The organism is Brevundimonas sp. 374 (assembly GCF_900102995.1).
Classification (GTDB): Bacteria; Pseudomonadota; Alphaproteobacteria; order Caulobacterales; family Caulobacteraceae; genus Brevundimonas; species Brevundimonas vesicularis_C.
In genome coordinates this window covers 560,954-617,848 of record NZ_FNKT01000001.1, presented here as the reverse complement: position 1 = coordinate 617,848, position 56,895 = coordinate 560,954, and the positions used below count along the sequence as shown (strand labels likewise).

At 66.1% G+C, this 56,895-nt stretch carries 55 protein-coding genes (2 of these 55 only partly in view); 34 read left to right on the top strand and 21 right to left on the bottom strand.

Translation table 11 applies throughout. The features are described 5' to 3' along the window. Positions 1-506: the end of a lipoprotein-releasing ABC transporter permease subunit gene (locus tag BLR19_RS03030; protein WP_091747043.1), read on the top strand. The gene continues 781 nt to the left of window position 1, outside the view; only the last 506 of its 1,287 coding nucleotides appear in the window; its start codon lies beyond the left edge, outside the window; it ends in the stop codon at positions 504-506. Beyond that, positions 499-1,203, top strand: a complete 705-nt coding sequence (locus tag BLR19_RS03025) for an ABC transporter ATP-binding protein (protein WP_091747040.1) — start codon at positions 499-501, stop codon at positions 1,201-1,203. Before BLR19_RS03030 ends, BLR19_RS03025 begins: the two co-directional genes overlap by 8 nt. 15 nt (positions 1,204-1,218) lie before the next feature. Here BLR19_RS03025 and msrA read toward each other — a convergent pair whose 3' ends face one another. Beyond that, positions 1,219-1,842 (bottom strand): peptide-methionine (S)-S-oxide reductase MsrA, encoded by a 624-nt coding sequence (gene msrA, locus BLR19_RS03020; protein ID WP_091747037.1) that lies wholly within the window; start codon positions 1,840-1,842, stop codon positions 1,219-1,221. Between the two features lie 385 nt (positions 1,843-2,227). On the opposite strand from msrA, the gene dnaE reads away from it, so the two are divergent. The 18 genes from dnaE to BLR19_RS02930 all read left to right on the top strand — a co-directional run bounded on the left by dnaE (position 2,228) and on the right by BLR19_RS02930 (position 22,463). Continuing rightward, a complete protein-coding gene (gene dnaE, locus BLR19_RS03015) occupies positions 2,228-5,692 on the top strand; it encodes a DNA polymerase III subunit alpha (protein ID WP_091747035.1) in 3,465 nt (1,154 codons plus the stop codon). 87 nt (positions 5,693-5,779) lie between these two features. Beyond that, a complete protein-coding gene (locus BLR19_RS03010) occupies positions 5,780-6,376 on the top strand; it encodes a DUF4142 domain-containing protein (RefSeq protein ID WP_091747032.1) in 597 nt (198 codons plus the stop codon). A 226-nt stretch (positions 6,377-6,602) separates the two neighbouring features. Then, the gene (rpsB, locus tag BLR19_RS03005; RefSeq protein ID WP_017503967.1) at positions 6,603-7,466 is read left to right on the top strand and encodes a 30S ribosomal protein S2; all 864 of its coding nucleotides are present in this window, start codon (positions 6,603-6,605) and stop codon (positions 7,464-7,466) included. A gap of 111 nt (positions 7,467-7,577) precedes the next feature. Continuing rightward, positions 7,578-8,519 carry a translation elongation factor Ts gene (gene tsf, locus BLR19_RS03000; protein ID WP_091747029.1) on the top strand — a complete coding sequence of 314 codons (942 nt, stop codon included), beginning with the start codon at positions 7,578-7,580 and terminating at the stop codon, positions 8,517-8,519. A 128-nt stretch (positions 8,520-8,647) separates the two neighbouring features. Continuing rightward, positions 8,648-9,382: a UMP kinase gene (gene pyrH / locus BLR19_RS02995; RefSeq protein ID WP_039247423.1), complete on the top strand. Its 735-nt coding sequence runs from the start codon at positions 8,648-8,650 to the stop codon at positions 9,380-9,382. A 38-nt stretch (positions 9,383-9,420) separates the two neighbouring features. After that, positions 9,421-9,978, top strand: a complete 558-nt coding sequence (gene frr / locus BLR19_RS02990) for a ribosome recycling factor (RefSeq protein ID WP_091747026.1) — start codon at positions 9,421-9,423, stop codon at positions 9,976-9,978. A 37-nt stretch (positions 9,979-10,015) separates the two neighbouring features. Continuing rightward, positions 10,016-10,789: a polyprenyl diphosphate synthase gene (uppS, locus tag BLR19_RS02985; protein ID WP_091747023.1), complete on the top strand. Its 774-nt coding sequence runs from the start codon at positions 10,016-10,018 to the stop codon at positions 10,787-10,789. Then, positions 10,789-11,607, top strand: coding sequence for a phosphatidate cytidylyltransferase (locus BLR19_RS02980; protein WP_039247425.1), 819 nt, complete (start codon positions 10,789-10,791; stop codon positions 11,605-11,607). The genes uppS and BLR19_RS02980 overlap by 1 nt, the downstream gene beginning before the upstream one ends. Then, a complete protein-coding gene (gene dxr / locus BLR19_RS02975; protein WP_091747020.1) occupies positions 11,604-12,800 on the top strand; it encodes a 1-deoxy-D-xylulose-5-phosphate reductoisomerase in 1,197 nt (398 codons plus the stop codon). Before BLR19_RS02980 ends, dxr begins: the two co-directional genes overlap by 4 nt. 27 nt (positions 12,801-12,827) lie before the next feature. Beyond that, complete coding sequence (locus tag BLR19_RS02970; protein ID WP_091747017.1) at positions 12,828-14,045, top strand: M50 family metallopeptidase; 1,218 nt, start codon at positions 12,828-12,830, stop codon at positions 14,043-14,045. Between the two features lie 29 nt (positions 14,046-14,074). Beyond that, positions 14,075-16,540: an outer membrane protein assembly factor BamA gene (gene bamA / locus BLR19_RS02965; protein WP_091747014.1), complete on the top strand. Its 2,466-nt coding sequence runs from the start codon at positions 14,075-14,077 to the stop codon at positions 16,538-16,540. 32 nt (positions 16,541-16,572) lie between these two features. Then, on the top strand, positions 16,573-17,178 hold the full coding sequence (locus BLR19_RS02960; RefSeq protein WP_055753512.1) for an OmpH/Skp family outer membrane protein: 606 nt from the start codon (positions 16,573-16,575) through the stop codon (positions 17,176-17,178). A 7-nt stretch (positions 17,179-17,185) separates the two neighbouring features. Continuing rightward, entirely contained in the window at positions 17,186-18,199 is a 1,014-nt protein-coding gene (gene lpxD / locus BLR19_RS02955) for a UDP-3-O-(3-hydroxymyristoyl)glucosamine N-acyltransferase (RefSeq protein ID WP_091747011.1), read from the top strand. After that, positions 18,196-18,690 carry a 3-hydroxyacyl-ACP dehydratase FabZ gene (fabZ, locus tag BLR19_RS02950; RefSeq protein WP_369818841.1) on the top strand — a complete coding sequence of 165 codons (495 nt, stop codon included), beginning with the start codon at positions 18,196-18,198 and terminating at the stop codon, positions 18,688-18,690. Before lpxD ends, fabZ begins: the two co-directional genes overlap by 4 nt. After that, a complete protein-coding gene (gene lpxA / locus BLR19_RS02945; protein WP_091747006.1) occupies positions 18,690-19,478 on the top strand; it encodes an acyl-ACP--UDP-N-acetylglucosamine O-acyltransferase in 789 nt (262 codons plus the stop codon). The genes fabZ and lpxA overlap by 1 nt, the downstream gene beginning before the upstream one ends. Next, positions 19,475-20,314, top strand: coding sequence for a UDP-2,3-diacylglucosamine diphosphatase (locus tag BLR19_RS02940; protein WP_091747002.1), 840 nt, complete (start codon positions 19,475-19,477; stop codon positions 20,312-20,314). Before lpxA ends, BLR19_RS02940 begins: the two co-directional genes overlap by 4 nt. After that, positions 20,311-21,480: a lipid-A-disaccharide synthase gene (lpxB, locus tag BLR19_RS02935; protein WP_091746999.1), complete on the top strand. Its 1,170-nt coding sequence runs from the start codon at positions 20,311-20,313 to the stop codon at positions 21,478-21,480. Before BLR19_RS02940 ends, lpxB begins: the two co-directional genes overlap by 4 nt. A 2-nt stretch (positions 21,481-21,482) precedes the next feature. Continuing rightward, positions 21,483-22,463 carry an FUSC family protein gene (locus tag BLR19_RS02930; protein ID WP_091746996.1) on the top strand — a complete coding sequence of 327 codons (981 nt, stop codon included), beginning with the start codon at positions 21,483-21,485 and terminating at the stop codon, positions 22,461-22,463. 56 nt (positions 22,464-22,519) lie between these two features. Here BLR19_RS02930 and gltA read toward each other — a convergent pair whose 3' ends face one another. Together gltA and gltX are read right to left on the bottom strand one after the other, a co-directional pair. Continuing rightward, positions 22,520-23,821 carry a citrate synthase gene (gltA, locus tag BLR19_RS02925; protein WP_091746993.1) on the bottom strand — a complete coding sequence of 434 codons (1,302 nt, stop codon included), beginning with the start codon at positions 23,819-23,821 and terminating at the stop codon, positions 22,520-22,522. A gap of 66 nt (positions 23,822-23,887) precedes the next feature. Next, positions 23,888-25,303: a glutamate--tRNA ligase gene (gene gltX, locus BLR19_RS02920; protein ID WP_091746991.1), complete on the bottom strand. Its 1,416-nt coding sequence runs from the start codon at positions 25,301-25,303 to the stop codon at positions 23,888-23,890. Positions 25,304-25,370: 67 nt separating this feature from the next. On the opposite strand from gltX, the gene BLR19_RS02915 reads away from it, so the two are divergent. After that, positions 25,371-27,488 carry a ComEC/Rec2 family competence protein gene (locus BLR19_RS02915; protein ID WP_091746988.1) on the top strand — a complete coding sequence of 706 codons (2,118 nt, stop codon included), beginning with the start codon at positions 25,371-25,373 and terminating at the stop codon, positions 27,486-27,488. Here the strand turns inward: BLR19_RS02915 and lexA are convergent. From lexA to BLR19_RS02895, 4 genes are all read right to left on the bottom strand, one after another. After that, entirely contained in the window at positions 27,469-28,167 is a 699-nt protein-coding gene (gene lexA / locus BLR19_RS02910) for a transcriptional repressor LexA (RefSeq protein ID WP_039247444.1), read from the bottom strand. The two genes, BLR19_RS02915 and lexA, sit on opposite strands and share 20 nt — an antisense overlap. 117 nt (positions 28,168-28,284) lie before the next feature. Beyond that, complete coding sequence (trpC, locus tag BLR19_RS02905; RefSeq protein ID WP_091746985.1) at positions 28,285-29,079, bottom strand: indole-3-glycerol phosphate synthase TrpC; 795 nt, start codon at positions 29,077-29,079, stop codon at positions 28,285-28,287. Then, positions 29,076-30,113 (bottom strand): anthranilate phosphoribosyltransferase, encoded by a 1,038-nt coding sequence (gene trpD / locus BLR19_RS02900; RefSeq protein ID WP_091746982.1) that lies wholly within the window; start codon positions 30,111-30,113, stop codon positions 29,076-29,078. The genes trpC and trpD overlap by 4 nt, the downstream gene beginning before the upstream one ends. Positions 30,114-30,115: 2 nt before the next feature. Further along, positions 30,116-30,706: an anthranilate synthase component II gene (locus BLR19_RS02895; protein ID WP_091746978.1), complete on the bottom strand. Its 591-nt coding sequence runs from the start codon at positions 30,704-30,706 to the stop codon at positions 30,116-30,118. Between the two features lie 88 nt (positions 30,707-30,794). Between BLR19_RS02895 and BLR19_RS02890 the strand changes: the two genes are divergently transcribed. After that, positions 30,795-30,998, top strand: coding sequence for a hypothetical protein (locus BLR19_RS02890; RefSeq protein ID WP_055809137.1), 204 nt, complete (start codon positions 30,795-30,797; stop codon positions 30,996-30,998). Here BLR19_RS02890 and trpE read toward each other — a convergent pair. Both trpE and BLR19_RS02880 read right to left on the bottom strand, forming a co-directional pair. Continuing rightward, a complete protein-coding gene (trpE, locus tag BLR19_RS02885) occupies positions 30,995-32,512 on the bottom strand; it encodes an anthranilate synthase component I (protein ID WP_091746975.1) in 1,518 nt (505 codons plus the stop codon). The two genes, BLR19_RS02890 and trpE, sit on opposite strands and share 4 nt — an antisense overlap. After that, positions 32,509-34,416, bottom strand: a complete 1,908-nt coding sequence (locus BLR19_RS02880) for a peptidylprolyl isomerase (RefSeq protein ID WP_091746972.1) — start codon at positions 34,414-34,416, stop codon at positions 32,509-32,511. Before BLR19_RS02880 ends, trpE begins: the two co-directional genes overlap by 4 nt. Before the next feature lie 140 nt (positions 34,417-34,556). Between BLR19_RS02880 and tpiA the strand changes: the two genes are divergently transcribed. The 4 genes from tpiA (at position 34,557) to BLR19_RS14745 (ending at position 37,843) form a co-directional block, all read left to right on the top strand. Continuing rightward, positions 34,557-35,309 (top strand): triose-phosphate isomerase, encoded by a 753-nt coding sequence (tpiA, locus tag BLR19_RS02875; RefSeq protein WP_091746969.1) that lies wholly within the window; start codon positions 34,557-34,559, stop codon positions 35,307-35,309. A 64-nt stretch (positions 35,310-35,373) separates the two neighbouring features. Further along, a complete protein-coding gene (gene secG, locus BLR19_RS02870; protein ID WP_091746965.1) occupies positions 35,374-35,805 on the top strand; it encodes a preprotein translocase subunit SecG in 432 nt (143 codons plus the stop codon). A 122-nt stretch (positions 35,806-35,927) separates the two neighbouring features. After that, positions 35,928-37,580, top strand: a complete 1,653-nt coding sequence (locus BLR19_RS02865; protein ID WP_066551592.1) for a CTP synthase — start codon at positions 35,928-35,930, stop codon at positions 37,578-37,580. Positions 37,581-37,678: 98 nt separating this feature from the next. Continuing rightward, a complete protein-coding gene (locus tag BLR19_RS14745) occupies positions 37,679-37,843 on the top strand; it encodes a hypothetical protein (protein ID WP_165116665.1) in 165 nt (54 codons plus the stop codon). 1 nt (position 37,844) lies between these two features. Here BLR19_RS14745 and BLR19_RS02860 read toward each other — a convergent pair whose 3' ends face one another. The 5 genes from BLR19_RS02860 to BLR19_RS02840 all read right to left on the bottom strand — a co-directional run bounded on the left by BLR19_RS02860 (position 37,845) and on the right by BLR19_RS02840 (position 44,279). Next, a complete protein-coding gene (locus tag BLR19_RS02860) occupies positions 37,845-39,197 on the bottom strand; it encodes a hypothetical protein (RefSeq protein ID WP_091746962.1) in 1,353 nt (450 codons plus the stop codon). 57 nt (positions 39,198-39,254) lie between these two features. Further along, positions 39,255-39,593, bottom strand: a complete 339-nt coding sequence (locus BLR19_RS02855) for a hypothetical protein (protein ID WP_091746959.1) — start codon at positions 39,591-39,593, stop codon at positions 39,255-39,257. 39 nt (positions 39,594-39,632) lie between these two features. Next, positions 39,633-40,199 carry a GNAT family N-acetyltransferase gene (locus tag BLR19_RS02850; protein ID WP_091746956.1) on the bottom strand — a complete coding sequence of 189 codons (567 nt, stop codon included), beginning with the start codon at positions 40,197-40,199 and terminating at the stop codon, positions 39,633-39,635. Continuing rightward, the gene (locus BLR19_RS02845; protein WP_091746952.1) at positions 40,196-42,415 is read right to left on the bottom strand and encodes a S9 family peptidase; all 2,220 of its coding nucleotides are present in this window, start codon (positions 42,413-42,415) and stop codon (positions 40,196-40,198) included. The genes BLR19_RS02850 and BLR19_RS02845 overlap by 4 nt, the downstream gene beginning before the upstream one ends. Positions 42,416-42,494: 79 nt before the next feature. Then, entirely contained in the window at positions 42,495-44,279 is a 1,785-nt protein-coding gene (locus BLR19_RS02840; RefSeq protein ID WP_091746950.1) for an acyl-CoA dehydrogenase, read from the bottom strand. Between the two features lie 134 nt (positions 44,280-44,413). On the opposite strand from BLR19_RS02840, the gene BLR19_RS02835 reads away from it, so the two are divergent. After that, on the top strand, positions 44,414-44,965 hold the full coding sequence (locus tag BLR19_RS02835) for a cytochrome b (protein WP_017503932.1): 552 nt from the start codon (positions 44,414-44,416) through the stop codon (positions 44,963-44,965). Next, positions 44,962-45,879 (top strand): L-threonylcarbamoyladenylate synthase, encoded by a 918-nt coding sequence (locus BLR19_RS02830; RefSeq protein ID WP_091746947.1) that lies wholly within the window; start codon positions 44,962-44,964, stop codon positions 45,877-45,879. Before BLR19_RS02835 ends, BLR19_RS02830 begins: the two co-directional genes overlap by 4 nt. Here BLR19_RS02830 and BLR19_RS02825 read toward each other — a convergent pair. The 5 genes from BLR19_RS02825 to BLR19_RS02805 all read right to left on the bottom strand — a co-directional run bounded on the left by BLR19_RS02825 (position 45,876) and on the right by BLR19_RS02805 (position 50,446). After that, on the bottom strand, positions 45,876-46,943 hold the full coding sequence (locus BLR19_RS02825) for a patatin-like phospholipase family protein (RefSeq protein WP_091746944.1): 1,068 nt from the start codon (positions 46,941-46,943) through the stop codon (positions 45,876-45,878). The two genes, BLR19_RS02830 and BLR19_RS02825, sit on opposite strands and share 4 nt — an antisense overlap. 18 nt (positions 46,944-46,961) lie before the next feature. Continuing rightward, positions 46,962-47,804, bottom strand: a complete 843-nt coding sequence (locus BLR19_RS02820) for a 3-hydroxybutyrate dehydrogenase (RefSeq protein ID WP_091746942.1) — start codon at positions 47,802-47,804, stop codon at positions 46,962-46,964. A 53-nt stretch (positions 47,805-47,857) separates the two neighbouring features. Beyond that, on the bottom strand, positions 47,858-48,628 hold the full coding sequence (yaaA, locus tag BLR19_RS02815) for a peroxide stress protein YaaA (protein WP_091746939.1): 771 nt from the start codon (positions 48,626-48,628) through the stop codon (positions 47,858-47,860). Positions 48,629-48,703: 75 nt separating this feature from the next. Further along, the gene (locus BLR19_RS02810; protein ID WP_091746936.1) at positions 48,704-49,441 is read right to left on the bottom strand and encodes an arginyltransferase; all 738 of its coding nucleotides are present in this window, start codon (positions 49,439-49,441) and stop codon (positions 48,704-48,706) included. Between the two features lie 114 nt (positions 49,442-49,555). After that, positions 49,556-50,446 carry a flagellar motor protein MotB gene (locus BLR19_RS02805; protein ID WP_091746933.1) on the bottom strand — a complete coding sequence of 297 codons (891 nt, stop codon included), beginning with the start codon at positions 50,444-50,446 and terminating at the stop codon, positions 49,556-49,558. 116 nt (positions 50,447-50,562) lie between these two features. On the opposite strand from BLR19_RS02805, the gene BLR19_RS02800 reads away from it, so the two are divergent. Beyond that, positions 50,563-51,423, top strand: coding sequence for an NAD(P)-dependent oxidoreductase (locus BLR19_RS02800; protein WP_091746930.1), 861 nt, complete (start codon positions 50,563-50,565; stop codon positions 51,421-51,423). A gap of 3 nt (positions 51,424-51,426) precedes the next feature. On the opposite strand, the gene BLR19_RS02795 is transcribed toward BLR19_RS02800, so the two are convergent. Both BLR19_RS02795 and hemB read right to left on the bottom strand, forming a co-directional pair. Further along, positions 51,427-51,918 carry a GNAT family N-acetyltransferase gene (locus BLR19_RS02795; RefSeq protein ID WP_091746926.1) on the bottom strand — a complete coding sequence of 164 codons (492 nt, stop codon included), beginning with the start codon at positions 51,916-51,918 and terminating at the stop codon, positions 51,427-51,429. After that, positions 51,918-52,916 carry a porphobilinogen synthase gene (gene hemB / locus BLR19_RS02790; protein ID WP_091746922.1) on the bottom strand — a complete coding sequence of 333 codons (999 nt, stop codon included), beginning with the start codon at positions 52,914-52,916 and terminating at the stop codon, positions 51,918-51,920. Before hemB ends, BLR19_RS02795 begins: the two co-directional genes overlap by 1 nt. Positions 52,917-53,064: 148 nt before the next feature. Here hemB and BLR19_RS02785 point away from each other — a divergent pair, with 148 nt between their 5' ends. The 5 genes from BLR19_RS02785 to nrdR form a co-directional block, all read left to right on the top strand. After that, the gene (locus tag BLR19_RS02785; protein WP_255366397.1) at positions 53,065-53,865 is read left to right on the top strand and encodes a class I SAM-dependent methyltransferase; all 801 of its coding nucleotides are present in this window, start codon (positions 53,065-53,067) and stop codon (positions 53,863-53,865) included. A 131-nt stretch (positions 53,866-53,996) separates the two neighbouring features. Then, entirely contained in the window at positions 53,997-55,223 is a 1,227-nt protein-coding gene (hemA, locus tag BLR19_RS02780) for a 5-aminolevulinate synthase (RefSeq protein ID WP_091746914.1), read from the top strand. Beyond that, positions 55,220-55,405, top strand: coding sequence for a DUF6898 family protein (locus BLR19_RS02775; protein WP_066551576.1), 186 nt, complete (start codon positions 55,220-55,222; stop codon positions 55,403-55,405). The genes hemA and BLR19_RS02775 overlap by 4 nt, the downstream gene beginning before the upstream one ends. Before the next feature lie 69 nt (positions 55,406-55,474). Beyond that, the gene (gene glyA / locus BLR19_RS02770; RefSeq protein WP_039245111.1) at positions 55,475-56,758 is read left to right on the top strand and encodes a serine hydroxymethyltransferase; all 1,284 of its coding nucleotides are present in this window, start codon (positions 55,475-55,477) and stop codon (positions 56,756-56,758) included. 7 nt (positions 56,759-56,765) lie between these two features. Next, on the top strand, positions 56,766-56,895 hold the 5' portion of the coding sequence (gene nrdR / locus BLR19_RS02765) for a transcriptional regulator NrdR (protein WP_039245113.1). It continues 341 nt past the right edge of the window; only the first 130 of its 471 coding nucleotides appear in the window; it begins with the start codon at positions 56,766-56,768; its stop codon lies beyond the right edge, outside the window.

The following is a 56,895-nucleotide window of genomic DNA, read 5'->3' as shown; positions in this document are numbered from 1 at the left end:
CCGGCTCGGTCGTCAGCGACTGGCGCGAGCGCCTCGCCGCCTTCTACGGCGCGCTGAAGGTCGAACGGGTGGCCATGAGCATCATCCTGGGCCTCGTCGTCGCCATCGCCGCCATGAACATCATCTCCGGCATCGTCATGCTGGTGAAGAACAAGGGGCGCGACATCGCCATCCTACGCACCATCGGCGCCAGCCCCTCGGCGATCCTGCGCGTCTTCTTCATGGCCGGCGCCATGATCGGGGTCGCGGGCACCATCGCGGGCCTGGTCCTGGGTCTGCTGTTCTGCTGGAACATTGGTTCGATCCAGCATTTCCTAGAGTTCGTGCTGCAGACCAAGCTGTTCGATTCCGACGTCTATATGCTGGACGCCATCCCGGCCCTGGTCGATCCGGTGGACGTGACCTGGGTGGCCTTCTGGTCCCTGTTGATGAGCTGTATCGCCAGCCTGCCGCCGTCCTGGAACGCGTCTCGCATCGACCCCGTGGAGGCGCTCCGCTATGAGTAACGCTCCCATCCTTTCGGCGTGCGGCCTGACCCGCACCTACGACACCGCCCAAGGCGGTCTGACCGTGCTGAAGGGCGTGGATCTAGACGTCTATCCCGGCGAACTGGTCGGACTGATCGGACCGTCGGGCTCGGGCAAGTCGTCGCTGCTGCACGCCGCCGGCCTGTTGGAGAAACCCACCAGCGGCACGGTCGCCATCGACGGCGAACAGGTCGGCGATCTGGACGAGCGCGCCCGCACGCGTTTGCGCCTGGGCCGGATCGGCTTCGTCTATCAGTTCCACCACCTGCTGCCCGAGTTCGACGCGCGCGACAATGTCGCCCTGCCGATGCGGATCGCCGGCGTGTCCCAGGACGAGGCGCGCAAACGCGCCGAGGTCACGCTGACGGCTCTGGGGCTAGGCGAACGCCTGACGCACCAGCCGGCCCAGCTGTCCGGCGGTGAACAGCAGCGCGTCGCGATCGCACGGGCCCTCGCCAACGGCCCACGCCTGCTGCTGGCCGACGAGCCGACCGGCAATCTGGATCCGACCACCAGCCAGTCGGTGTTCGAATCCCTGCGCAACCTAGCAAAGACCACGGGCGTCGCCGCCCTGATCGCCACCCACAATATGGAGCTGGCTGGCCATATGGACCGCGTCTTTGCGCTGAAGGACGGCCATCTGGAACAGCGCGAGGCCCAGAGCCACGCCTACTGAGCCAATGCCGATCGATCAGCTGACGGCGGCGTCGCCCCAGATCGCTCTCAGGCGTTCGGGGCGTCGGCATCCGATCCGGTAGGCCTGATAGCTGGCGGCGTGGCGCTTGGCGTAGTTCTGGTGCTCCTCGCCCGCCGGCCAGAACCGCTGGGCGCCGACGACCGGCGTAGTGAAGCTTTTCCTCAACACACGCATCGCCGCATCGCGCGAGGCGACGGCGTCCGCGCGCTGGGCTGCTGTCGCAAAGACGGCGGATCGATAGGACGGCCCCTGGTCGCAGAACTGACCGTTCGGATCGGTCGGGTCGATGGTGCGCCAATAGCGGTCGACCAGGGTGCGATAGCTGACCACGCGCGGATCGAAGGTCACCTGCACCGCCTCCATATGGCCGGTGCCGCCGCGCACCACCTGTTCATAGGTCGGGTTGGCGGTATGGCCGCCTACGAAGCCCGATACGGCCGAGCGCACCCCCGGCACGTCATCGAATGCTTTTTCTTCCGACCAGAAGCAGCCGCCGGCGAAGATCGCGGTCTGAAACGCCGTCTGCGCTTCGGCCTGACGGGCCAAGGGCGTGCCGATCGCCAGCGCAGCGACGGTCAAGGATGCAACGGCGGCGAGGGCGGTCGAGCGAAGGGACATGGTCTCATCTCCTGTTGCAATGACTACGATGGCGACCCGCAATCGGTTTCACTAAGAACGACTTGACCGGAACAAAACGCCAACATAGAACATTAGCAGAACATATCGGATGTCTCGGAGCCAAGGTCATGCCGCGTTTGATGAGGGATATGCTGTCGCTGGCGTCGTGCGGCGGTTTTGTTTGGATGGTCTGGACCGTGGCGATCAGCGTCACCGCCTGAGATCAGACGAATTAGACACTTTAGACGGTCTTTTTTCGAGGACCGTCCGAAGCCAGCGATCCACAGCCGATCCATGGGGCGACCGGTTTGCGATGGCCGCGCGCCGCCCGATATGAGACTCAGGGTAGAGTAGGGCTCTTCAGCGGGCCAGGGTCGAAGAAGGCGTGAACGAGCCGGTGAACAGTCAGGGTTTTGTCCATCTGCGGGTCCGCTCGGCCTATTCGCTGCTGGAAGGCGCGATCAAGGCGGCCAAGGTCGGCAAGCTGGCGGCCGACGCCGGAATGCCGGCGGTCGGGGTGGCGGACAGGGCCAATCTGTTCGGCGCGCTGGAGTTCAGCCAGACGGCGAAGGATGCGGGCGTTCAACCGATCGTGGCCTGCGCCCTGCCGGTCTTCGGGATCGGCGGCCAGATCAACGCCCGCTGGGCCAAGGTTCCGACCGTGGTTCTGCTGGCCCAGGATACGGCCGGGTGGCTGAACCTGTGCGCCCTGTCGTCATCCGCGTATCTGGACGCCGGAGAAATGGCCGAGCCGGGCGTGGCCTGGGAGCAGGTGGTCGCCCGCTGCGAAGGCCTGATCCTGCTGTCCGGAGGCCCGGACGGCCCGGTCGATCCGCTGTTCGCCCAAGGCAAGAAGGCCGAAGGCGCCGCTGCTCTGGCGGCGATGAAGGCGGCGTTCGGCGACCGCTTCTACGTCGAGCTGCAACGCCACGGGCTTGAGGACGAAAAGCGCGCCGAGCCGGGGCTGGTCGAATGGGCCTACGCCAACGACGTGCCGCTGGTCGCCACCAACGACGTCTATTACGCCAAGGCGGCGCAGGCCAAATCGCACGACGCCCTGCTGTGCATCGCCGACGGCGCCTTCACCGGACAGGAGGATCGCCGTCGCATCACCGGAGAACACTGGTTCAAGCCCGCCGCCGTCATGCGCGAGCTGTTCGCCGACCTGCCCGAGGCGTGCGACAACACCATCGACATCGCGCGGCGCTGCGCCTTCCTGGTCAATACGCACGCGCCCATCCTGCCGCGGTTCGATACCGGGGCCGGGCGCTCCGAGGCCGATGAACTGGCCCACCAGGCGCGCGAGGGGCTGAAGGTCCGCCTGGCTGAGGTCACGCCGGCCGTGCCCGAAGAGGAGTACTGGACCCGCCTGGAATGGGAGGTCGGGATCATCCAGCAGATGGGGTTCCCCGGCTATTTCCTCATCGTGTCGGACTTCATCAAATGGGCCAAGACCCACGGCATTCCCGTGGGGCCGGGGCGCGGCTCCGGGGCCGGCTCGCTGGTCGCCTGGTCCCTGACCATCACCGATCTAGACCCGTTGCGGTTCGGCCTGCTGTTCGAGCGGTTCCTGAACCCCGAACGCGTCTCCATGCCCGACTTCGACATCGACTTCTGCCAGGAGCGGCGCGAAGAGGTGATCGACTATGTTCAGGACCGCTACGGCAAGGACCGGGTGGCCCAGATCATCACCTTCGGCACCTTGCAGGCGCGGGCCGTGCTTCGCGACGTGGGCCGGGTGCTGCAGATGCCGCTGGGTCAGGTCGACCGGCTCTGCAAGATGGTGCCGAACAACCCGGCTGCGCCCGTCACCCTGGCCCAGGCCATCGACATCGAGCCACGCCTGAAGGAGGCGAGGGACGCGGAGCCGGCGGTGAAGACCCTGCTGGAGACCGCACTGGAGCTGGAGGGGCTATACCGCAACGCCTCGACCCACGCCGCCGGCATCGTCATCGGCGACCGGCCTCTGACGGAACTGGTGCCGCTGTATCAGGATCCGCGCTCCACCATTCCGGCGTCCCAGTTCAACATGAAATGGGTCGAGCCGGCGGGCCTGGTGAAGTTCGACTTCCTGGGCCTGAAGACGCTGACGGTGCTGGATCGGGCGCGTGGCTATCTGGAACGGCGCGGCGCAGCCAGGGACTGGAACAGCTTGCCGCTTGATGACGCGCGCACCTATGAGCTGATGGCCTCTGGCCAGACGGTCGGGGTGTTCCAGCTGGAATCCCAAGGCATGCGCGACACCCTGCGCAAGATGCGCTGCGGCTCCATCGAAGAGATCACTGCCCTGATCTCGCTTTATCGGCCGGGGCCGATGGAGATGATCGACACCTATATCGACCGCAAGTTCGGACGCGCCGAGGTCGATTACCTGCACCCCAGCCTGAAGGAGGTGCTGACCGAAACCTACGGCGTCATCATCTACCAGGAGCAGGTGATGAAGATCGCCCAGATCCTGGCGGGCTACAGCCTGGGCGAGGCCGACCTGCTGCGCCGGGCCATGGGCAAGAAGAAGAAGGAGGAGATGGATTTCCAGCGCCTCCGCTTCGTCAAGGGCGCCGCCGAGAAGGCTGTGCCGGAGGCGCAGTCCGGCTCCATCTTCGATCTGGTCGCCAAATTCGCCGGATACGGCTTCAACAAGTCTCACGCCGCCGCCTACGCCCTGATCTCGTTCCAGACGGGGTGGCTGAAGGCCAATCAGCCGGTCGAGTTCTTCGCGGCGTCCATGAGCCTGGACTTGTCGAACACCGACAAGCTGGCGGTCTTCTATCAGGACGCCAAACGGTTCGACGTGCCGGTCCTGGCGCCGGACATCAATCGCTCGTCGGCCGACTTCGACGTGGCCTGGGACGACGACAAGGGGGCGGTGCTCTACGCCCTGGGCGCGATCCGAAACGTGGGTCTCGAGGCGATGAAACACGTCATCGAGGTACGCGAGACGGGCGGGCGGTTCGCCGACATCTTCGACTTCCTTGAGCGCGTCGATCCGCGCAGCGTGAACAAGCGCGCGCTGGAAGGTCTGGCCAAGGCCGGCGCCTTCGACAGCATCCACCCCAACCGGCGTCAGTTGCTGGAACAGGCCGACGTTCTGATGGCCTATTGCCAGAGCGTGGCGGCCGAACGCGCCTCGTCGCAGGTGTCATTGTTCGGCGGCGACCAAGCCCATGCCGCGCGCCCGCGCCTGAAGAGCGTCGAGCCCTGGGTGGGGCCAGAGCGGCTGGATCACGAACTGTCGGCGGTCGGCTTCTATCTGTCGGGCCACCCGCTGGACGAGATGACCTCAGCCCTGAAGCGCAAGCGCGTCACCTTCGTCGCCGAAGCGATCCCGCTGGCTGAGTCCGGCCATGAAGCCTTCCAGATGGCCGGCGTCGTGCGTCGCAAGCAGGAGCGGGCCAGCGCGCGGACCGGCGAGAAGTTCGCCTTTGTCACCTTCTCGGATCCGACCGGCGAGTTCGAATGCCTGTTCCCGCCCGAACAACTGCGCAAATGCCGCGAGGTGCTGGAGCCCGGCGCCTCGGTCATGGTGCGGGTGCGCGCCAAGTCGTCGGAGGGGGAGGTGCGCTTCTTCGGCGACGACGCCTCGCAAATGGACAATCTGCTGGACGACGCCAACATCGGCCTTCGCATCCATGTCTCGGCCCGCAGCGCGGACGCCGAGGCTCTGAAGGCGCGGCTGGAACGGGCGCGATCAGGCGCGATCGGCAAGGGCGGGGAGGTGTCGCTGATGATCGCGGGCCTCGATCAAGGACGCGAGGTCGAGGTCAAAATTCCGGGCCGTTATCGCCTGGACGGCGCCTTGCGCGGCGCGCTGAAGTCAGCGCCGGGCGTCGTCATGCTGGAGGACGCCTGAGCCCTGTTGGATATGGCCAAGTTTCTGATTTTTCGGAACCTCACGGACGCGTGATGGGTTTGGTCAGTCCATAGGGAGACTGTTCCAATGAAATATCTCGCCATCGCCAGCGTCGCCTCGCTGGCCCTTCTCGCCGCCTGCAACCAGGGTGGCGACAGCGCCGCCCAGAACACCGGCGAAGCGGTCAACGCCACCCAGGACGCCACGTCCGGCGTCGTGGGCCAGACGTCGGCCATGACCATGGGCGCCAACACCGTCGACGGTTTCGTCACCGGCCTAGGCACCGGCAACATGTATGAGCTGGAAGCTGCTAAGATCGCTGCCGCCAAGTCCAAGAACGCCGACGTGAAGGCCTTGGCCGCCATGATCACCAAGGATCACACCGCCGCCGGCGAGAAGCTGGCCGCCGCCCAAGCGACCGCCGCGCCGAACGTCGCCATCCCCACGACGCTGGACGAACGCCGCAAGGGTCTGATCGACAATCTGAACGCCGCGACGCCGGACGACTTCGACAAGGTCTATCTGGACCAGCAGGTCGCCGCCCACAACGAGACGCTGACGCTGCTGAACGGCTTTGCCGACAACACCGAAGCGCCCGCCCTGGCCAGCCTGGCGCGCGAGCTGGTGACGCCCGTCACCGCACACCGCGACCGCGCCCGGACCCTTCTGGACGCGATGAAGTAAAAGCAGCCGTCGCATTGCTGACCAAAGGCGGTTCCGAAAGGGGCCGCCTTTTCCGCATTTGCAGGGCTGCGCTTGCTATTGCGGCCCATCCGGCCTACATGGCCCCCGCATTTCGCAACGCGGGTGAGGCGCGCTTGGGGGAGACATCCCGATCCGCACCATTCCGAGGGTCTTTAGACCTTTAATCCCCCGCGCCACGTTTGATCGGAAAAAGGACTGAACGATCATGGCTCTGCCTGAATTCTCGATGCGCACCCTGCTTGAAGCCGGCGCTCACTTCGGCCACCAGACGCACCGCTGGAACCCGAAGATGGACCGCTACATCTTCGGCTCGCGCTCGAACATCCACATCATCGACCTGTCGCAGACGATGCCGCTGTTCCACCAGGCTCTGGTGGCCGTGCGTGAAGTCGCCGCCAAGGGCGGTCGCGTTCTGTTCGTCGGCACCAAGCGCCAGGCCGCAGAGCCGGTCGCGGAAGCCGCCAAGCGCTGCGCCCAGTACTACATGAACAACCGTTGGCTCGGCGGCACGCTGACCAACTGGCGCACCGTTTCGGGCTCGATCGCTCGCCTGCGTGAGCTGGAAGGCATTCTGGAAAACGGCGGCGAAGGCCGCGTCAAGAAAGAGCTGCTGAACCTGCAGCGCGAGAAGGACAAGCTGGAACTGTCGCTGGGCGGCATCAAGGACATGGGTTCGATCCCGGACATCATGTTCGTGATCGACACCAACAAGGAAGCGATCGCGATCCAGGAAGCCCGCAAGCTGAACATCCCGATCATCGCCATCCTGGACACCAACTCGGACCCGGACGGCATCACCTATCCGGTCCCCGGCAACGACGACGCCGCCCGCGCCATCCAGACCTACTGCGACCTGATCGCCGACGCGGTCCTGGACGGTCTGGCCGCCGGCGCTTCGGCGTCGGGCATCGACCTGGGCGCTTCGGAAGCTCCGGTCGAGCCGATGCTGCGTGAAGCCTCGGCCCCCAAGGCTGAAGCCGAAGCCGCGCCGGCCGGCACGGAAGGCGCCGCCGCCGAACTGGAAGCCGCTGCTGAGCCGGCTGCCGAAACCGAGAAGGCCGAGGGCTGATCGCCCGCCGGGCGGCGTTCGCGCTCTTGAGCGCCGCCTGACGAACTGACACACGGCCGGGCTAAATCAGTCCGGCCGTTCCCACATACGAAATCCCCCAAGGAGAAGAACATGGCCGAGATCACTGCCGCCCTCGTGAAGGAGCTTCGCGAGCGTTCGGGCGTCGGCATGATGGACTGCAAGAAGGCGCTGGTCGAAAACGACGGCAACATCGAAGCAGCAATCGACTGGCTGCGCGCCAAGGGCCTGTCCAAGGCCGCCAAGAAGGCCGACCGCGTCGCCGCTGAGGGTCTGGTCGCCGTCGCGTCGAAGGAAGACGGCAAGGGCGAAGTCGCCGCCGCCATCGAGTTCAACGCCGAAACCGACTTCGTGGCTCGTAACGAGCTGTTCCAGAACGCCGCCAAGTCGTTCGCCCAACTGGGTCTGGAGCACCACTCGGTCGAGGCCCTGCACGGCGCCGAACTGGAAACCGGCAAGACGGTCCAGGACGAAGTGACCAACATGATCGCCACCATCGGCGAGAACATGCAACTGCGCCGCGCCGCCCGCCTGTCGGTGTCGGAAGGCGTCGTCTCGACCTACGTCCACAACGCGGTTTCGCCGGGCGTCGGCCGCATCGGCGTGCTGGTGGCCCTGGAAGGCGAGGGCGACAAGACCGCGCTTCGCGAACTGGGCCGCAAGATCGCCATGCACGTCGCCGCCACCGCGCCGCTGTCGCTGAACACCGACGACCTGGACCCCGCCGCCATCGAGAAGGAACGCGCCGTTCTGATCGAAAAGGCCAAGGAAGAAGGCCGCCCGGAAGCCATGATCGAAAAGATCGTGGAAGGTCAGATCAACAAGTTCCAGAAGGACGTGGTGCTGTCCAAGCAGCCGTTCGTCATGGATCCGGACGTAACCATCGAACAACTGGTCGCCAATTCGGCCAAGGAACTGGGCTCCTCCAACCTGCACCTGGCCGGCTTCGTCCGCCTGGCGCTGGGTGAAGGCGTCGAGAAGGTCGAAGGCCCCGACTTCGCGTCGGAAGTCGCCTCCATGATGGGCGGCAACTAAAAAAACATTCCCCTCATTCGTGAGGGTTTTGTATCAGAAGGGCGCGTTCGGCTTTGATGGCCGGCGCGCCTTTCGTCTATAAGAAGCCGCCTGATTCAATGGCGCCGCAGTCAAACGGACCTTCCCGCATGCCCGACGCCCCCTCGACCTTCCGCTACAAGCGCGTCCTGCTGAAGGTTTCGGGCGAGGTGCTGATGGGCGACCAGTCGTTCGGCGTCGATATGAAAACGGTCGATGCGGTGGCCAAGGCCGTCGCGGATGTCGCGGCCGAGGGCGTGGAAATCTGCCTGGTCATCGGCGGCGGCAACATCTTCCGCGGTCTGTCCAAGGCGGCGGCCGGCATGGAGCGCGCCCAGGCCGACTATATGGGCATGCTGGCGACCATCATGAACGCCCTGGCCATGCAGTCGGCGCTGGAGAAGATCGGCGTCTCGACCCGCGTGCAGAGCGCCATTCCGATGGCGGCCATCGCCGAACCCTACATCCGCCGGCGCGCCCTGCGGCACCTTGAAAAGGGGCGGGTCGTGATCTTCGCCGCCGGCGTGGGCGCACCGTTCTTCACCACGGACTCGGGCGCGGCGCTGCGTGCGGCGGAAATGGGCTGCGACGCCCTGCTGAAGGGCACCAGCGTGGACGGGGTCTACACCGCCGACCCGAAGAAGGATCCCGACGCGACGCGTTACGAGACCCTGTCCTATCAGGACGTGCTGGCCAAGGATCTGCGGGTCATGGACGCCTCGGCCATCGCCATGATGCGCGACACGGGCATCCCGATCGTGGTCTTCTCCATTCGGGAAGACAATTCGCTGCGCCGGACCCTGACCGGCGAAGGCACGTTCACGGTCATTCAGGACGTCGTCTGACGTTCGCCTGACCAGGAAAGACAAGAGAGACCAAGACCATGGCAAAGCCTGACCTCAAGACCTATCGCGACCGCATGGATCGCTCCGTCGCCGCCCTGAAGGAAGAGTTCAGCGGTCTGCGCACCGGCCGCGCCAACGCCGGCCTGCTGGAGCCCGTGCGGGTCGAAGCCTACGGCTCGGCCTCGCCCCTGACCGCGGTCGCCGCGATCAGCGTGCCCGAGCCGCGCATGATCAGTGTCAACGTCTGGGACAAGGGCATGGTGGTCGCCGTCGAAAAGGCGATCCGCAACGCCAATCTGGGCCTGAACCCGATCGTGGACGGCCAGACCCTGCGCATTCCGGTGCCGCCCCTGACCGAGGAACGCCGCAAGGATCTGGTCAAGTTGGCCGGCAAATACGCCGAGCAGCAGAAGATCTCGGTTCGCAACGTCCGCCGCGACGCCAACGACGACCTGAAGAAGGCCGAGAAGGCCGGCGAGATCAGCCAGGACGAGCAGAAGAAGATGGAGACCGAGGTCCAGAAGGACACCGACGCGGCCATCAAGCGCATCGACGAGACCTTGAAGACCAAGGAACAAGAGATCATGCAGGTCTGAGGCGAAACGGCTGGGTCCGGAAGGGATCGCACGACAGATGACGGCAGACCGCGCCGCGCCTTCAGGCCAAAGCCCAGACAAGCAGGGTCACGACGGCCCGCGCCACGTCGCCATCATCATGGACGGCAATGGACGCTGGGCGAAGGCGCGCGGTCTGCCGCGCGCTCTTGGTCACCGCGAAGGCGTCCAGGCGCTGAAGCGCACGATCCAGGCGGCGCCGGATCTGGGCATCGATTGCCTGACGGTGTTTGGCTTCTCGACCGAGAACTGGAGCCGTCCCGAGGACGAGGTGTCGGACCTGATGGGGCTGGTGCGGTCCTACGTCGCCAGCGATCTGGCCCGGCTGACCAAGGCCGGCGTCCGGCTGAAGATTCTGGGGCGACGCCAGGGACTGCCGGCCGATATCGCCGCCATCATCGAACGGGCCGAGGCCCAGACCGCTCATAACGATCGATTCCTGTTGCAGGTCGCCTTCAACTACGGCGGTCGCGCGGATCTGGTGGACGCGGCGCGTCGCCATATGGAGCGGGTGCTGGCGGGCGACACGGTCGAGCCTTTCAACGAGGCGATCCTGACGGCCGGGCTGGCCACGGCGGGGTCGCCGCCGCTTGATCTGATCGTCCGCACGTCGGGCGAGCAGCGGCTGTCGAACTTTCTGTTGTGGGAGGCGGCCTACGCCGAGCTCGTGTTCCAGGACATTCTGTGGCCCGACTATGGCCCCAAGGCCTTGGCTGAGGCGATCTCGGCCTTTGGTCAGCGCGACCGCCGTTTCGGCGGACGCGTGGTCGCGCCTGAGCGCGCGACGGCCTGATGGCGGTCAAGGGTAGGGATATCGCCCTCAGGGCTGCGTCCGCCGTCGTGCTGGCGCCCGCCGCGGTCGCTGCGACGTGGGGCGGCGGCGTGTGGTTCCTGGCCCTGATGATTGTGGCCAGCGTCGTCCTGGCGTTCGAATGGGCGGCGATGAGTGCGCCGCATGCGCGCCGCGTCATGGGCGGCGCGGTCAGCTTCGGCGTCGTGGCGGCGGTGATCAGCGCCCATTTCGGGGCCATGTCCGTCGCCTTCATCATGTTGGTGTTCGGCGCGGTCGCGGCCGGGGTCTATGCCCGTAGTCGAGGGCAGGAGGCGCTGGATGCCGCCTACGGCGTACTCTATCTCGGCTGGCCTTCGGTCCTGCTGATCTGGCTGCGCGACGTCGACAGCTTGATCGGGCTGCACTGGACCGTGCTGGTCTTCGCCGTCGCCTGGTCGGCCGACATCGTGGCCTATCTGGCGGGATCCACCTTCGGCGGACCCAAGCTGTGGCCGCGCTTCTCGCCGAACAAGACCTGGTCCGGGTTCATCGGCGGCGTTGCGGCCGGCGCGGTTGCGGGCGCCGTCATGACGGCCTGGGTCAATATGGGGGCCTTGAGCGTCGTCTGGGGGGCAGTGCTGGGCTTTGCCGCGGCCTTGGCGACCATGGCGGGCGACCTGTGGGAATCGGCGCTGAAGCGACGGTTCGGGGTCAAGGATGCGGGGAACACCATTCCGGGCCACGGCGGCCTGCTGGACCGCGTCGATGGTTTGATGTTCGCGGTCGTCGTCGTCGCGGCGGGCCGACTGATCGTCCTGATGCTGGAGCGTGGGGCGTGATCCGGCGTCGCATCACCGTGCTTGGCGCGACCGGATCGGTCGGCGCTTCCACGCTGGACCTGATGGCTCAAGCCGAGGCGACGGGCACAGGCGCGTTCGAGGTTGAGGCCCTGACGGGCGGCGCCAATATCGCCAAACTGGCAGAGCAGGCCAAACGTTGGCGGCCCAAGCTGGCCGTGACGGCGGATCCGGCGCGATTGGACGAACTGCGCGACGCCTTGTCCGGCACGGACGTCGCTGCCGCCGCCGGCGACGCCGCCGTCGTTGAGGCGGCGACGCGACCTGCCGACTGGATCATGGCGTCCATCGTCGGAGCGGCGGGTTTGAAGTCCGCCTGGGCGGCGGCGGGAACGGGCGCGACCCTGGCGCTGGCCAACAAGGAAAGCCTGGTCTGCTGCGGCCCCGCCCTGATCGAGCGGGTTAAGCGGGCAGGGGGGCGCTTGATCCCCGTCGATTCCGAGCACTCCGCCATCTTCCAGGTGTTTCCGGCCGAAGCGCCTGAGCGGGTGGCCAAGCTGATCCTCACCGCATCGGGCGGGCCTTTTCGCAATACGCCGCGCGAGCAGATGGTCGCCATCACGCCGGAACAGGCCGTCGCCCACCCCAACTGGAGCATGGGCGCCAAGATTTCAGTCGATAGCGCCACCATGGCCAACAAGGGCCTGGAGATGATCGAGGCGGCTTATCTGTTCGATATGCCGCAGGATCGGATCGACGTCGTGGTGCACCCCGAATCGATCATCCACAGCCTTGTGGAATATGTGGATGGTTCGACGCTGGCTCAGATGGGGCCGCCGGATATGCGCACGCCGATCGCCTGCGCCCTGGCCTGGCCGGATCGGATCGCGTGGCCGGCGCCCAAGTTGGATCTGGCTGCGCTGGGTCGGCTGACGTTCGAAGCGCCCGATCTGACGCGCTTTCCCGCCCTCGATCTGGCGCGTCAGGCCCTGAAGGCGGGCGGCGCGACGCCGGCCGTGTTCAATGCCGCCAACGAGGTCGCCGCCTTCGCCTTCCTTGACCGCAAGCTGGCGTTTCTCAATATTGCCGCAGTCGTCGCCGAAACCCTTGAGCGTGCGACGAAAGCGGGGATGGCTTTCGGTTCTGGAGACGCCTGCGGCGCGGCCCTCTCGGTCGATGCAGAGACGCGTCGAATGGCCGAGAGCGTCATCGCTGGCCTTGCGAATGCGGCCTGACAGCAGGCCAGGGGAGACGATTTTCGAATGCTGGGCGTCCTGGGTCAGGTCCTGATCTCCATCGCCTCGTTCCTGCTGGTGCTGACCTTCATCGTCACCATCCACGAACTGGGTCACTTCCTCGTCGCGCGCGCCTTTGGCGTGAAGGTGGACCGGTTCGCGGTCGGCTTCGGCAAGGCCGTGGCCAGCCGCACCGATCGTCACGGCATCGAATGGCGTCTCGGCTGGCTGCCGCTGGGCGGCTATGTGAAGTTTTCGGGCGATCTGGATGCGTCCAGCGTGCCTGATCGGGCCGGATTGGACGAACTGCGCCGCCGCGTGGTTGCCGAGCGCGGGCCCGGCGCCGAGCGTGATTATTTCCACTTCAAGCCGGTGTGGCAGCGCGCCCTGATCGTCGCGGCCGGGCCCATCGCGAACTTCATCCTGGCCATCACCATCTTCGCCGTCGTCTTCATGGCCGTCGGCGTGTCTCTGCGCCCCGCGCGTGTTGCTCAGGTCCAGGCGGGATCGCCAGCCGCCGCCGCCGGTTTCCAGGTCGGCGACCTGATCACCGAGGTGAACGGCAAGGCCATCAAGGACGGAAGCGCTGTCACCCGCACCGTCATGCTATCGACCGGCGATCCCGTACGTTTCACGGTCGAGCGCGCCGGGCGTCCCGTCGAACTGGTCGCGACGCCGGAACGTCGCGAGGAAAACGACCCCATCGCCGGACGCGTCAAGGTCGGCCGCATCGGCCTGGGGCTGGGCTCGTCGGCCGGCGATGTCCGCCACGTGCGCTATGGCCCTGTCGAGGCTGTCGCCGAGGGAGCGCGCCAGACGGGCGACGTCATCGGCTCGACCCTGACCTACCTCGGACGCCTGGCGACGGGCCGCGAGTCGGGCGATCAGTTCAGCGGTCCGCTGGGCATGGCCAAGGCGACGGGCTCTCTGACCACGGCCGCGGTCGAGGCCAATCCAGCGCCTGGCGCCATGGCGATCAATCTGATCCTGACGCTGACAACCTTGGCCGCCATACTTTCGATCGGAATCGGCTTTCTAAATCTGCTTCCCATTCCGGTCCTCGACGGCGGGCATCTGCTTTTCTACGGCTATGAGGCTGTGGCGAAACAGCCTGTGTCGGCGCGGTTCCAGGAGATGGGCTATCGTGCAGGCCTTGCGCTTTTGGCGGGATTTATGTTGTTCGCAACGTGGAACGACCTACAGAAGCTCAATATCTTCCAATTCCTCGGCGGGCTCGTCTCGTGAGCCGACGCCAGCCCCCGACGGTTTCCCGAATGAATGACATGACCTCTCGCGCCGCCGTTCGACTGAGCGCCCGCTCCAGCCTGCTGGCTCTGGCGGTCGCCGCCGGGCTGGGCGCACCCGCGCTGGCCCAGACCGCGCCGGTGCCGACGCCTGCTGCGCCGGCTCAAACGCCCGCCCAAACCCCCGCGCCGACGGCCGCGCCTCAGGCGGCGGCGAGCGCCGCCGAACCGCGTGTCGAGATCGCTGCGCCGCAGACGATCACGATCAACCGCATCATCGTCCAGGGCGCGCAGCGGATCGACCAGACGACGGTCCTTTCCTATCTGCCGATCCGTCCTGGTGACGCGGTAGATGCCTCGGTGCTGGACGTCGCGGTGCGCACCCTGTCGCGGACGGGCCTGTTCGCCGATGTGCAACTGGGCATCCAGAACGGCGATCTGATCGTCCAGATCGTCGAGAACCCGATCATCAACCAGGTCGTGTTCGAGGGGAACAAGGCGCTGTCGAAGGACAAGCTGACCAAGGAAGTGACCCTGGCGCCGCGCGGCATCTATACCCGCGCCAAGGTTCAGGAAGACGTCGGCGCCATCGTCGAACTGTATCGCCTGCAAGGCCGCATCTCTGCGACTGTGACGCCGAAGCTGGTCCAGCTGGAACAGAACCGCGTCGATGTGATCTTCGAGATCAACGAAGGACCACAGACCGGCATCAGCGCCATCAACGTGCTGGGCAACGAGGCGTTTTCGGATCGCGACGTGCGCGGCGTGATGGTCACCGAGAAGTCGACCTGGTGGAAGTTCTTCTCCAATAACGACAACTACGACCCCAACCGCCTGGAATATGATCAGGAGCAGTTGCGGAAGTTTTACACCAACCGCGGCTATTACGACTTCCGCGTGGTGTCCTCGGTCGCCGAGCTACAGCCGGACGATCAGGCGTTCCAACTGACCCTGACGCTGAACGAAGGCGACAAGTACAACTTCGGTGAGATCAAGGTCGTCACCCAGAACGACCGGCTGAACGCCGACTTCCTCAAGGCCCTGGTGCCGATCCGGGAAGGCCAGCTGTACGAGAGCGACAAGATCGAGCAAGCGGTCGACGCCCTGACGTTCGCGGCAGGTTCGGCCGGCTATGCCTTCGTCGAGATCAATCCGACCTACAAGGCCAATCCCGAGACGGACACGGTCGATGTGACCTTCAATGTGTCCGAGGGTCAGCGGGTCTACATTGATCGCATCAATGTGGTCGGCAACACCCGCACGATCGACCCGGTAATCCGCCGCGAACTGCTGCTGACCGAGGGCGACGCCTTCAACCGCGCCCTGATGGAGCGCTCGCGCAACAACCTGCGCGCCTTAGGTTTCTTTAAGGACGTGACGGTCGAGGAGACGCGCGGTAGCGCGCCGGACCGTTCGGTCATCAACGTCAACGTTCAGGAACAGCCCACCGGAGAGCTGTCCGTCGGCGCGGGCTTTAGCTCCGTCGACTCCTTCACCGTCAATCTGGGCATCTCGGAGCGGAACTTCCGTGGGCGCGGCCAGAACGTGGTCGCCCGTCTGGAGTGGGGCTCGCTGCGCCAGCAGGTCGACTTCCGCTTCACCGAGCCGAAGTTCCTCGGCCGTGACCTGCGCGCCGGCTTCGACCTGTTCCACTCGCGCTATGACCTGAGCCAGTACTCGTCATACGACTATCGCTCGACCGGCGCGGGCCTGCGTCTGTCCTATCCGCTGAACGGAAATATGCTGCTGAGCACGCGCTATTTCCTGAAGTCCGACGAGATCATCGTGCCAACGGGCTTCTGCTCGGGCGTGGGGCAGGGATCTTCGGCGCTGTGTGACCAGATCGGCAGCTTCATCAACTCGTCGGCGGGCTACACGCTTCAGGTCAACTACACCAACGATCCGATCCGTCCGACACGCGGCTGGGCCGGTTCGCTGCGTCAGGACCTCGCGGGTTTGGGCGGCGACGTGAACTATGTGAAGACCGAGGCTGATGCGAGCTGGTACTATGGCATCACGCCAGCCTGGGTCGTCAGCGTTCAGGGTTCGACCGGCTACGTCAGCGGCTGGAACGGTGACCCGATCCGCATCAACGACCGCTTCTTCAAGGGCGGCAACAGCTTCCGCGGCTTCGAGACAGCCGGTATGGGGCCGCGCGATCTGAATACGACCGATGCCCTGGGCGGCAACTTCTACGCCATCGGCACGGTCGAGCTCACCGTGCCGAACTATCTGCCCGAGCAATACGGCATCAAGACCTCGCTGTTCGCCGATGTCGGTACGCTGGGGGTGCTGGATGACCGCTACAAGCTGACGTCCACCGGAACGGTGAACACCAATATTGCCGATGAGCTGTCGCTGCGCGCATCGGCTGGCGTCAGCATCCACTGGAAGTCGCCAATGGGTCCGATCCGCTTCGACATCTCCAAGGTCCTTTCCAAGGAAGATTACGACAAGACGGAATCCTTCCGCTTCTCGACCTCCACTCAGTTCTAATCGCGGCTTTTTCGACCGCACGAGGAAACACCATGAAAGCTCTGATCATCGCGGCGACCGCCGCTGCTTCGCTCATCGCCACCGCCGCTTCGGCGCAACAGGCCGGCGCGCCGGCCAACCCCGGCCCGGTGATCCCCGGCGTCTGCGTCTATTACAACGCGCGTCTGCTGGCCCAGTCGTCGGCCGGTCAGGCCGTCGAAGCCCGCATGCAACAGTTGGCTCAGGAAGTTCAGGGCGAATTGCAGCCTTACGCCACTTCCATCCAGTCGGACGCTCAGCAACTGCAAGCCTCGGGCTCGAGCCTGCCGGCCGACCAACTGCAACAGCGCCGTCAGGCCCTGCAGCAGCGCGCGCAAGAGGCCCAACAGCTGGAAGCCACGCGTGAAAACGAGCTGCGCTACACCCTGGGTATGCAACGCCAGGCCATCACCGAGGCCGTCTCGCCGATCCTGACCGCCCTGTATCAGGAGAAGGGCTGCGGCCTGCTGCTGGACCGCGAGAGCGTCTTCATGATGAACCCGGCCATGGATGTCACTGACCTGGCGATCCAGCGCCTGAACACGGCCCTGCCGACCCTGAGCTTTAACCGTATGGCCGTGCCGGCTCAGACGCAGGCTCAACCGGCCGCCGCCAACTAAGTCGTCGATGCCCGATCCCCGCTTTTTCGAAACCCTGTCGCCCCTCAGCGTCGCCGATTTGGCGGCGCAGATCGGGGGCGAGGTCGAGCGGGGCGGGGATCGCATGATCGCCTACGTCGCGCCCTTGTCCTCTGCGGACGGGGGCGCGATCGCGTTCTTGGGCGACCGCAAGTTCGCCGCCGCGCTGGCGACGACACAGGCCGGCTGCGTCATCGTGCCGGCTGAGGCCAAGGACGCCGCGCCGTCGTCCGCCGCTGTCATCATCTCGCGCACGCCTCAAGCCGCCTGGGCCAAGGCGTCGTTGGCGCTGCATCGGCCCATACTTCTGGACAAAGCGATAACCCGCGACGAGGCGGGCGAGGACGACAGCGTCGTGGTCGAACCGGGCGCGATCCTGGGGCAGGGCGTCCGCATCGGTCGAGGGTCCCGCATTGGCGCCAACAGCGTCATCGCGCCCGGCGTGCAAATCGGCCGTGATTGCGTGATCGGCGCCAACGTCAGCGTGGCCTTCGCGCTGATCGGCGACCGGGTGAAGCTGTATGCCGGCGCCCGGATCGGCGAAGCGGGCTTCGGCGCCACGGGGACGGCGGCGGGGGTCATGGATATTCCCCAACTCGGTCGCGTCATTCTTCAGGACGGCGTGACGGTGGGCGCCAACTCCTGCATCGACCGCGGCGCCTATGACGACACCGTCATCGGCGAAAACACCAAAATCGATAATCTGGTCATGGTCGGCCACAACTGCGTCATCGGCCGCAACTGTTTGCTGGTCGCCAATACCGGCATCTCGGGCTCGGTGACCGTGGGCGACAACGTCATCTTCGGCGGCAAGGCGGGTATCGGCGACCACATCACGATCGGCGAGGGCGCGCGCGTCGCGGCCGGGGCCGGTGTGCTGGCCGATGTTCCCGCCGGCGAGACCTGGTCGGGTTATCCGGCGCGTCCGATCCGACAGTTCTTGCGCGAGACGGTCTGGCTCGCCAAACAGGCCTCATCGAAGAAGGCTCCGAAGGAATCATAGGGATGAGCGACACGACTGCCGTCGAAGGCAAGATCGATTACGCCGAGGTGATGCGGCGGCTGCCGCACCGTTATCCCTTCCTGCTGGTGGACAAGGCCGAAGACTTTGTGCCCGCGACGTCGATCGTCGGCATCAAGAACGTCAGTCACAACGAGCCCTTCTTCCCGGGGCACTTCCCGATCGATCCGGTCATGCCCGGCGTGCTGATCGTCGAGGCCATGGCCCAGACCGGCGCCCTGCTGATGTCCAAGACGCTGGATGTCGCCGTGGCCGACAAGGTCATCATGTTCATGTCGATCGACGGGGTTCGTTTTAGAAAGCCGGCGCGGCCCGGCGACCAACTGCGCATGGAGGTCAAGGTGATCCGCGCGCGGGGCGACGCCTACAAGTTCCGGGGCGAGACCTTCATCGACGGAAAGCTGGCGGCCGAAGCCGAGTTCATGGCGATGGTCGTGACTGTGCCTGCCCCAGCGCCTGGGCCGGCGGCCTGATGACCGTTCATCCCACGGCTCTGATCGACGCGACGGCGACCCTGGGCGAGGGGGTCGAGGTCGGCCCCTGGTGCACGGTCGGGCCGAATGTGGTGCTGGGCGACAATGTGCGTCTGGTCAGTCATGTCGTGGTCCAGCAGGACACGACGGTCGGGGCCGGAACGATCATCCATCCCTTCGCCGTCATTGGCGGCGACCCGCAGCACAATGGCTACAAGGGCGAGACGGTACGGCTGGAGATCGGCGAGAACAACCTGATCCGCGAGCACTGCACCTTCAATCGAGGCACGCCGCAGGGGACGGGCGTGACGGTCGTGGGGTCGAACAACCTGTTCATGACCGGCGCCCATGTCGGTCACGACTGCGTCGTCGGCGACAATGTGGTTATGGCCAACAACGCGACCTTGGGCGGTCATGCTCAGGTCGGGGACAAGGTGTTTCTGGGCGGACTGTGCGCGGTGCACCAGAACGGCCGCGTCGGGCAGGGCGCGATCATCGGCGGCCTAGCGGCGGTGACGCGCGACGTCATCCCCTATGGCTCGGCCTGGGGCAATCATGCGCGGCTGCGTGGGCTGAATCTGATCGGCCTTAAGCGCAAGGGCTACGGCAAGGATCAGGTGCGGCGTCTGCTGGCAGCCTATCGCGATCTGTTCGAGGGCGACGGCGAGTTCGCCGGTCGGATCGATGGCGTAGCGGAACGCTATGCCGACCTGCCCGAGATCATGGAGATCATCGCCTTCATCCGCGACGGCGGGCGGCGTCCGCTGTGCCTGCCCAACGCGGAATGAGCGCGGCTGGAAAGCTGGGTCTGATCGCGGGCGGCGGCGATCTGCCGGCGGCTGTCGCGGCGCGTTGCGATGCGCTCGGGCGACCGGTTTTCTTGATCCGTCTGGCGGGGTTCGCGGATGAGCATCTGGCGCGCTGGCCCGGCGCCGAGTTCGGCATGGCGCAGATCGGCGCGATCTTGAAGGCGTTGAAGGCCGAGGGCTGCACCACCGTGTGTCTGGCGGGCATCGTCAATCGGCCGGATTTCAAGACGCTAAAGCCTGACTTCAAAGGGGCGACCCTGTTGCCGGGCATCGTCGCCGCGGCCTCCAAAGGGGATGACGCTCTGCTGCGTAAAATCCTGTCAGTGTTCGAGGCCGAAGGCTTCGCTGTCGAGGGCGCCGACGACATTCTGGGCGGCGACACGCTTGGCGCTGGCGCGCTGGGCGCCATCTCGCCGACCGCGGAGCAGCTAGCCGATCTGAAGAAGGCGCTGCATGTCGCCGAAAAATCAGGTGAACTGGATATCGGGCAAGGCGCCGTGGTCTGTGACGGCCTGGTCCTCGCGGTCGAGGCGCAAGAAGGCACGGACGCGATGCTGACCCGCGTCGCTGGCCTGCCCGGCGACTTGCGTGGAGCGGTTGATAGTCCCAAGGGCGCGCTCGGCAAGGCGCCCAAGCCCATTCAGGATCTGCGCGTCGATATGCCCGTGATCGGACCGCGCACCGTCGAAATGGCGGCGGCGGCGGGTCTGGCGGGCATCGGCGGCGTGGCGGGACGTTTGATCCTGATTGATCGCCCGGCCATCGTCGAGACGGCGAACCGTCTGGGCCTGTTCGTCTGGGGCGAGGATCGGTGAGCCGTCCGCTGAAGATCATGTTGGTGGCGGCTGAGGCTTCGGGCGATGCGCTGGGCGCGGGTCTAGCCAAGGCGTTGAAGGTGCGGCTGGGGGACGATGTAGCCTTTGTCGGCGTCGGCGGGCCCAAGATGGCGGCCGAGGGCGTCGCCAGCCCCTTCGACATCGCCGAACTATCGATTCTGGGCTGGATCGAGGGCTTGCGCGCCTATGGCAAGGTCAAGCGGCGCGTCGAGCAGACGGCGGCGCTGGCCGAGCGGGAAAAGCCTGACGCCGTCGTGCTGATCGACAGTTGGGGCTTCACCATCCGTGTCGCCAAGGCGATCCGGGCCGAGCGACCGGACCTGCCGCTGATCAAATATGTCGGGCCTCAGGTCTGGGCGTCGCGTCCGGGCCGGGCCAAGACCTTGGCAGGCGCTGTCGACCATCTTCTGGCCCTCTACGGCTTTGATGCGCCCTGGTTCGAGCGCGAGGGCTTGCCGACCACTGTGGTCGGTTCGTCGGCGCTTCATGTGAATGTGGATGCTGCGGACGGTGCGGCATTTCGCGCGCGTCGTGGGATCGCCGCCGACGCGCAGCTTCTCTTGGTTTTGCCCGGCAGCCGGCCCAGCGAGATCACGCGGATGGCCCCCGTTTATGAGGCGACTGTCAGAAAGCTGAAGACCGCGAATCCCGGCCTGGAAGTCGCCGTGGTCGCCGCAGGGACGGTGTCTCACGATGTTGCGGGCCGCGTCGCCGCCTGGCCCTTCCGCGTTCACCTGGTCGATGAAGCCGAAAAATATGACGCCATGCGCGCCGCGACCGTCGCCTTGGCCACCAGCGGCACCGTGTCGACCGAGCTCGCGCTTGCGGGCGCGCCGATGGTCATCGCCTACAAGATCGACGGGCTCAGCTACCAGTTGATGAAGCGGTTCGTGACCGCCAAACATATCACCCTGTTCAATGTCGCGGCCGACGACCGGATCGCACCCGAGTTCATTCAGCACGAGGCGACCCCGGCCATCCTGACGGCGGCGGTCGGGCGGCTGCTGGCCGACCCGGCCCTGGCGGCCGAACAGGCGCGTCGTCAGACGGCGGCCTTGGATCTGATGGGGCGCGGAGGTCCGGACCCGTCCGAACTGGCTGCCGACGCCGTGCTCAGGGTCATCGCCGCCAAGTCGGGGAACTGACGATGGCGCGGGCGCTCAGTCCGCGACGTGCGGCCGAGGTCCGCGCCGCGCTTCAGATGGCGGTGGGCGCGATGGCCGCGCTCTATCTGGCGACCTGGCTGAACCTGCCGCACCCATATTGGAGCGTGATTTCCGCCATCGTCGTCATCCAGGCGAGCGTCGGCGGCGGCGTCCTGACCGTGGCGAGCGACCGAGCCATCGGCACGGCGACCGGGGCGCTGGCGGGGGCGGTGTTCGCCTTCCTTCGCCCGCCGGGCCTGGAAAGCATGGCCCTGAGCATCGCCGTCTCCGCCGGGCTGCTGGCCTTCTTGGCAGCCGGGCGGCCTTGGCTGAAGGTCGCACCCGTAACGGCGACCATCGTCATCGCCGGTGGCACTGGCGCGGAAGGACCGGCGTCCCTCGCGCTGGATCGGGTGATGGAAATCCTGGTCGGCAGCGGCGTCGGTGTGCTGGCGATCCTGGCCCTTTTCCCGCGCCATGCCAGGCAATCCTTCAAGCTTCAGGCGCGCGAGGCGGCTGTGCTTTTGGCCTTGGTCTCAAAGGCCGTCCCGGAGGATGCCTCCGAGATTTCGCGCCGTCATGCTGATCTGAAGCGACGACTGGATGCGCTGGGTCAGGCCGCCAAAAATGTCATCGATCTGCCCGGTCCGCAACGTGAGACCGCCGACCGGGCTGCGCTCGTGCGCGCCTTCTGGCGCGTGCGCAGCGACATCGTCATCCTGGGGCGCGGTTTCCAGGCCGAGGGCGCGGGCGCCCGGCTGGATCCCTGGTCGCAGGATGCGGAGCGGGCGGTGGAGCAACTTACGGCGCTGTCTCAAGGCAGGGCGGCGCAGCCCATGGGCGCGATCGACCAAAGCCTGGCCCTGTCCATGGCCGTCGAGGGTGATGATGTGGCTCTGGGCGCTGCTGCAATCGGCGTGGCCCATATGCACCGCGATCTCGACGACCTGGCCGCACGGTTCGCGGATCTGAAGCTGGTCTGACGACAAAGAAAAACGCCGGGGATGTCTCCCCGGCGTTCTGCATTCTAGCCTTCGTCTCAGCCGCGCTGTTCGATCGGCACGTAATCGCGCTGGGTCGGGCCCGTGTAGAGCTGACGCGGGCGACCGATCTTCTGCGACGGATCGGCCATCATTTCCTGCCACTGCGAGATCCAGCCCACGGTACGGGCCAGGGCGAACAGGACGGTGAACATGGTGGTCGGGAAGCCCATCGCCGACAGGGTGATGCCCGAATAGAAGTCGACGTTCGGGAACAGCTTGCGCGAGGTGAAGTATTCGTCCGACAGGGCGACCTTCTCCAGTTCCTTGGCGACCAGGAACAGCGGGTCGTTTTCGCGGCCCGTGGCGGCGAGCACTTCATAGGCCGACTGTTGCATGACCTTGGCGCGCGGGTCGTAGTTCTTGTACACGCGATGGCCGAAGCCCATCAGCTTGTACTTGCGGTCCTTCACACCCTGAATGAACTCCGGGATCTTGTCCGGGGTGCCGATTTCCTTGAGCATCGTCAGCGCCTCTTCGTTGGCGCCGCCGTGCGACGGGCCCCACAGGCATGCGATGCCGGCGGCGATACAGGCGAACGGATTGGCGCCCGACGAACCGGCCAGACGCACGGTCGAGGTCGAGGCGTTCTGTTCGTGGTCGGCGTGCAGGGTGAAGATGCGGTCCATGGCGCGAACCAGGGCCGGATCGACGTGATAGTCCTCCGCCGGCACGGCGAAGCACATGCGCAGGAAGTTCTCGGCGTAGGACAGGTCGTTGCGCGGCGAAACGAACGGCTGGCCGATATGGTATTTGTAGGCGCGGGCCGCGATCGTGGGCATCTTGGCGATCAGACGAATGGCCGAGATGTCACGCTGGATCGGATCGTGGATGTCCAGGCTGTCGTGATAGAAGGCCGACAGGGCGCCGACGGTGCCGACCATAATCGCCATCGGGTGGGCGTCGCGGCGGAAGCCTTCGAAGAATCGATCGAACTGGCTATGCAGCATCGTGTGGGTGGTGATGCTGTTTTCGAACTTCTCGAACTGAGCGGCGGTCGGCAGTTCGCCGTGCAGCAGCAGGTGGCAGACCTCCACGAAGTTCGACTTCGACGCCAGCTGGTCGATCGGATAGCCGCGGTGCAGCAGCACGCCGGCGTCGCCGTCGATATAGGTCAGAGCCGATTCACAGGCCGCCGTCGAGGTGAAGCCGGGATCGAAGGTGAAGGCGCCCGTTCCCGCATAGAGTTTGCGGATGTCGATGACGTCCGGGCCGGTAGAGCCCGAAAGGACCGGCAACTCGATCGTCTTGTCCTCGAAGGACAGGGTCGCCGAGCCGGCGGGTTTGGCTTGTTCAGTCATGAATGCCCCTTTGCATCACACGTCCAGGCGCGGGGAGGCGTCGGCCGCTTTTTGGTTTGTGGGTGATCACTTAGTCTGTTGCAGCGCATCATCCAAGCGCCCGAGACTTTCGTCGCGCCCAAGAGCCGACAAAGTTCGTGCAATATCAGGTGATGTTGACCCTGCGGTAAGCGCTGCGCGCATCGGCGGGCCGATTTTTCCGAACCCGACGCCCTCGGATTCCGCAAAGGCCTTGAGCTCGGCTTCCAGCGCGAAGACATCCCAGGATTGGAACAGGGACAGCCGCTCGCGCAGACGGGCGAGGCGATCCAGCGTCTCACCGGACAGCAGCGCCTTTGCCTTGTCGTCCAGGGTCAGCGGGCGCGATTTCAGGACGAAGGCGGTTTGGTCGGCCAGATCGAGGACCGTCTTGGCGCGTTCCTTGACGAAAGGCATGGCGCGCTGAAGCCGGGCTTCGTCCGCCTCCGCCAGGGCGTGGCCCTTCTGCAGATGCGCATCCAGCGTCAGCTTGGCGAGCCGCTCGTCGTCGGCGAGACGCAGCCAGTGCGAATTGACGTGGGCCAGTTTGTCGAAGTCCAGACGGGCGGGCGCCTTGCCGATGCCGGCGAGATCGAACCATTCGATGGCCTGGGCGTCGCTGAACAATTCGTCGTCGCCGTGCGCCCACCCCAGGCGTGCCAGATAGTTGCGCATGGCCTCGGGCAAGTAGCCCATCTCGGCGTATTCATGCACCGCCTGTGCGCCGTGACGCTTGGACAGTTTGGCGCCGTCCGGTCCGTGGATCAGGGGTATGTGGGCGAAGGTCGGCCGCGTCCAGCCCAGCGCATCGTAGATCAGGCTCTGGCGCGCGGCGTTGTTCAGATGGTCGTCGCCGCGAATGACATGGGTCACCCCCATGTCGTGGTCGTCAACGACGACGGCGAGATTATAGGTTGGCGCGCCGTCCGAACGCAGCAGCACCAGATCGTCCAGGTCCTCGGTCGACCAGCTCACGTCGCCCTGGACCTCATCGGCCACCGTGACCGTCGTCGCCTTTGGCCGGCGGAAGCGCACGACGTGCGGCAGGGCCAGGTCGTCCACGGTCGGCTCGCGGTCGCGCCAGGGCGATTCGAAAGTGCGCTTCTCCGCCTTGGCCTCATCGCGCAGACGACCGGTTTCCTCGGCCGAGGTGAAGTCGCGGTAGGCGTGGCCGGTTTCGAGCAGTTGATCGACCACCTCGCGGTGGCGGTCGGCCCGGCTGAATTGAAACACCGGCTCGTCGTCGGCGAACAGCTCCAGCCAGCTCAGGCCGTCAAAAATGGCCTTCACCGCCTCATCCGTCGAGCGTTCGCGGTCGGTATCCTCAACGCGGATCAGGAAACGCCCAGCGTGTCTCTTGGCGTACAGCCAGTTGAACAAAGCGGTTCTCGCCCCGCCGATATGCAGATAGCCTGTCGGCGAGGGGGCGAAGCGGGTGACGACAGTCGAGGAAGGTGAGGTCATGGGGGAGGCGTCCGTAAGCGACGCCCTTATACGCCCCGATGCGGCAAAACCCACCCCTGCTGCGCGATTGCGCGCCTGGCTGCACGCCGAGGTCGCCGCCCAGACCCTGAGATGGCGGCTATGGGCGCCGGTCGCATTCGGCGCGGGTGGGGGGGGCTATTTTGCCCTGCGAGCCGAGCCGGTCTTGTGGCCCTTGGTGCTGGGGGCCGCCTTGACCTTTGGGCTGTGGGTCGTGGCGCGTAGGCGCGGCTGGTCGCGGCGTCTGACTTGGCTGCTGTTGATGGTGGCCTGCGTTTCAGGTGGGCTGGCGGCGGCCAAGGTGCGCACCGAAGCCGTCGCCGCGCCGATCGCGCCCGTGCTCAGCGAACCGACCGTGATCGAAGCCTGGGTCGTCGATGTCGACAGCCCGGGGCAGCGAGGCGCGCGGGTCGTGATCGCGCCGGTCTGGATCCGGGGACTGACGCCCGAACAGACGCCGGTGCGCTTGCGAGCGACGGTGCGGGGCCACCCTCCACGGCCCGGCGAAGCGATCCGCCTGTTCGCCATTCTGAATCCGCCGCCTGCGCCGGCCAGCCCCGGCGCCTACGACTTCGGCCGGAACGCCTTCTTCCAAGGCATGGGAGGCGTGGCGTTTGCCTTGGGCGAAACGCGTGGGGCTGAGCTAGCCCTTCCGCCGTGGCGACTTCGACTTGAAATGGCGGTCAACGGCGCACGCTTCGCACTGGCCGAGAGGATCGTCGCGCGGCTCGGCGAACGGACCGGCGGGATCGCCGCCGCCATGACGACCAGTCACGAAACCTGGATCAGTCAGGAGGACATGGATGTGATGCGCGATTCCGGCCTGGCGCACATCCTGTCGGTGTCAGGGCTGCACATGGCCATCGTCGGCGGGTTCGTCTTCTTCGCTGTACGTCTGGGCGTGGCGGCCTTGCCGTGGCTGGCGCTGCGGATTCCGGGCAAGAAGGTCGCGGCGGTGGCCGGGCTGACGGCGGTCGGCGTCTATCTGATCGTGTCTGGCGCGCCGCCGCCGGCCGAGCGGGCGGCGATCACCGCCTCCATCGCCTTTCTCGCCATCCTGCTGGATCGACAGGCGGTGACGATGCATGGCCTGGCTGTGGCGGCCTTCATCGTTCTGGCGATCCAGCCTGAAGCCATCGTCACGCCGGGCTTCCAGATGTCGTTCGCGGCGACGGCGGCCTTGGTCGCCTTGGTCGAGGCTTGGCCGAAGCGCCCGCGCGAAATATCCGCGCCCTTGCCGATCCTGGCAGTCCAACGGCTGGGCGGGTGGCTGACGGCGGCTGTGGCGGCCAGCGTCGTCGCAGGATTGGCGACGGGACCTTTCGCCATGCAGCATTTCAACCGCACCGCCATGTACGGACTGCTGGCCAATCTCGGCACGTCGCCCGTGGCGGACTTCATCCTGATGCCCGCGCTGGCTTTGGGCGCAGCGCTTGAGCCTCTGGGGCTGGGGGGACCGTTCCTGGCGGTCGCGGGATGGGGCGTGGATCTGATGCTGGCGATCGGCGCCTGGACGGCGGGATTGCCCGGCGCGGTCAGAACGGTCGCCAGCGCGCCAAATTATGTCCTGCCCATCGCCTTTCTGGGCGTGCTGTTCGTCTGTCTGTGGCAGGGCCGCCTGCGCTGGTTGGGACTGCCCTTTGCAGCCGCCGTCCTGATCTGGCCGCGTGAACCGACGCCGGACCTCTGGATTGGCGACGGCGGGACAAACGCCGCCTTTCAGCGTGATCAGGCGGCCGTCGTGGTCCGGCCTGGCGTGCGCGAGTTTGCGGTGGATCTCTGGTCGCGGCGACGAGGGCTGACCATGACGGATCGCTCGGAGACGGGCTGGGTCTGCGACCGCTTCTCCTGTCGACCGGACACCAATGAGGCGGGTCCCGTGGCGATCTGGTGGGGGCGGAAGTCGCCGAGCTCAGATCAGATGGAGACGTTATGCCGCGCAGCGCCCGTCGTCAGCGTCCGCGCTGTCGTCACCTCAATTCCAAGCGCCTGTCAGGATCGCCTTGTCCTGGACGGCGTGGACTTTGCGCAAGGCGGGGCGGTCGAGTTGTGGCGCGTCAGTTCGGGTGGGCCGAACCGGTGGCGCGCGGTGTGGACGGCCGACGTGCGCGGCGACCGTCCCTGGACGCGTCAGTCCGACCCGAAGGTCAGTGATACCGGCGCATGAGGCCGACCAGCTTGCCCTGAACGGCGACTTGATCGGAGCCGTAGATCTTGGTTTCGTAGTTGCGGTTCGCGGGTTCCAGCGCGATCGACGCCCCCTTCTTGCGAAGGCGCTTCAGCGTCGCCTGCTCCCCCTCCACCAGAGCCACCACGATCTCGCCGGAGGCGGCGTTGTCGGTCGATTTGATCACCACCATGTCGCCATTCAGGATACCGGCTTCGATCATGGAGTCGCCTTCGATCTCCAGCAGGTAGTGCTCGCCAGAACCCAACATCGATTCCGGAACCGGATAGCGGGCGGTTTCATGCTCGATCGCGTCGATCGGCGTGCCGGCGGCGATCTTGCCCATCAGCGGCAACTCGCGGGTGTCGTTGGCCGCCATCGGGGCCGCAGGTCTGACACCGCCGCCGCCCTCGATGACGTCGGGCTTGAACCCGGCGCGACCGCGCGGCGCGCCGGCGGTCGCCTGTTCGGGCAGTTTCGTGACTTCCAACGCGCGGGCGCGGTGAGCGAGGCGGCGGATGAAGCCGCGTTCCTCCAGCGCCGTGATCAGCCGGTGAATGCCGGACTTGGAGGCCAGATCGAGCGCCTCCTTCATCTCGTCGAACGAAGGGGAGACGCCGGTCTCCTGAATGCGTTCGTGGATGAACATCAGCAGTTCGTGCTGTTTGCGCGTGAGCATCGCCAAGCCCTTATGCGCCCGCCGACGAATCGGAACGGGCCGTGAACATCTGTCGATGTTCTGTAAGTGTTCCTTGCTAATGTCAACTTAACGGCGGGGCTTGCCGCCGCGTGTCGATCAGGCGGCCAGCAACTGACGGGTCGCCGCCTCGACATCGGCCTGCCGCATCAGGCTCTCGCCAACCAGGATCGCCTGGGCATGCGCGGCCGAAACGCGCGCCACGTCGTCGGGCGTGAAGATGCCGCTTTCGGCGACCAGCAGAGCCCGAACGGGGCTGAGCATCGACAGCCGCTCCGTGGTTTCCAGATCGACCTCGAACGTGCGCAGCGAGCGATTGTTGACCCCAACCAGATCGCCGCCGAGCGCACAAGCGCGCGCCATTTCCTCCTCGTCGTGGGTCTCTATCAGCGCATCCATGCCGAACCGTTCGGCTTCCGACAGCAGCTCGGCGGCCAACCGGTCATCGACCATGGCCAAGATGATCAGGATGCAGTCGGCGCCCAGGGCGCGGCTTTCGGCGACCTGCCAGGGATCGACCAAGAAATCCTTGCGCAGGCAGGGCAGGGCGACGGCCTCGCGGGCCTGGCCCAGATAGGCGTCGTCGCCCTGGAAGCTGGGGCCATCGGTCAGGACCGACAGACAGGCCGCACCGCCGGCCTCATAGGCGCGGGCCAGGGCCGGCGGATCGAAATCGGGCCGGATCAGGCCCTTGGACGGGCTGGCCTTCTTGATCTCGGCGATCAGGGCGGGACGACCGGTTTCCTCGCCTATACGTTCCAAGGCGGCGCGAAAGCCGCGCGGAGCCGATGCGGCGCGGGCCAGGGCTTCGATCGCGTCCTGCGGAGTCGCTGCCTTGCGGGCGGCGACGTCCTCGCGCTTGTAGGTGGCGATACGATCCAGAACGTCGGTCATGCGGGCTCTTCGCTTTCCAGCGGCGTGGAGGTGATGCGGGCCAGGCGATCCAGCGCCTCGGCGGCTCGACCGTCGTCGATGGCGGCAGCGGCGAGCGCGGCGCCGTCGGCCAGATCGACCGCGCGATCGGACACGACGAGGGCGGCGGCGGCGTTCAGCAGCACGATGTCGCGGTAGGGTCCGGCCGCGCCGGCCAGAAGCGCGCGCAGGGCGACGGCGTTCTCTTCGGCGTCGCCGCCACGGATGTCTGCGATAGAGGCGCGCGACAGGCCGGCGTCCTCAGGCGTGACCTGGAAGCGACGAACCGCGCCGTCCTTCCATTCGGCGACGTCCGTGGCGCCGGAAGTCGCCAGTTCGTCCAGGCCTTGGCCGTGAACGGTCCAGGCCCGGGTGGCGCCAAGCCGGCCCAGCACCTCGGCCAGCGGCTCCAGCAGGCGCGGATCATAGACGCCCATGACCTGTCGCCTTGCAGACGCCGGGTTTGAAAGCGGGCCCAACAGGTTGAAGACAGTGCGAAAACCAATCTCGGCTCGCACCGGCCCGACATGACGCATCGCCCCGTGATAGGCCGGCGCGAACAGGAAGCAGATACCGGCCTCGTCCAGCGCCTTCTTCTGCTGCGCCTGCGACGCCATCAGGTTCACGCCCAGGATCGACAGTACGTCGGAAGAGCCTGATTTCGAAGACATCGCCCGATTGCCGTGCTTGGCGACCTTAAGACCGGCTCCGGCCAGAACCAGGGCTGCGGCGGTCGAGATATTGTAGGTGTGCTGACCGTCGCCCCCGGTGCCGCAGGTGTCGATCACCTCATAGGGATGATCCAGCGTCAGGGCGGCTTCACGCATGGCGCTCGCGAAGGCGGCGATCTCGTCCACGGTCTCGCCGCGCATCCGCATGGCGGTGACGGCGGCGGCGACTTGCGACGGGGTCGGCTCGCCGCGCAGGCAGGCGGCGAAGAAGTCGTGCGCCTGCTGGGACGTCAGGGAATGGCCCTCGACCAGTCGGGCGAGGATCGGCTTGAACCCGTCGCCCATGGTCAGGCGGCCGCGAGGCGCTTTACGCCGGCGATATCAAGGAAGTTGGCCAGCATGTCGTGACCGTGCTCGGTGGCGATGGATTCCGGGTGGAACTGAACGCCGTGGATCGGGCGCGTACGGTGCTGCAGACCCATGATCTCCCCGTCGGCGGTCCAGGCGGTGACCTCCAGGTCGTCGGGCAGGGTTTCGCGCTTGACCGCCAGCGAGTGATAGCGTGTGGCGATGAAGGGCGAGGGCAGGTCGGCGAAAACGCTCTGGCCCTCATGCAGGATCGGCGAGGTCTTGCCGTGCATCAGGGTCTTGGCGCGGATGACGTCGCCGCCGAAGGCCTGGCCGATGGCCTGATGACCCAGGCACACGCCCAGGATCGGCATCGACGCTGGCGCGGTCGTGATCAACGGCAGGCAGATGCCCGCCTGATCGGGCGCGCACGGGCCGGGCGACAGCAGAACGGCGGCGGGGTTCAGCGCCCACGCCTCGTCCACCGTAAGGTCGTCGTTGCGCACCACATGCGTCGGCGCGCCCAACTCCGCGAGGTAGTGGACGAGATTGTAGGTGAAGCTGTCGTAGTTATCGACGACGAGGATCATGGCTTGGCTTCTAGGCGTGACGCGCGTCCGCGCCAAGCGGGCGCGGCCTTAAAGCGCATTTTAACTCGACGGGACTAGGACTGAGCGGGTGAAACTCGCCGCTGAAAAAGACATCGCCGCCAAGATCGCCGCCGCCAAGGCGAAGCTGGTCGTGGTCGAAACCAGGCCCAACCCCGTCGCCGCGCTTGGCGCAGCCGCGCTCGCAGCGACTGCGGCGGTTTTGATGGCGGGCGTCGTCATCATCGGGCCGGGCGTGCAGTTCAACGACCCGGCGATGACGATTTCGCGCTAGCGATTGCCGGTGCGAAAGCGCCAGGCGTCTTCCGCCGCCCGCATCGGCGCCCGCGCCTTGTGCTGGGTCTCGGCATATTCGGCCGCAGGATCGCTGTCGGCGACGACGCCGGCCCCGGCCTGAACGAAGATCCGATCGTCGGCGAAAAGGGCGGTGCGCAGGGTGATGCAGATGTCCGCCTCGCCGCCAGCCGAAATATAGCCGACGCCGCCGCCGTAACCGACGCCGCGCTTTTCGCTTTCGAGTTCGTCGATGATCTCCATCGCGCGCACCTTGGGCGCGCCCGACAGGGTGCCGGCGGGCAGGGCGGCCAGCAGCGTGTCCACCGCATCCAGCCTGGGATCAGCCTTACCGCGCACGTTTGAGACGATGTGCATGACCTGGCTGTAGCGTTCGACGACGAAGCTCTCGGTGACCTCGACCGTGCCGGGCGCCGCGACGCGGCCCACATCGTTGCGGCCGAGGTCCAGCAGCATCAGATGCTCGGCCAGCTCCTTGGGATCAGCCAGCAGTTCGACTTCCAGCGCCTTGTCCGCCTCTGGCGTCGCGCCGCGCATGCGGGTGCCGGCCAGCGGCCGGATCGTGACCTCGCCGTCCTTCAGCCGAACCAGGATCTCGGGGCTGGAGCCGGCGAGCTGGAAGCCTTCGAAGTTCAGATAGAACAGATAGGGCGAGGGGTTCTGGCGACGCAGCGAGCGATAGAAGGCGAAGGGATCGTCCGTCCACGGAGCTGAGAACCGATGGCTGAGCACGACCTGGAAGATGTCGCCGGCGCCGATGTAGTCCTTGGCCCTGGCGACCATCTCGCCGAAGGCCGGCTGGTCCACCGGCGAGGTGAAGACGGGAGGCGGCGTTTGCTGCGGAGCGGCGCGAACGGGCAGGGGTTCGCGCAAGGCCGTCTCGAACGCATCCAGCCGCGCCGTCGCGGTGTCGAACGCCTCTTGCGGGGAGATGCCGGCGTCGGGATAGGCGGCCGACACCAGAACGATCTCGTGGCGGACTGAATCGAAGATGGCCACCAGCGACGGCCGCGTCAGCACGGCGTCGGGCAGATCGAGCGGATCAGGATTCGGCGCGCCCAGCGGTTCCAGCAGGCGCACCATGTCGTAGCCGAAGACGCCGAACAGGCCGGCGGCCATCGGCGGCAATCCCTCCGGCAGATCGAACTTCGACGCCGCGATCAGCGCGCGCAGGGATTGCAGCGCTGGCAGGGGTTCGGCTGTGAACCGACCTTCGCCTATGGCTGAGCCGCGCGACACTTCCGCCGCGTTGGATCGACAACGCCAGACCACATCGGGATCCAGCGTCAGGATGGAGTAGCGTCCCTTGACCGCGCCGCCCTCGACCGACTCCAGCAGACAGGCGTACGGCCGATCGCGCCCCAGCTTCAGATAGGCCGAGACCGGGGTTTCCAGGTCGTCGATGACCCTCCGAACCAGGACCTGCGGCCGACCGGCCGAAAGGCCGGCGGCGAAGGCGTCGAACGTGATGTCGCGCGAAGCGTCGTCGGTCATTGCGCCGGTGTGGCGGGCGTTGCGCCAGCCGACAGACCCAGGGCCGACAGCGCCTGGACCGGGTCGTTCTTGGCCTTGGAGCGCTGAGCGCCCGCCGAGACCGACGCTTCGACGATGGCCTGCACCAACTCCTGGGTCAGGCGCGGACGGACCTGCTCGGCCAGCGGTCCGGCCACGGCCGGATTGGCGGCGCGAACGTTGTCGACGCGGCCGACCACATAGGCGGTCTGCGACGCGGGCTGAGAGAAGGCCTGGCCCTTGGATTGGCCGAACAGGCCCTGGAGCACGCCCTGACCCAGGGCCTCCTGGGTTTGCTGATTGCGGATGACGCCGGTGCGCACGGTCAGCGGTGCATTGACCGAACGGGCGACCGCGGCGATGTCCTCGCCATTGCGCACGCGGGTCGTCAGTTCTTCAGCCTTGGCTGACAGGCGACGCATGGTCTCCCGCTGGATCCATTGGGCGGCCAGGGGCTCGCGAACCTCGGCCAGGGTCGGCAGGGCCGACGGGCGGATGTCGTTGACGCGCACGGCGAAATACTGGCCCTGACCGGCGTCGATGACGTCGCTTTCGCCGCCCTTGGTCAGGCTCCAGGCCGTCTCGAAGATTTGCGGCGGGGCGTTCAGCGCCTGACCGTTCGGCAGCTTGCCGTCCTTGGTGAAGGGCGGCAGATCGACGACGCGACCGCCGGCCTCACGCGCCGCGTCAGCCAGGTTCTTACCGGCCGTGCGGGCGGCTTCGTACTTCTCGACCTTGGCGTAGGTCTGGGTCTTCACGTCCTCGGCGCGCAGTTCCTGGATCAGCTCCTCGCGAGCGCTGTCCAGCGTCGCGGGCGCGGCGGGTTGGACGGCCGTGACCTTGGCGACGGCGAAGCCGACACCGGCCTGGACCGGGTTGGACACCTGATTGGCTTGCAGGCCGAAGACGGCGGCTGCGGTTGCGGCGTCGCCGATGGCCGAGCGGGGGGTTTCGTTGAAGGCGGCCGGCGTGATGTTGTTGGCGCGGCCGACGTCGGCGGGCGATTGGCCCGCGCGCAGGGCGGCGGCGATCTTCTGGGCCGTCTCGCGGTTTGGCGCGGTCAGGGTGACGAACGAGCGCGTCTCAGGCTTGCTCAGCGTGTCCTTCTTGAACTCGAAACGCGCGCGGATGCGGTCTTCCGAGATCGGCGCGTTGGCCGAAGCCTCAGGCGTGAACAGAACGACCGACACCATGCGGAACTCGGGCGCGCGCAGGCGGTCGGCGTTCTCCTGGATGAAGGCGTTCAACTGGGCGTCAGTCGGGGCGGGGATCTGACCGGCCATCGCGGGGGTAACCTCGAACCAACGACCGTCGCGGCTTTCGAAGGCGGAACCGGCCAGCAGCGCGCCATAGATGCGCGGCACGCGGGCGCCGGCGAAGACGGCGGCGCCGAAATGCTCCGTGGCGTACTGGTCGCGCAGGTCCTGCTCCAGCATGGCGGGGGTCAGGTTTTGCTGCGCCAGAGCCGCCTCATAAGCCTGCTGGTCGAACTGTCCGGTGACCGAGTTGAAGAAGGCCGGGATCTGGCGGATTTGCTTGACGATCAGTTCCTTGCCCGGGCGAATGCCCGCCTTGTAGGCCCAGTTCAGGAAGCCCAGCTGCTGCGTCTGCTCGGTCAGGAAGCGGACGTGAATGTTTTCCGCAATCAGCTCCTGGTTCGTCAGGGGACGGCCGACCTGCTGCTGCAGCCGTTCGCGCACCTGATCGAAGGCGGTGCGGAACTCGACTTCGTTCATTGAACGATCGCCCGCATCGATGACGTGTTTCGGTCCCAGGTTGGAGAAGACATCCATCCGCGCGCCGACGATCACGAAGCTGATCGCGATCAGGACAAGCAGGGCGGCCGCCCATTTGGATCGAGAGAAGGCGCGGAAGGCGGTGAGCATTCGAAAACCCGGGACTGGCCGATGTTGGCGTCAATCGTCGCGTATAGTCGGGCCGGGGCCGCCGCTGCAAGGATGGCTTCGTGTCCGGATTGCGGCGCCGCCTCTTGGCTTGGCGGTTTTCGCCTTCTAGACAGGCGCCCATGAAACAATCCGTGAAGATGATCGTCGGCAATTGGAAGATGAACGGCGTCTCGGCCGCCCTGGCGCAGGCTGAGGCGATCAGGGACGCCGTCGGAACGACGGTGCAAGGATGCCGTGTGGTGCTGTGCCCGCCGGCGACGCTGATCGAGCGTATGCAGTCCGCGCTGGCAGGCAGCGGCGTGGCTGTGGGCGGTCAGGACTGTCATGAGAAGCCCGCAGGCGCCTTTACCGGCTCTGTCTCGGCCGAAATGCTGGTCGACGCCGGCGCGACTGTTGTGATCCTGGGGCATTCCGAACGCCGCGCGGCTTTCGGCGAGACCGATGCGGACGTCGCCGCCAAGGTCGAGGCCGCCATCGCCGCTGGGCTGGAGCCCATCGTGTGCGTCGGTGAAACCTTGCAGCAGCGGGAAGCAGGCGACGCCATCGCCGTGGTGTCGGGCCATGTCGCGGGCTCGCTGCCGTCCAGCTTGGCCGAGCGCGACTTCGCGGTGGCTTATGAACCCGTCTGGGCCATCGGGACGGGCCTGACCCCGACGCTGGATCAGATCGCCGAGGTCCATGCCGCCGTGCGCGCCGCCATCGTTGCAAAGCTGGGAGAAGGCGCTCGCACCGCGCCCATTCTGTATGGCGGTTCGGTCAAACCAGAGAATGCGCGCGACATTCTGGCTACGCCGGAAGTCGGCGGCGCCCTGGTCGGCGGCGCGTCCTTGAAGGCCGAGGATTTCATACCGATCGTCAACGCCGCCGCGTGACGTTTGCCCCTGGCGCGCTTCGATGATAGAGGCCGCCGCTTGATCGGCGCAGATCCGCGCCCACATGAATGACGCCATGCTCCAGACCATCCTGCTCGTCGCCATCATCATCGTCGCCATCGCGCTGACGGGCATCGTCCTGCTTCAGAAGTCCGAGGGCGGCGCCCTGGGCATGGGCGGCGGTCCGTCGGGCTTCATGACCGCACGCGGGGCAGGCAATCTTCTGACCGTCACCACCTGGTGGCTTGCGGCCGCGCTGTTCGCCCTGACGATCATTCTGACCGTCGTCGGCAATATGGATCGCGCCTCGGTGTCCGGCATCGACGCCGACGCTGTGGGTTCGTTGGCCACGACGCCGCAGACCCAGACGCAACAGCCCCCCCAGCAACAGCCCGCTGCGCCGGCCAAACCGGCGACGCCGTCGCTGGATGATCTGGAAGCCAGCCTGCCGTCGGCCTCCACCGCTCCGGCGCCGGCTCAACAGCCCGCCCAATAGGGCTCCGACAGAGACCCGAGTTTCCGAAAGCGCGCCGCAGGGCGCGCTTTCTTCTTTTGATCAACAGTTCGATTCGACGGCGGCATGACCGAGCCGCGAATCATGGAGTAAGGTGTCCCCCCATGGCTCGCTATGTGTTCATCACCGGCGGCGTGGTTTCCTCGCTAGGAAAAGGCCTCGCCTCCGCCGCTCTCGGCGCTCTTTTGCAGGCTCGCGGCTACAAGGTCCGCCTGCGCAAGCTCGACCCCTATCTGAACGTCGATCCGGGCACGATGAGCCCGTATCAGCACGGCGAGGTCTTCGTGACCGACGACGGCGCCGAGACCGACCTGGACCTGGGCCACTACGAGCGGTTCACCGGCGTATCGGCGGCCAAGTCCGACAACATCACGACCGGCCGCATCTATTCGACAATTCTGGAAAAGGAGCGTCGCGGCGACTATCTGGGCGCCACCGTCCAGGTCATTCCGCACGTGACCGACCAGATCAAATCCTTCTGCCTGACGCCCGCCCTGACCGACGCGGGCGAAGACGTCGACTTCGTTCTGGTCGAGATTGGTGGCACGGTCGGCGACATTGAGGGCCTGCCCTTTTTTGAGGCGATCCGCCAGCTTGGCCAGGACCTGCCGCGCGGCCAAAGCTGCTTCGTCCATCTGACGCTGCTGCCGTTCATCAAGACGGCCGGCGAGATGAAGACCAAGCCGACCCAGCACTCGGTCAAGGAACTGCGCTCCATCGGCATCCAGCCGGACATCCTGCTGTGCCGCTGCGAGCAGCCGATCCCGGCCGAAGAGAAGCGCAAGATCGGCCAGTTCTGCAACGTGCGCGAAAGCGGCGTCATTCAAGCAATGGACTCCGCCGACATCTATGCCGTGCCGCTGGACTATCACCGCGAGGGTCTGGACCGCGAAGTGCTGGCGCACTTCGGCATAAACGACGCGCCCGAGCCGGATCTGACCGGCTGGCAAGAGATCGCGCGTCGCCGCCTGCAGCCCGACGGCGAGGTCACCATCGCCGTGGTCGGCAAATACACCGTCCTCAAGGACGCCTATAAGTCCCTGATCGAGGCCCTGCATCACGGCGGCGTAGCCAACAACGTCAAGGTCAACATCGACTGGGTCGAGGCCGACACCTTCGAAGGCGATCCCGAGGCCTGCGAGGAGCGGCTGCAAGGCGCGCACGCTGTCCTGGTGCCCGGCGGCTTCGGCGAGCGCGGTTCGGAAGGCAAGATCGAGGCAGCCCGCTTCGCCCGTGAGCGCAACATCCCCTATTTCGGCATCTGCTTCGGCATGCAGATGGCGGTGATCGAGGCGGCGCGGAACCTGGCCGGCTATCCCAAGGCCTCGTCCACCGAATTCGGCCCGACCGCCGAGCCGGTCGTCGGCCTGATGACGGAATGGACCCAAGGCAACCAACGCGTCCTGCGTCAGCAGGGCGGCGACCTGGGCGGCACCATGCGGCTGGGCGCCTATGATTCGACTCTGACAGCCGGGTCCAAGATCGCTGAGATCTACGGCTCGACCGCGATCAGCGAGCGTCACCGCCACCGCTACGAGGTCAACATCAACTATCGCGAGGCGATCGAGCAGAAGGGCGGGCTGGTCTTCGCCGGTCTCTCGCCTGACGGCGTTCTGCCTGAGACGGTTGAACGCCCGGACCACCCCTGGTTCATCGGCGTTCAGTATCACCCCGAGTTGAAGAGCCGTCCGTTCGCGCCGCACCCCCTGTTCGCCAGCTTCATCGGCGCGGCGGTGGTGCAAAGCCGCCTGGTCTGACGGAACGCGGTTCTCATAGACTCCATCGGGTCCGCGTTTTGCAGTAAACTGGTCGGAACGGATCGAATTGGCACGATCCGAATGCGGCGGGACCGTCGATGATCGGCGAGTTGCTTTATCACCTGCACCGGCACGTGCGCCTGGTGCTGATCGCCGGAGCGCTGATGCTCGTGCTCGGCGTGGTCCTGGTCGGCTATGAAGCGCTGCGGCTTCTGGACCAGCCGCCGGCCCGCCCGGCCGAAGCCGGACAGGCCTTGAGCTAGATCAGTCGATCTTCAGCCGCACGAAGAGCATCGCCCCGTCGGGATCGCCGCCGTACAGCGGCTCCAACGCCGTCGGCACGCGATTCATGGCATAGAGACCGCCGAGGCCGAGCCGGACGTGTTCGGCGATCCGCCAGTCGCGGACCACGCCGACCGATGCCTTACCCACCGTATTGAGCGGACCATGGCCGCCGCCGACGCCGGTAACCAGTTCATCCGTCTCGATCCGCTCGGCGCGGGCGAAGATCGTCCAGCGGTCGTTGGGATTAACCGCCGATTCCAGCAGCCAAGCGTCTTTCGATTCGCCGTGGTCATTGGTCTTGCGACCCCAGGCCAGAGTCGAGGACCACCAGCCGTCATCGCCCAGACGGCGGGTGTGGGTGGCGCTAGCCGACCATTTCGTCTCGTCCTCGTCGGGCTCCAGCTGTTCCGGCGCGGAGACATCGGCGTAGGATGCCTGCAGCGACCAGTCTTCGGTCGGGTTCCAAGCAGCCCGCACCGACCAACTGTCCAGCCGTGGCGAATCGATGCCCCAACGCTCCTCATCCGGCTCGCGTCCCTTGAAAGCCGAGGTCTCGATCTTGAAGCGGTCGTGCGCCCAGCCCAGGGTCGTCACGCCGAAGACGATGTGGGTCGAGTCGAGCCAGTGGTGGGTAATCGGCGCCTCGGGACTGTCCATCGCGCTCATGCGGTGCATGAAGGCGGGCGGGCCGAAGGCAGGTTCGCCGGGCAGGCCAATGTAGCCATAGACGCTGTCCTTGTCGGACAGGCGTTTCGAATAGCTGGCCGACAGCTCCATGAAGAGATCGTGCGGATGCTGTCGATCGACCAGAGGATTGACCCCGTCCGCCGTCTCGCCCGCCGCCAGCAGCAGCGGATAGCCGGACTTGCCCATCAGCGGGTCAGGGCTGAGCATAGCGCGCAGGTTCAGTTTCGAACCGTCGTCGAAGTCGCGCCGCGCCGAGGTCATCAGCATGCCGGCGACGAAGGTCTTGTCGCCGCCGCGTGGCCCAGACTGGGTGTCATAGACCAGGTTCAGCATGGCGTGGGTCATCACCATCCAGTCGCCACGGACGGTGTGAATGCCGCCGTGCTCGCCCGCATCGGGTTGCCAACCGGTGCCTGAGGCGTCGCGGTTGATGGGCCAAGGGCCATACGGGCTGGTCATCGTGTGACCCATGCTGGCGTGATCGGTCATCGGTTCGGCGGATGACGTGGGCATGTCGTGACCCGCGTGCGGATCGGCAGGGGGCTTGCTCGACGCATGGTGAGAGTGATCCTGCGCCGCCGCGGCCTGAGCCAGGGCGAGCAGGAAAGCGCCGGCGCAGGCGCCGACGAGAGTACGGATAGCCATTCAAGGCCTCCTCTGATGATCGTGACGGAGTGCGCCCTGCGACAGGCGCGAGGTGTGTCAGACGATCAGGAGGCGGGGTGGTCCGGGCTCGGGCGATAGCCGTTGCCCGACTGGCAAGGCGGCCGGAACCGCGGCGATGCGCGACGGGGAAACGGTCGGGCCAGACATGGGAGCAGAATCCAGCGTCGGCGTCGCAACGCAGGCGACGCAGCAGATCATCGCCTTCATGGCCTTGGGCGCATGGTTCGGGGTCTGGTCGGGCGAGGACTGGCCTGTCTCATGGCCCGTCTCATGGCAAGGCGCGGCGGTCGCCGGCGACGCCGAGGCGCCGACCGCGCCGAGCGCCAGCACCGACAGGGCGCCGATCAGCAGCAACAGGGATTGGACAATCTTCACGGCGTCAGGATAGGCGTCGGGTCACGGTGCCGCAATGCGTCAGCGCAGCGGCCTCTTGTCGACAAGCGGCAGACCCGGCGCGTCGGGCGCTTTGGCGCCGCCGTCACCCAGCGCCCGCTGCATGAACACCACGTCGCGCCAGTCGTCGTGCTTCCAGCCGGCCGCCTTGAACACGCCAGCGTCGGTGAAGCCCCGCGTGCGGTGCAGCGCGATTGAGCCGACGTTCTCCGCATCACCGATGACCGCGACCATCTGACGAAGACCCATCACTTCGCAGCGGACGATCAGCGCATCGAGCAGGGCGCCCGCGACGCCGCGCCCCCTGGCCCAGGGCGCGACGTAGATCGAGTCCTCGACCATGTAGCGATAGGCCTGACGCGTACGAAACGGCCCGGCATAGGCGTATCCGGCGACCGCGCCGTCGATGTCGAGCACAAGGCGCGGCAGGCCGAGCGCTTCCACGACGGCGAGCCTTGCGGCCATTTCGGTCTCGTCCGGCGCCTCCAGCTCGAAAGTGCCGCGCCCGTTGGCGACGCTCTCGGCATAGATGGCCGTGATCGAGGCGATGTCGTCAGGACGGGCGTCGCGAACCGTCAGTTCGCTCACGTTTGCTCCCAGCCCTTGTCGATAGCCCAGACGGCGAAGGCGTAGTCGTGGGCGACCTCCTTCAGATAGTCGAACCGCCCGGCCGCGCCCCCGTGACCGGCCTCCATATTGATCTTCAGCAGCACAGGCTTGCCCGAGGTGGTGGCGGGTCGCAGCTTGGCCACCCACTTCTCCGGCTCCCAGTAGGTGACGCGCGGATCGGACAGACCCCCCGTCGCCAGCACCGCCGGATAGGCTTTCGGCTCGACCTGATCGTAGGGGCTGTAGCTCATCATGTAATCGTAGGCGGCCGGGTCCTCGATCGGGTTACCCCACTCGGGCCATTCCGGCGGCGTCAGCGGCAGGGAGGTGTCGCTCATGGTGTTGATCACGTCCACGAACGGCACCTGACCGATGATCCCGGCCCACAGGTCGGGCCGCATGTTGTTGACCGCACCCATCAAGAGCCCACCGGCAGATCCGCCCTGAGCGACAATGTTTCCGGCCGTGGCGTACTTCTTGTCGATCAGGTGTTCGGCGGAAGCGATGAAGTCGGTGAAGGTGTTCTTCTTCGTCATCTTCCGGGCGTCGAGGAACCAGCCCCAGCCCTTGTCGGACCCGCCACGAATATGGGCGATGGCGTAGATCCAGCCGCGGTCCACCAGCGACAGTCGGTTGGTCGAGAAACTGGCCGGCATGGGGATGCCGTAGGAGCCGTATCCGTAGAGCAGCAGGGGCGCCGAACCGTCGACGGGCGTCGATTTGCGACGCAGCACCGTCACCGGCACCAGCTGACCATCGGCTGCCGGGGCGTTCAGCCGTTCGACCACATAATCTTCGATATTGTGACCGGACGGAATCTGCTGCGTCTTGCGCAGGGTCCGCTCGCGCGACGCCATGTCGTAATCGAACGTTTGCGTCGGCGTGGACGGCGAGTTGTAGGTGTAGCGGGTGGTCGTCGTATCGTATTCGGAGGCGCCGGCCAGCGACAGGGCGAAGGCCGGTTCGTCCACCGCGATCTCATGCTCGGCGCCGGCCCGGTCGCGGATGATGATGCGCGTATTGGCGTCTGCACGTTCCTGACGCGCCAGATGGGCGTTGGTCAGGTCCAGACCTTCGATGAAGCGGCCTGGCGTGTGCGGCACCAGATCGGTCCAGTTCGCCTTAGCCGGCGTCGCGGTCGGGGCCTGGACAATCTTGAAATCGATGGCGTCGTCGGCATTGGTGCGGATCACCCAGCGGTCGCCCCAGTGATCGACGTCATAGCGGGTCGCCACCACGCGCGGCTCCAGCACAATGGGTTCGGCCGTCGGAGTCGCGGCGGGAATGTAGCGCGCCTCCGACGTTTCCTGATTCTGGATGCCGATAACGATGAACTGGTCGTCGGCGGTGCGACCGACGCCGATGAACATGCCGTCGTCGTCTTCCTCATAGACCAGGGTGGTCTCGCCGCCGCGCGCCGGGCGACGGAAGATCTTGTCCGGACGGCCGTTATCGTCGCGGTTGGTCCAGAAGATCCACTGGCTGTCCGGCGAGAAGACAAAGTCGCCGGTGGCGCTGTCGATCACCTCGGGCAGCACCTCGCCGGTCGCCAGATCCTTGACGTAGATCTTGTGAACCTCGGAACCCTGGGCGTCCTCGGCATAGGCGAACAGCGTGTGATCCGGGCTGTGGCTTGCGGCCGACACTTCCGAATAGGCCTTGCCCTTGGCCAGTTCGTTGGCGTCCAGCAGCAGTTGAGGCGTAGGCGCCATGACAAAGTTTTTCGTCACCGGCTGACCATCCACCATCCAGGCGCCCTGACGCTCGACACGCATGTAGCGGGGGTGCTGATCGCCGGTCTCATATTCGACGTAGTAGTTCCAGCCGCCGTCCGGCGCCGGAACCGAGCTGTCGTCTTCCTTGATGCGGCCGCGCATCTCCGCAAACATCGTCTCCTGCAAGGGCAGGGTGGAGGCCATCATGGCCTCGCGATAGGCGTTCTCGGCGGTCAGGTGTTCCTTGACCTCGGCCTTGATCAGGGTCGGATCGCGCAGGACCGCCTGCCAATTGTCGTCCTTCATCCACTGATAGTCGTCGGTCCGGGTGCGGCCCAGTTGTTCGATGACGACAGGGATTTTCTTGGCGACGGGCGGCTGAGGCATGGGGGATCCGGTGGACTGACGGGCGAGCGCGGGGGAGGCCGAGACGGCGAGGGCGGTCGCCGCCGTGGACATGATCAGTTGCCGACGATTCATCGGACGCTCCCTGCTTGTTTGAAGGGCGGACCTTGAAGGTCCGGCCCCATCTACGTCAAACGAAGAAACGCTTTGCCGATCACCCCGCCAGCGCGTCCACCGTCATGCGCCGCAGCAGGTCGCCGCCCTGACCCACGGCCGCCAGGCGGCTGGAGACGTGGCCCAGCACATTGGCGGCATAGACTTCGTAGAGGTCCAGCTTGCCCTGCAGCCACACCGGATCGCCCTCGTTGGCGTCCAGCTTCGCCTTGGCGGCAAGCGCGCCCTTCGCCAGCATCCAGCCGCCGGCCACATCGCCCAGCAGTTTCAGATAGGCGTCGGCCGCGGCCAGCACATCGGCCGCCGCATTCGGATCGGCCTTCTGATCCAGCAGCCACAGGGTCGCGTCCTCGACAGCCTCGATGGCGGTGGCGAACCGTTCGACCGGCTTGCCGCTGTAGAGCTTGCCGAGATCGACCAGCGTCGCCTTCATGTCCGCGATCAGCGCCTTGGCTGCATCGCCGCCGTCCATCGACAGTTTGCGACCCACCAGATCCATAGCCTGAATGCCATTGGTGCCTTCGTAGATCGGGGCGATGCGGGCGTCGCGATAGTATTGCGCCGCGCCGGTCTCCTCGATGAAGCCCATGCCGCCGTGGATCTGGACGCCCATCGAGGCGACCTCGCAGCCGATATCGGTGGACCAGGCCTTGGCGATCGGCGTGAACAGGTCTTCGCGTCCCTTCCAATGGCGGCGTTCCTCCTCCGTCGCGGCGTGCCGGGCCAGATCGGCGGCGACGCCGGTCGACAGGCACACGGCGCGCGCCGCCGAAATCTTGGCCTTCATGACGCTGAGCATGCGGCGCACGTCGGGGTGGTCAAAGATCGGAGCGTTGGCCTCGCCGGTCCAGACCGAGCGCCCCTGACGACGGTCCAAGGCGTAGGCGAGAGCGTGCTGATAGGCGCGTTCGGCGATGCCGACGCCCTCGACGCCGACCGCCAGGCGCGCCGCGTTCATCATCACGAACATATGGGCCAAGCCCTGGTTCGGCTGACCGACCAGTTCGGCGGTCGCCCCCTCATAGCTCATGACGCAGGTCGGCGAGGCGTGGATGCCCAGCTTGTGCTCCACGCCGACCGGGCGGAAGGCGTTGCGGTCGCCCAGCGTGCCGTCTTCCTTCACCGCATACTTCGACGCCAGGAACAGGCTGATGCCCTTGGGCCCCTTGGGCGCGTCCGGCAGGCGGGCCAGCACCAGGTGCACGATATTGTCGGTCGCGTCGTGGTCGCCCCAGGTGATGTAGATCTTCTGCCCGTTCAGCGCATAGGTCCCGTCGCCGTTCGGCGTCGCCGTGGTGATCAGCGAACCCAGGTCCGATCCGGCGCCCGGCTCGGTCAGCACCATGGCGCCGGTCCATTCGCCGCTGACCAACTTGGTCAGATATTTGGCCTTCTGCTCTTCCGTCCCGACCTGCTCCAGCGCCTCGATCGAGGCCAGCGACAGCATGGGGCACAGGCCGAACGCCATGTTGGCGGCATGCACGGTCTCATAGGCCGCCAGTTCCAGCGCCTTGGGCAGGGCCTGTCCGCCCGCTTCGGTCGACGCCGACAGCCCGGTCCAGCCGCCGGCCGCGAACTGGCGATAGGCGTCGGCGAATCCGGGCGCGGCGGTGACGGCGCCGTTGGCGTAGGTCGAGCCCTTCTGATCCCCAATCCTGTTCAGCGGCGCCAGCACCTCTTCGGAGAATTGTCCCGCCGCCTCGAGAACGGCGCCGGCGACGTCGGCGTCATAGTCGGGAAAGGCGCCGGTTGCGGCCACGTCGGCCATGCCGGCGACGGATTCCAGAGTGAAGGCCAGGTCTCGAACGGGCGCGCGATAGGTCATGGGTTTCCTCAATCGTCTTTGCGGCCTAAGTGCCGCGTCGGGGCCTGTCGCTGCAAGCGTCTTGGCGACGCGCCCCGTCTCAGTGCAAAGTGACGGAATGCATGGTGACGCCGTGCCGTCGCGGAAGGGAAGACATGGGCGAGCCCCGCAATCGATATTCGGTCGTTTCCCTGCTGATGCATTGGGGCATCGCCGCCGCCGTTCTGGCTCAGGTGCTGCTGATCACGGCGCATGAGAATACGGAAGGGCCGATTTCGGGCCAGTTCGTCATGCTGCACAAGTCGCTGGGTCTGACGATCCTGGTGCTGACCCTCGCACGGATCGGATGGCGTCTGGCGCATCCGGCGATTCCTCTGCCGTCGGCTTTGCCGCGCTGGCAGAAGGTGGCGGCGCGCGCGACGCACGTCCTTTTCTACCTGGCCCTGATCGTCATTCCGATGACCGGTTGGCTCGCATCATCGGCGGGCGGGCGCGCGATCGAGTGGTTCGGCCTCTTCTCCTGGCCCCTCTTGCCCGTCAGCGGCGGGCGTGAAGCGGCGCGCAGCCTGATGGGGCTGCACGAACTGGCGGTGAAGGGGCTCTATGTCTTGATCGCCCTGCATGTGATCGCGGCGCTGAAGCATCAGTTCATTGATCGGGACAATGTGCTGCACCGGATGATCCCGATCATCCCGCGCCGACCGTGAGCCAAACGCCGCTGCAAGCCGCTCAGGCGCTGGCGAACGGCGATCTGATCCTGCTGCCGACCGAGACCGTTTACGGACTGGGCGCCGACGCGAGCAATGCTGAGGCGGTCGCCGCCATCTTCGCCGCGAAAGGGCGGCCGAAGTTCAATCCGCTGATATCCCATGTCGTCGATGCCGATGCGGCGGCCAAGATTGGCGAGCTCGGCCCGCTCGGACTTGCCTTGGCGGACGCCTTCTGGCCCGGACCCTTCACCCTGATCACGCCAATCCTGGACACGCGCAGCGTCTGCGACTTGGCGCGCGCCGGACTGGACAGCGTCGCGATCCGTGTTCCGGCGCATCCGGTGGCGAGGGAAGTGTTGGCGGCGTTCGGCGGCCCAGTCGTGGCCCCCTCTGCCAATCGTTCCGGCCGACCGAGCCCGACGACCTTCACAGATGCTGTCGAGGAGACGGGCTTTGCAGTCTCAGCGGCTGTCGATGGCGGGCCTTGTCAGGTCGGTCTGGAAAGCACGGTCGTGTCGGTGCTGGTGGGACGGGTCGCCCTGCTGCGTCCAGGCGCCATAACCCGATCCGAGATCGAGGCGGTCGTCGGTCCCATTGAAGAGGGCGTAGAGGGGCATCGTTCGCCCGGGCGACTGACCCTGCACTATGCACCGGATGCGCCGGTTCGGATCGAGGCCGGCGCTGCGCGTGACGGCGAGATCCTGCTCGGCTTTGGCCCTGACGCCGGTGAGCCGCGCTGGAGTCTGAGCCCGTCGGGCGACCTGCGCGAAGCCGCCGCCAACCTGTTCCGACTGCTGCGCGAGGCCGATCGCACACGGCCGACAGGTATCGCCGTGTCGCCGATCCCAACGACCGGACTGGGTGAAGCCATCAACGACCGTCTGCGCCGCGCCGCAGGCTTCGTCGGCTAGCCGAAGCGTGCCTGAAGATCGACGCTGGACTGGCGTCCGACGCTGCTCACGCACGCGTTCAACCAATCGTCAGCGGCCGCACGTCCCCGCGCCTTCATGTCGTTGAGGAAACCCCATTCGGTGTTGAACTTGGATCGCAGCGACAGGTCCGAGAGCCAGCCGTCCGCCTCAATGGCGTGCAGTCGGACGTGCCGATAGGGTCCGGCGCCGCCGCCCTTCAACTGCCCATGTTCGATCAGTTCACCTGCCAGGGCGATGGCGCGCAGTTCGGCGACCAGCGGCGCGTTGAAGACGATCTCGTTCAGCCGATCGACGATGTCGCCTGCGCTTTTAGGCGTCTCGTCGCGCACCATCGGATTGAGTGTGATCAACAGCACGTCGTCCGGCGTGTCATCTCCGGTCAACGGCCACAGCGGCGGATTGGTCAGATAGCCGCCGTCCCAATAGGGCTCCCCGTCGATCTCCACGGCTTGAAACAGATGGGGCAGGCAGGCCGACGCCATCAGGACATCGGCGTTGATCTCATTCGTCTGGAAGATGCGCGCTTTCGCCTGGCGCACAGCGGTGGCGGCGACGAAAAGCCGGATGTCCGAGGCCTGGACGGCGCCGAAGTCGACCGAGGCCTGCAAAACCCGTTTCAGAGGGTTATGGTTCAGCGGATTGAATTCATACGGACTCATCGACATCGCCAGCGTCTCGCCCGCGCGCCAGAATGGGTTGTCCTTGATCCAGTCGGGCGTCCGCGCCGCATTCCAGATCGCGCTGTCTCCAAAGACGTTGCGACCGCCGGACTGGTTCACCTCTCGCCAGAGCTTGTCCAACGCGGCGCGGCCATCGCCTGATGCGAGGCCCGACACCAAGGCCGTGCCGTTCATCGCTCCCGCTGAGACGCCGGACACCGCGCGAATATCAAGCCGATCGTCTTCCAACAGACGATCCAGAACGCCCCATTGGAAGGCGCCGTGTGCGCCGCCGCCCTGAAGTGCAAGGCAGATGGGCCGTCTGGCGGGAGCGGCGGGAACGGAGCCTGCCGCCTCGGCGGTCTTGCGCTTGAAAATCGCCATGACCGCCGCCTTCCTTAGCTACTGCGCGGTCCAGCCGCCGTCGATGGAGAAGCTGGCCCCGTTGGCTGAGGCGCCGAGGTCGCTGACCAGATAGAGGAAGATGCCGGTCAGTTCCTCCGTTGTGACGAACCGCTTTGTCGGCTGAGCCGCCAGGATCACGTCCGTCAGCACCTGCTCCTCGGTCATGTTTCTCGTGCGCGCCTGATCCGCGATCTGTTTGGTCACGATCGGCGTCTCGACGAAGCCGGGGCAGATGGCGTTGCAGGTGATGTTGTCCCGCGCCAGTTCCAGCGCTGCGGTCTTGGTGAAGCCTATGACGCCGTGCTTTGCCGCGACATAGGCGGACTTGAACGGACTGGCCACCAGACCGTGCGCAGAGGCCATGTTGATGATCCGGCCGCGCCCCTGAGCCTTCATGATCGGGATCGCCGCGCGCGTGGCGTAGAAAGCCGAGGACAGGTTGATGGCGATGATCTTTTCCCACTGATCGGCAGGGAAGTTCTCAACGGACTCGACGTGCTGGATGCCGGCGTTGTTGACCAGAATGTCCAGGCGTCCCAGTTCGCGTTCAGCGAAGGCGATCATGTCGGCGATTTCGTCACCGCGCGTCATGTCCGCCGGATGATAGAGGACGCGAACGCCGGATGAGGCCTCCAGATCGGCGCGAGTGCGCTCGATCTCCGCTGGGTCGCCCAGGCCGTTCAAAACGACTTCACCGCCGCCTGCCGCCACGGCGCGCGCGAGAGCCAGCCCGATGCCAGAGGTCGAGCCCGTGATGACCGCGACCTGCCCTTTCAGATCGCCGATACCGCGTGCCGTCCGACTGTCGGCGCCCGTGGAGTCCTTAGGCTCTTGCGACATGAATCCGCCCCTTCGTTTGTTTTGGCGAGATTAGCGGGAGGTCGATGTCGGGATCAAGAATTTCCCGATCTGATGAATATCCACTCGGCGTCGGTCGAGGCGGCCTTGTCGAACGCATAACCGTCCCGGTCGAAAGCCTTCAGGTCCGCGACCCGTTCCACGCGCTCGTCGATCGCGAACCGCGCCATGGCCCCGCGCGCCTTCTTGGCGAAGAAGGAGATGATGCGGCTCTCGCCGTTCTTCTTTTCCCGGAACTGGGGCGTGACGACAGGCAGTTTCAGAGCCTTTGCATCGACGGCCCCGAAATATTCCTGGCTGGCCAGATTCACCAGCGTCGGATCCGGCTGGCCTTCGGCGTCTTCGTTCAGTTGTTTGGAAATCCGGTCGCCCCAGAAGTCGTACAGGCTGGCCCCACGACGCGTCTTCAGCCGCGTACCCATCTCCAGCCGATAGGGCTGGATCCGGTCCAATGGACGCAGCAGGCCATAAAAGCCGGACAGGATGCGCAAATGGTTCTGGGCGAAAGCCAAGGCGTCGGCGTCCAGTTCGCGCGCTCGCAGGCCCTCATACACATCGCCGGCAAAGGCGAAGGCCGCCTGAACGCCCTCGGTCGATTCAGGATCGAAAGCCTTGAAGCGCGCGGCGTTCAGGGTCGCCAGATCGTCGGAAATCCCCATCAGCCGACGCAGGTCCGCCTTGGTCTGACGCTTGGCGGTCTTGGACAGGCTGGCTGTATCTTCGACGAACCGGCGGTCACTGCCGGGAATGGCCGCATCGGCTTCGGTGAAATCGAGGCGCTTGGCCGGGGAAAGAACAATCAGCAAGACGCGGCTCCGTAATGTCGCCGCCCACATAGGATGCTTCGATGACGATTTGAACCGGCTACGGCGAAGGGCGCCTCAGGCGTCGCGGCGTGACCAGCCGAGCTTGCCGAGGGTTTCCATCGGACGGAAGTCGGCCTTGTAATCCATCTTGGCCGAGCCTTGGACCCAATAGCCAAGATAGACGAACGGCAGGCCGACGATGGCGGCCTGGCGCACATGATCCAGGATGGCGAACCGGCCCAGGCTGCGCCGCTCCATCGTCGGATCATAGAAGCTGTAGACCATCGACAGCCCGTCCTTCAGCAGGTCCGTCAGGGTTACGGCGACCAGATCGCCCGGCCCGCCGTCGGTGGAGGGCAGACGGTATTCGATCAGATGGGTGCGCACGGCCGTGTCCTCGACCATGGCGACGTAATCCAGCCAGCCCATGTCGCTCATGCCGCCGGTCGGATGGCGCGTGGTCAGGTAGCGGCGCAGAAGCTGAAACTGTTCGGTCGTCGCCTCCGCTTCGACCAGGTCGCGCGACAGGTCGGCGTTGCGGGCCAGCACCTTGCGCTGCGAACGGGTGAAGGCGAACTCCGGCACTGGCAGCCGCGCCGAAACACAGGCGTCACACGCTTCGCAGGCCGGGCGATAGGCGATGTTTTGGCTGCGGCGGAAGCCGGCCAGCGTCAACTCGTCATTGACGTGCGCGCCGTCCGAGAAGGGCAGATTGGCGAAGACCTTACGCTCCGTCTTGCCCGGCAGATAGGGGCAGGGCGCGACCGAGGTCATGAAGAAGCGAAGCTGTCGGGTCGGTACGTGCTGGGTCACGGCCTCAGGTCCGCATCCGATCTTGCCAATATTGCGACGACACAACGCTCATCGCGCGATTTGGCGTCATCCGTGTTCCGGCTGCAAGCCTGTTCGCGTCGCAGCCGAGCCGGGTCACAGCGAGGTGTCCGACGGCAGGACCGGCGCCTCGCGCAACAGGACGATGGCGATGCGGCGGTTACCGGCCAGGGTCGGATCGTCCGGGTAGAGCGGGTCGGACCCCGCCTTGCCCGCCACCGAATAGACCCGGTCGGGATCGACGCCCGAACCTTGCAGCACCAGACGCGAGCCGTTGGCGCGCTCGGACGACAGGGTCCAGTCCGCAGGGGCGCTGGCGCGGCTGGAGCCGGGCGCCGCGCTGGTGTGTCCGGTGATGGAGATGCGGTTCGGCAACTGGTTGATCACCTTGGCCACGGCGCGCAGCAGCACCTGGGCGCGGGCATTCGGGCGCGCAGAATTGTTGTCGAACATCGACCGGCCTTCCTGATCGACCAGCTGAATGCGCAGCCCCTCGGGGGTCTGGTCCACGATCAGCTGTTTCGACAGTTCGGCCAGTTCCGGCAGCGACTGCATGGCTTGGCGCAGTGATTCGGCGGCGCTGGCGAACTCGGCGGCCTCGCGCTTCTGGATCTCGGCCTGGAGAGCCGAGTCGCTGGCGGACGACAGGCTGGAGCCCGTCTGATCGGTCGCGGGCGCCTCGGGCGCCAGTTCTTCCAGCACCGACTGCGAGCCGGCGCTCTTGACGCCATCGTCGCCCAGCGATGTGCCACCCAGAATGCCGCCGGAACCCGACGTCGTCTCGGACACGCTGGCGGGCGCGAAATACTCGGCAATGCCGCGCTTCTGCTCCGGGTCGGTCGTGTTGATCAGCCACATCAGCAGGAAGAAGGCCATCATGGCGGTCACGAAGTCCGCATAGGCTACCTTCCACGCACCGCCGTGGTGGCCTCCGCCGGAGACCTTCTTGACCTTCTTGATGAGGATCGGACGATCGCTCACGGACATGGACGCGCACCCCGACGAATGGTGTCCCATTGTGGGCTGGCCAAGGTTAACCGGGCGTTGACCTTGAACCCCGTCGCGGCGCGGCCTAGTCCGACGGCAGGATCAAGGAGCCTGTCATGAAGATCGCATTCGCCGGCCTGGGCGTCATGGGCGCCCCGATGGCCCGTCATCTGGTCGAGGCGGGCCACGACGTGACCGGCTTCAATCGTACTGTGGCAAAGGCCGAGGCCTGGGCGGCGGCGACGGGCGGCAGGGCGGCGGCGACGGTGGCTGAGGCGGCGCAGGGCGTCGACCTGTTCATCCTGTGCGTCGGCAATGACGACGACGTACGCGCCGTCGTGACCGAGGCCTTGCCGCATCTGTCGGAGGCCGCCGTGATCGTCGATCACACCACGACCTCGGCCAAGGTGGCGCGCGAAATGGCCGAACTGGCGAACGGGCAGGGCAAGTCGTTCATCGACGCACCGGTGTCGGGCGGCCAGGCGGGCGCCGAGAACGGACAACTCAGTGTCATGGCCGGCGGGGAAGCCGCCGCCCTGGCGAAGGTCGAGCCCGTGTTGAAGGCCTATTCCAAGGCGATCAAACATATGGGACCGGCCGGCACGGGCCAGCTGACCAAGATGGTCAACCAGATCGCCATCGCCGGCGTCGTCCAGGGCCTGGCCGAGGCGGTCCATTTCGCCCAGGTCGCGGGACTGGACGCCGACGCCGCCTATGAGGCCGTGTCCAAGGGCGCCGCGCAAAGTTGGCAGATGGACAACCGCTGGAAGACGGCGGCCAAGGGCGAGTTCGACTTCGGCTTCGCCGTGGACTGGATGCGCAAGGACCTGGGTCTGGTGCTGGACGAGGCGCGCGCAAACGGCGCGCGCCTGTCTCTGACGGCGCTTGTCGATCAGTTCTACGCCGAGGTTCAGGCCATGGGCGGAAACCGCTGGGACACGTCCAGCCTGGCGGCGCGACTGCAACCCCGCGACTGACGCCTAAAGCCGGCGGTGCATGATGTGCAGGCCGACCGGGCCGTGCGTCGGGTGATCGAAGGCCTCGGGGACCGTGCCCACGATCTCAAAGCCCAGCTTCTTCCAAAGGGCGACGGCCACGGTATTGGTCTCGACCACGGCGTTGAACTGCATGGACCGGAAGCCCGCATCCCGCGCAAAAGCCAGCGCGGCTTTGCCCAAACCGCGGGCCACGCCGCGCCCGCGCGCTTCGGGCGCCACCATGAAGCTGCCGTTGGCGACGTGGGCGCCGTTTCCCTGCTGGTTCGGAATGATCTTGGCGGCGCCCAGCACCTGGCCATTCTCAACCGCAACCAAGGTTCCGCCGGGCGGCGGCGGGGTCCACATGGCGCGCGCCTGCGCCTCCGTCATGTCCAGCGGATAGGTATAGGTCTCGCCCGCGCGGGTGACGGTTTCGATGATCGGCCACAGGCCCGGCCAGTCGGCCTCCGTGATCGGCCGGATCTCCACGCCCATCAGCCCAGCAGCCGTGCGGCCTGCGGTGCGAAATAGGTCAGCACGCCCGCGCAACCCGCGCGCTTGAACCCGTGCAGGGTTTCAAGGATCGCACGGTCCCGGTCCAGCCAGCCATTGGCGATGGACGCCTGCATCATCGAATATTCGCCCGACACCTGATAGGCGAAGGTGGGTACGCGGAAGGTCTCGGACACGCGCCGGACGATATCCAGATACGGCATGCCCGGCTTGACCATCACCGCATCGGCGCCTTCCGACAGGTCCATCGCCACCTCCTTCAGCGCCTCGTCGGAGTTGGCGTAATCCATCTGATAGGTCTTCTTGTCGCCCTTCAGCATCGCCGAAGAGCCCACGGCGTCGCGATAGGGGCCGTAGAAGGCCGAGGCGAACTTGGCGGCGTAGGACAGGATCAGCGTGTCCTGAAACCCGTTCGCCTCCAGCGCCTCGCGCACCGCCTGGATGCGGCCATCCATCATGTCCGACGGGGCCACGACATCGGCGCCGGCATGGGCGTGGATGAAGGCCTGTTCGGCCAGACGGTCCAGCGAGGCGTCGTTGGCGATCCGGTCGCCCTCCATTACCCCGTCGTGGCCATGGTCGGTGTAGCAGTCCAGGGCGACGTCGGTCATGATGCCGATCTCGGGCGCGGCGTCCTTGATGGCCTTGATGCAGTCGGGAATCAGGCCGTCGGGGTCGGTTGCGCCGGTGCCGACCGCATCCTTGATCGCGCCGTCGACATTGGGAAACAGGGCCACCATCGGAATGCCGAGGTCGCGCGCCTCGACCACCGCCGCAGCAGCCGCCTTGGGTGAAAGCCGAAACACGCCGGGCATGGAGGCGACGGGGACGCGATCCTCGGGACCGTCATGGACGATCAACGGCCAGATCAGATCGGCCGGCGTCAGGGTCGTTTCCGCCACCAGCCGCCGCACCCACGGGCTGGACCGCAGGCGGCGCGGACGGGCAAGCGGGAAGGGGGCGGGCTGATAGGGAAGCATGGCGAGACCTTGGAAACTCCAGCGTCGGACTAGCGCCGCAACGACCGGTGCGCAAATCGCGTGATGCGTCGGATCGTTTCGTGCGTGATGACGTCTTGCGCGGATCGGCGAAATGCGAGCCTATCGCGACAAATCGATGGAGACGATGATGATCGGGAAATTGGCGGCGGGTGCAACGGCCCTGGTTCTGGCGGCAGGTCTGTCCGGCTGCATCATCATCGACTCGGACGGTGGAGAGCGGACCGTCGTCGCCCCGGCGGCCGACGCGCAGCCGGCGGGCTATTCCAGTCTCTATGCCGATGCGGTCGCCGATCCCAAGCGTCCGGCCGAAGAGGTCGCGCGGGATCCGCTGCGTCACCCGGCCGAAATTCTCGCCTTCGCTCAACTTGAGCCGGGCGACAAGGTCGCCGACATTCGCCCCGGCGCCGGCTATTTCACGCGCTTGTTTTCCGACGTGGTCGGCCCGACCGGCCGGGTCTACGCCTTCGTACCTGAGCGGACGATGGCGCGCGAGAACGCCGGGGCCGATGCGCTTGTCGCGGCCTATTCGAACGTGACGCGGGTCAACGGCCTGCTGGACTCCATGACCTTCGCCGAGCCGCTGGACATGATCTTCATGAGCCAGGAATACCACGACTTCCACATCCCCGGCTTCAACACCGACGTAGCCAAGATGAACGCGGCGGTGTTCGCGGCGCTGAAGCCCGGCGGCCGCTACATCTTGATCGACCATGAAGCCGCGCCTGGCACAGGCATCTCGGCGGTTCAGACCCTGCACCGCATCGAAGGCGACTATTTGAAGCGCGAGGTCGAGGCGGCCGGCTTCGTCTTCGAGGGCGAGAGCCAGGCCGTCGCCAATCCCGCAGACGACCACAGCCTGAACGTCTTCGACGAGAAGATCCGCGGCAAGACGGACCAGTTCGTCTATCGCTTCCGCAAGCCGGGCTGATCGATCTCGCTACTGAGAACCGTTATCAATTAAGGGTTTGGGGCGTTTTGTCCATGCCGCGGACATGGACAAGCCCGCTTCGGGAGAGCAAACAACGCAAAGACATCGCCATAAGCGAAAGAACGCGTAGTTTGTTCGACTATAAGGCCGCCTTTAATAGCTCGGTGGAGCAGGTTCGCAGCGAAGGACGCTATCGCGTCTTCGCCGATCTGAAGCGCATGCGCGGTCAGTTTCCGCAGGCCGTGCGTCGCCGTGAGGATGGTTCCGAACAGGACGTCGTCATCTGGTGCTCCAACGACTATCTCGGCATGGGCCAGCACCCGGTCGTGCTGGACGCCATGCACAACGAGATCGATGCGGTAGGCGCCGGCGCCGGCGGCACGCGCAACATCTCGGGCACCACGCGTTCGGCGGTCGATCTCGAAGCTGAGCTGGCCCACTGGCACCAGAAGGAAGCGGCGCTGCTGTTCACCTCCGGCTATGTCGGCAACGAGGCGACGCTGTCGACCCTGCAGAAAATCCTGCCGGGCCTGATCACCTTTTCCGATTCGCTGAATCACGCCTCGATGATCGCCGGCATCCGCCACGGCGGCGGCGAGCGCCACGTCTTCATGCACAACGATCTGGCGCATCTGGAGGCCCTGCTGGCCGCCGCGCCGGCCGATGCGCCCAAGCTGATCGCATTCGAGAGCGTCTATTCGATGGACGGCGACATCGCCGATCTGGCCGGCACTATTGCGCTCGCCAAGAAATACGGCGCCCTGACCTATCTGGACGAGGTCCATGCGGTTGGCCTGTATGGCGAAACCGGCGCGGGCGTCGCCGAGCGCGACGCCGTGCTGGACCAGATCGACATCATCGAATGCACCCTGGGCAAGGCGATCGGCGTGATGGGCGGCTATATCGCCGCCGACGCCATGATCATCGATGCGGTGCGCAGCTGGGCCTCGGGCTTCATCTTCACCACCTCGCTGCCGCCGGCCCTGACCGCCGGCGCCCTGGCCTCCGTGCGCCACCTGAAGGCGCACCCCGAACTGCGCGTCCAGCATCAGGAACGCGCCGCGACGCTCAAGGCCCGCTTCGCCGCCGCCGGCATCCCGGTGATGGAAAGCGAGAGCCACATCGTGCCGGTGCACGTCGGCGATCCGGTCCACTGCAAGATGATCTCGGACATGCTGCTGGACGAGTACGGCGTCTATGTCCAGCCGATCAACTATCCGACCGTGCCCAAGGGGACCGAGCGCCTGCGCTTCACGCCGTCACCGAACCACACCGACGCCATGATGGATCATCTGGTCCAGGCGATGGACAAGCTGTTCGCCCACTGCAACGTGGCGCGCCGACCCGTCGCCGCATGACGACGGGCGACGACCTCGGAGAGGTCATCGTCGAGTTCACCCGAAACGGCCCCTACCTCAAATGCTCGGCCGTCCATGTCGCGACGGGCCGGGAGGTCAGCGCCATGGGGCCGGTCAATGAACCCAAGTCCGTCGAACGGGTCGCGATCGCCAAGCTGAGGCGGGCACTGGGTAAAGGCTGACCACAAGATGTTGTGGTCGCGCGCGGCTGGGGATAGATAGGCCAGCTTCTGATTTCCGGGGATTCCAGCGTGACGGCCTTCACCCACGACGCCTATTTCACCAAGACGCTCGCTGACGCCGACCCGGATGTCTTCAAAGGCATTCAGGGCGAACTGGGCCGTCAGCGCGAACAGATCGAGCTGATCGCTTCCGAGAATATCGTCTCCCAGGCGGTGCTGGACGCGCAGGGTTCTGTCCTGACCAACAAATACGCGGAAGGCTATCCCGGTCGTCGCTACTATGGCGGCTGCGAGTTCGTGGACGTCACCGAGGATCTGGCGCGCGAGCGGGCCAAGCAACTGTTCGGCGCCGCCTTCGCCAACGTCCAGCCCCACTCGGGCGCCCAGGCGAACCAGGCGGTCTTCTTCACCCTGCTGCAGCCCGGCGACACCTTTCTGGGCATGGATCTGGCCTGCGGCGGACACCTGACGCACGGTTCGCCGGCGAACCAGTCGGGCAAGTGGTTCCGCCCCGTGACCTACAAGGTGCGCGAAGACACCCATCTGATCGACTACGACCACGTCGCCGAAATGGCCGAGCGTGAGAAGCCCAAGCTGATCCTCGCCGGCGCCTCGGCCTACAGCCGCCACATCGACTTCAAGCGCTTCCGCGAGATCGCCGACAGCGTCGGCGCCTATCTGATGGTGGACATGGCGCACTACGCCGGCCTGATCGCCGGCGGCGCCTATCCGGACCCGGTCCCGCACGCCCACGTCGTCACCACGACGACGCACAAGACCCTGCGCGGTCCGCGCGGCGGCATGATCCTGTCCAACGACGTTGATCTGGGCAAGAAGATCAACTCCGCCGTCTTCCCCGGCTTGCAAGGCGGCCCGCTGGAACACGTCATCGCGGCCAAGGCCGTGGCCTTCGGCGAGGCGCTGAAGCCCGAGTTCAAGGGCTATGCCCAACAGGTGGTCAAGAACGCCCAGGCCCTGTCCGGCGTCCTGATCGAGCGCGGCCTGGCCATCGTCTCGGGCGGCACCGACAGCCACCTGGCGCTGGTCGACCTGCGGCCCAAGGGCGTGACCGGCAAGGCGACCGAGCATGAGCTCGAAAAGGCGCTGATGACCTGCAACAAGAACGGCGTGCCGTTCGACACCGCCCCCTTCACCGTCACCTCTGGCGTGCGCCTGGGCACGCCGGCTGGCACCACGCGCGGCTTCGGCGAGGAAGAGTTCAAGCAGATCGGTCACTGGATCGCCGACGTCGTCTCGTCGATGAATGGCGGCGACGAAGCCGATCCGGCCGTGGTTGCGGGCGTCGCGGCCCAGGTGCGAGAGTTGACGCACCGCTTCCCGATCTACGGATAACCGCCTGATGAAGTGCCCTTTTTGCGGTCATCAGGACACCCAGGTGAAGGACAGCCGCCCGTCGGACGACGGCTCGGCCATTCGACGCCGCCGGTCCTGCCCGAACTGCAACGGGCGCTTTACGACGTTCGAGCGCG

Coding starts and splice junctions, on each gene's coding strand:
- BLR19_RS02800 (WP_091746930.1), top strand. CDS start 50,563: ATGAAGATCGCATTCGCCGGCCTGGGCGTCATGGGCGCCCCGATGGCC.
- BLR19_RS03010 (WP_091747032.1), top strand. CDS start 5,780: ATGAAATATCTCGCCATCGCCAGCGTCGCCTCGCTGGCCCTTCTCGCC.
- tpiA (WP_091746969.1), top strand. CDS start 34,557: ATGAAACAATCCGTGAAGATGATCGTCGGCAATTGGAAGATGAACGGC.
- gltA (WP_091746993.1), bottom strand. CDS start 23,821: ATGACTGAACAAGCCAAACCCGCCGGCTCGGCGACCCTGTCCTTCGAG.
- frr (WP_091747026.1), top strand. CDS start 9,421: ATGGCAAAGCCTGACCTCAAGACCTATCGCGACCGCATGGATCGCTCC.
- BLR19_RS02795 (WP_091746926.1), bottom strand. CDS start 51,918: ATGGGCGTGGAGATCCGGCCGATCACGGAGGCCGACTGGCCGGGCCTG.
- lexA (WP_039247444.1), bottom strand. CDS start 28,167: ATGCTCACGCGCAAACAGCACGAACTGCTGATGTTCATCCACGAACGC.
- trpC (WP_091746985.1), bottom strand. CDS start 29,079: ATGACCGACGTTCTGGATCGTATCGCCACCTACAAGCGCGAGGACGTC.
- hemB (WP_091746922.1), bottom strand. CDS start 52,916: ATGCTTCCCTATCAGCCCGCCCCCTTCCCGCTTGCCCGTCCGCGCCGC.
- BLR19_RS02960 (WP_055753512.1), top strand. CDS start 16,573: ATGAAAGCTCTGATCATCGCGGCGACCGCCGCTGCTTCGCTCATCGCC.
- BLR19_RS02840 (WP_091746950.1), bottom strand. CDS start 44,279: ATGACCTATCGCGCGCCCGTTCGAGACCTGGCCTTCACTCTGGAATCC.
- BLR19_RS02860 (WP_091746962.1), bottom strand. CDS start 39,197: ATGGCTATCCGTACTCTCGTCGGCGCCTGCGCCGGCGCTTTCCTGCTC.
- secG (WP_091746965.1), top strand. CDS start 35,374: ATGAATGACGCCATGCTCCAGACCATCCTGCTCGTCGCCATCATCATC.
- uppS (WP_091747023.1), top strand. CDS start 10,016: ATGACGGCAGACCGCGCCGCGCCTTCAGGCCAAAGCCCAGACAAGCAG.
- BLR19_RS02805 (WP_091746933.1), bottom strand. CDS start 50,446: ATGTCCGTGAGCGATCGTCCGATCCTCATCAAGAAGGTCAAGAAGGTC.
- BLR19_RS14745 (WP_165116665.1), top strand. CDS start 37,679: ATGATCGGCGAGTTGCTTTATCACCTGCACCGGCACGTGCGCCTGGTG.
- bamA (WP_091747014.1), top strand. CDS start 14,075: ATGAATGACATGACCTCTCGCGCCGCCGTTCGACTGAGCGCCCGCTCC.
- BLR19_RS02940 (WP_091747002.1), top strand. CDS start 19,475: ATGAGCGCGGCTGGAAAGCTGGGTCTGATCGCGGGCGGCGGCGATCTG.
- pyrH (WP_039247423.1), top strand. CDS start 8,648: ATGCCCGACGCCCCCTCGACCTTCCGCTACAAGCGCGTCCTGCTGAAG.
- BLR19_RS02845 (WP_091746952.1), bottom strand. CDS start 42,415: ATGAATCGTCGGCAACTGATCATGTCCACGGCGGCGACCGCCCTCGCC.
- lpxA (WP_091747006.1), top strand. CDS start 18,690: ATGACCGTTCATCCCACGGCTCTGATCGACGCGACGGCGACCCTGGGC.
- lpxD (WP_091747011.1), top strand. CDS start 17,186: ATGCCCGATCCCCGCTTTTTCGAAACCCTGTCGCCCCTCAGCGTCGCC.
- BLR19_RS03025 (WP_091747040.1), top strand. CDS start 499: ATGAGTAACGCTCCCATCCTTTCGGCGTGCGGCCTGACCCGCACCTAC.
- BLR19_RS02980 (WP_039247425.1), top strand. CDS start 10,789: ATGGCGGTCAAGGGTAGGGATATCGCCCTCAGGGCTGCGTCCGCCGTC.
- BLR19_RS02880 (WP_091746972.1), bottom strand. CDS start 34,416: ATGCTCACCGCCTTCCGCGCCTTCTCTCGATCCAAATGGGCGGCCGCC.
- msrA (WP_091747037.1), bottom strand. CDS start 1,842: ATGTCCCTTCGCTCGACCGCCCTCGCCGCCGTTGCATCCTTGACCGTC.
- BLR19_RS02775 (WP_066551576.1), top strand. CDS start 55,220: ATGACGACGGGCGACGACCTCGGAGAGGTCATCGTCGAGTTCACCCGA.
- BLR19_RS02865 (WP_066551592.1), top strand. CDS start 35,928: ATGGCTCGCTATGTGTTCATCACCGGCGGCGTGGTTTCCTCGCTAGGA.
- trpE (WP_091746975.1), bottom strand. CDS start 32,512: ATGACCGACGACGCTTCGCGCGACATCACGTTCGACGCCTTCGCCGCC.
- BLR19_RS02895 (WP_091746978.1), bottom strand. CDS start 30,706: ATGATCCTCGTCGTCGATAACTACGACAGCTTCACCTACAATCTCGTC.
- BLR19_RS02825 (WP_091746944.1), bottom strand. CDS start 46,943: ATGGCGATTTTCAAGCGCAAGACCGCCGAGGCGGCAGGCTCCGTTCCC.
- rpsB (WP_017503967.1), top strand. CDS start 6,603: ATGGCTCTGCCTGAATTCTCGATGCGCACCCTGCTTGAAGCCGGCGCT.
- BLR19_RS02970 (WP_091747017.1), top strand. CDS start 12,828: ATGCTGGGCGTCCTGGGTCAGGTCCTGATCTCCATCGCCTCGTTCCTG.
- BLR19_RS02835 (WP_017503932.1), top strand. CDS start 44,414: ATGGGCGAGCCCCGCAATCGATATTCGGTCGTTTCCCTGCTGATGCAT.
- tsf (WP_091747029.1), top strand. CDS start 7,578: ATGGCCGAGATCACTGCCGCCCTCGTGAAGGAGCTTCGCGAGCGTTCG.
- BLR19_RS02820 (WP_091746942.1), bottom strand. CDS start 47,804: ATGTCGCAAGAGCCTAAGGACTCCACGGGCGCCGACAGTCGGACGGCA.
- gltX (WP_091746991.1), bottom strand. CDS start 25,303: ATGACCTCACCTTCCTCGACTGTCGTCACCCGCTTCGCCCCCTCGCCG.
- BLR19_RS02785 (WP_255366397.1), top strand. CDS start 53,065: ATGATCGGGAAATTGGCGGCGGGTGCAACGGCCCTGGTTCTGGCGGCA.
- BLR19_RS02930 (WP_091746996.1), top strand. CDS start 21,483: ATGGCGCGGGCGCTCAGTCCGCGACGTGCGGCCGAGGTCCGCGCCGCG.
- trpD (WP_091746982.1), bottom strand. CDS start 30,113: ATGGGCGACGGGTTCAAGCCGATCCTCGCCCGACTGGTCGAGGGCCAT.